This window comes from Escherichia sp. E10V10, assembly GCF_004211985.1.
Classification (GTDB): Bacteria; Pseudomonadota; Gammaproteobacteria; order Enterobacterales; family Enterobacteriaceae; genus Escherichia.
Genome location: NZ_RHJO01000004.1, coordinates 402,514 through 445,386, shown reverse-complemented (window position 1 = coordinate 445,386; position 42,873 = coordinate 402,514). Strand labels below are relative to the sequence as shown.

The 42,873-nt window shown below is 48.7% G+C and carries 48 protein-coding genes and 1 pseudogene (1 of these 49 only partly in view); 26 read left to right on the top strand and 23 right to left on the bottom strand.

The window, feature by feature from the left end; translation table 11 throughout:
* Nucleotides 1-32 precede the first annotated feature (32 nt).
* Nucleotides 33-359 carry a phage holin, lambda family gene (locus tag D9736_RS10965; RefSeq protein WP_001120496.1) on the bottom strand — a complete coding sequence of 109 codons (327 nt, stop codon included), beginning with the start codon at nt 357-359 and terminating at the stop codon, nt 33-35.
* Between the two features lie 331 nt (nt 360-690).
* Between D9736_RS10965 and D9736_RS10960 the strand changes: the two genes are divergently transcribed.
* Nucleotides 691-1,212, top strand: coding sequence for a hypothetical protein (locus D9736_RS10960; protein WP_031617482.1), 522 nt, complete (start codon nt 691-693; stop codon nt 1,210-1,212).
* Nucleotides 1,213-1,217: 5 nt separating this feature from the next.
* Nucleotides 1,218-2,102 carry a Kiwa anti-phage protein KwaB-like domain-containing protein gene (locus tag D9736_RS10955; protein ID WP_001163087.1) on the top strand — a complete coding sequence of 295 codons (885 nt, stop codon included), beginning with the start codon at nt 1,218-1,220 and terminating at the stop codon, nt 2,100-2,102.
* 21 nt (nt 2,103-2,123) lie between these two features.
* Here the strand turns inward: D9736_RS10955 and D9736_RS10950 are convergent, their stop codons facing one another.
* The 11 genes from D9736_RS10950 to D9736_RS10900 form a co-directional block, all read right to left on the bottom strand.
* Complete coding sequence (locus D9736_RS10950) at nt 2,124-2,471, bottom strand: antiterminator Q family protein (RefSeq protein ID WP_001205472.1); 348 nt, start codon at nt 2,469-2,471, stop codon at nt 2,124-2,126.
* A 17-nt stretch (nt 2,472-2,488) separates the two neighbouring features.
* The gene (locus D9736_RS10945) at nt 2,489-3,478 is read right to left on the bottom strand and encodes a DUF968 domain-containing protein (RefSeq protein ID WP_024211330.1); all 990 of its coding nucleotides are present in this window, start codon (nt 3,476-3,478) and stop codon (nt 2,489-2,491) included.
* A 7-nt stretch (nt 3,479-3,485) separates the two neighbouring features.
* Entirely contained in the window at nt 3,486-4,283 is a 798-nt protein-coding gene (locus tag D9736_RS10940) for a KilA-N domain-containing protein (protein WP_001061403.1), read from the bottom strand.
* A 19-nt stretch (nt 4,284-4,302) separates the two neighbouring features.
* Nucleotides 4,303-4,692 carry a RusA family crossover junction endodeoxyribonuclease gene (locus D9736_RS10935; RefSeq protein ID WP_000767105.1) on the bottom strand — a complete coding sequence of 130 codons (390 nt, stop codon included), beginning with the start codon at nt 4,690-4,692 and terminating at the stop codon, nt 4,303-4,305.
* Nucleotides 4,689-5,015: a LexA family transcriptional regulator gene (locus D9736_RS10930; RefSeq protein ID WP_000210170.1), complete on the bottom strand. Its 327-nt coding sequence runs from the start codon at nt 5,013-5,015 to the stop codon at nt 4,689-4,691. Before D9736_RS10930 ends, D9736_RS10935 begins: the two co-directional genes overlap by 4 nt.
* Entirely contained in the window at nt 5,012-5,665 is a 654-nt protein-coding gene (locus D9736_RS10925; protein WP_000066917.1) for a phage N-6-adenine-methyltransferase, read from the bottom strand. The genes D9736_RS10930 and D9736_RS10925 overlap by 4 nt, the downstream gene beginning before the upstream one ends.
* The gene (locus D9736_RS10920) at nt 5,665-6,159 is read right to left on the bottom strand and encodes a PerC family transcriptional regulator (RefSeq protein WP_001314912.1); all 495 of its coding nucleotides are present in this window, start codon (nt 6,157-6,159) and stop codon (nt 5,665-5,667) included. The genes D9736_RS10925 and D9736_RS10920 overlap by 1 nt, the downstream gene beginning before the upstream one ends.
* On the bottom strand, nt 6,156-7,097 hold the full coding sequence (locus tag D9736_RS10915) for a helix-turn-helix domain-containing protein (RefSeq protein ID WP_000104938.1): 942 nt from the start codon (nt 7,095-7,097) through the stop codon (nt 6,156-6,158). Before D9736_RS10915 ends, D9736_RS10920 begins: the two co-directional genes overlap by 4 nt.
* Nucleotides 7,087-7,266, bottom strand: a complete 180-nt coding sequence (locus D9736_RS10910; protein WP_001250269.1) for a DUF4222 domain-containing protein — start codon at nt 7,264-7,266, stop codon at nt 7,087-7,089. Before D9736_RS10910 ends, D9736_RS10915 begins: the two co-directional genes overlap by 11 nt.
* A gap of 175 nt (nt 7,267-7,441) precedes the next feature.
* Entirely contained in the window at nt 7,442-7,999 is a 558-nt protein-coding gene (gene ymfL / locus D9736_RS10905; RefSeq protein ID WP_000515829.1) for a protein YmfL, read from the bottom strand.
* Nucleotides 8,000-8,042: 43 nt separating this feature from the next.
* The gene (locus D9736_RS10900; protein WP_000649477.1) at nt 8,043-8,243 is read right to left on the bottom strand and encodes a YdaS family helix-turn-helix protein; all 201 of its coding nucleotides are present in this window, start codon (nt 8,241-8,243) and stop codon (nt 8,043-8,045) included.
* Nucleotides 8,244-8,333: 90 nt separating this feature from the next.
* Here D9736_RS10900 and D9736_RS10895 point away from each other — a divergent pair, with 90 nt between their 5' ends.
* Entirely contained in the window at nt 8,334-9,008 is a 675-nt protein-coding gene (locus tag D9736_RS10895) for a LexA family transcriptional repressor (protein ID WP_000848748.1), read from the top strand.
* 234 nt (nt 9,009-9,242) lie between these two features.
* Nucleotides 9,243-9,449: a hypothetical protein gene (locus tag D9736_RS10890; RefSeq protein ID WP_000549626.1), complete on the top strand. Its 207-nt coding sequence runs from the start codon at nt 9,243-9,245 to the stop codon at nt 9,447-9,449.
* Here the strand turns inward: D9736_RS10890 and D9736_RS10885 are convergent.
* A complete protein-coding gene (locus D9736_RS10885; RefSeq protein WP_000016389.1) occupies nt 9,421-9,855 on the bottom strand; it encodes a hypothetical protein in 435 nt (144 codons plus the stop codon). The two genes, D9736_RS10890 and D9736_RS10885, sit on opposite strands and share 29 nt — an antisense overlap.
* 143 nt (nt 9,856-9,998) lie before the next feature.
* On the opposite strand from D9736_RS10885, the pseudogene D9736_RS10875 reads away from it, so the two are divergent.
* The 6 genes and pseudogenes from D9736_RS10875 (at nt 9,999) to D9736_RS10850 (ending at nt 13,650) form a co-directional block, all read left to right on the top strand.
* A pseudogene (locus D9736_RS10875) lies at nt 9,999-10,309 on the top strand (hypothetical protein).
* Between the two features lie 14 nt (nt 10,310-10,323).
* Nucleotides 10,324-10,686 (top strand): protein YfdP, encoded by a 363-nt coding sequence (gene yfdP / locus D9736_RS10870; protein WP_000135680.1) that lies wholly within the window; start codon nt 10,324-10,326, stop codon nt 10,684-10,686.
* Nucleotides 10,687-10,751: 65 nt separating this feature from the next.
* Nucleotides 10,752-11,576 carry a YfdQ family protein gene (locus D9736_RS10865; protein ID WP_000081304.1) on the top strand — a complete coding sequence of 275 codons (825 nt, stop codon included), beginning with the start codon at nt 10,752-10,754 and terminating at the stop codon, nt 11,574-11,576.
* Between the two features lie 128 nt (nt 11,577-11,704).
* Nucleotides 11,705-12,241: an HD family hydrolase gene (locus D9736_RS10860; RefSeq protein WP_130258311.1), complete on the top strand. Its 537-nt coding sequence runs from the start codon at nt 11,705-11,707 to the stop codon at nt 12,239-12,241.
* Nucleotides 12,242-12,296: 55 nt separating this feature from the next.
* Nucleotides 12,297-12,542, top strand: coding sequence for an excisionase-like protein from lambdoid prophage 14 (locus D9736_RS10855; protein ID WP_000939946.1), 246 nt, complete (start codon nt 12,297-12,299; stop codon nt 12,540-12,542).
* Nucleotides 12,523-13,650 carry a site-specific integrase gene (locus tag D9736_RS10850; protein WP_000741311.1) on the top strand — a complete coding sequence of 376 codons (1,128 nt, stop codon included), beginning with the start codon at nt 12,523-12,525 and terminating at the stop codon, nt 13,648-13,650. Before D9736_RS10855 ends, D9736_RS10850 begins: the two co-directional genes overlap by 20 nt.
* A 134-nt stretch (nt 13,651-13,784) precedes the next feature.
* Here the strand turns inward: D9736_RS10850 and D9736_RS10845 are convergent, their stop codons facing one another.
* The 4 genes from D9736_RS10845 to icd form a co-directional block, all read right to left on the bottom strand.
* Nucleotides 13,785-14,750, bottom strand: a complete 966-nt coding sequence (locus tag D9736_RS10845; protein ID WP_001080914.1) for a hypothetical protein — start codon at nt 14,748-14,750, stop codon at nt 13,785-13,787.
* 562 nt (nt 14,751-15,312) lie between these two features.
* Entirely contained in the window at nt 15,313-16,452 is a 1,140-nt protein-coding gene (locus tag D9736_RS10840; RefSeq protein WP_000071977.1) for a hypothetical protein, read from the bottom strand.
* Complete coding sequence (locus D9736_RS10835) at nt 16,445-17,071, bottom strand: hypothetical protein (protein ID WP_000835197.1); 627 nt, start codon at nt 17,069-17,071, stop codon at nt 16,445-16,447. Before D9736_RS10835 ends, D9736_RS10840 begins: the two co-directional genes overlap by 8 nt.
* A gap of 408 nt (nt 17,072-17,479) precedes the next feature.
* Complete coding sequence (gene icd, locus D9736_RS10830; RefSeq protein WP_000444485.1) at nt 17,480-18,730, bottom strand: NADP-dependent isocitrate dehydrogenase; 1,251 nt, start codon at nt 18,728-18,730, stop codon at nt 17,480-17,482.
* Between the two features lie 171 nt (nt 18,731-18,901).
* Between icd and rluE the strand changes: the two genes are divergently transcribed.
* From rluE to roxA, 8 genes are all read left to right on the top strand, one after another.
* Nucleotides 18,902-19,555 carry a 23S rRNA pseudouridine(2457) synthase RluE gene (gene rluE / locus D9736_RS10825; RefSeq protein ID WP_130215943.1) on the top strand — a complete coding sequence of 218 codons (654 nt, stop codon included), beginning with the start codon at nt 18,902-18,904 and terminating at the stop codon, nt 19,553-19,555.
* A gap of 9 nt (nt 19,556-19,564) precedes the next feature.
* Nucleotides 19,565-20,026 (top strand): phosphatase NudJ, encoded by a 462-nt coding sequence (nudJ, locus tag D9736_RS10820; protein ID WP_130215941.1) that lies wholly within the window; start codon nt 19,565-19,567, stop codon nt 20,024-20,026.
* A 53-nt stretch (nt 20,027-20,079) separates the two neighbouring features.
* The gene (mnmA, locus tag D9736_RS10815; RefSeq protein ID WP_130258310.1) at nt 20,080-21,186 is read left to right on the top strand and encodes a tRNA 2-thiouridine(34) synthase MnmA; all 1,107 of its coding nucleotides are present in this window, start codon (nt 20,080-20,082) and stop codon (nt 21,184-21,186) included.
* Nucleotides 21,187-21,221: 35 nt separating this feature from the next.
* On the top strand, nt 21,222-21,863 hold the full coding sequence (gene hflD / locus D9736_RS10810; protein WP_001297479.1) for a high frequency lysogenization protein HflD: 642 nt from the start codon (nt 21,222-21,224) through the stop codon (nt 21,861-21,863).
* Between the two features lie 3 nt (nt 21,864-21,866).
* A complete protein-coding gene (gene purB / locus D9736_RS10805) occupies nt 21,867-23,237 on the top strand; it encodes an adenylosuccinate lyase (RefSeq protein WP_130258309.1) in 1,371 nt (456 codons plus the stop codon).
* A gap of 162 nt (nt 23,238-23,399) precedes the next feature.
* A complete protein-coding gene (phoP, locus tag D9736_RS10800; protein WP_130205589.1) occupies nt 23,400-24,071 on the top strand; it encodes a two-component system response regulator PhoP in 672 nt (223 codons plus the stop codon).
* Nucleotides 24,071-25,531 carry a two-component system sensor histidine kinase PhoQ gene (gene phoQ / locus D9736_RS10795; RefSeq protein ID WP_130215937.1) on the top strand — a complete coding sequence of 487 codons (1,461 nt, stop codon included), beginning with the start codon at nt 24,071-24,073 and terminating at the stop codon, nt 25,529-25,531. The genes phoP and phoQ overlap by 1 nt, the downstream gene beginning before the upstream one ends.
* A gap of 75 nt (nt 25,532-25,606) precedes the next feature.
* Nucleotides 25,607-26,728, top strand: a complete 1,122-nt coding sequence (gene roxA, locus D9736_RS10790) for a [50S ribosomal protein L16]-arginine 3-hydroxylase (RefSeq protein ID WP_130215935.1) — start codon at nt 25,607-25,609, stop codon at nt 26,726-26,728.
* 48 nt (nt 26,729-26,776) lie between these two features.
* Here roxA and pepT read toward each other — a convergent pair whose 3' ends face one another.
* Nucleotides 26,777-28,003 carry a peptidase T gene (pepT, locus tag D9736_RS10785; protein ID WP_130205583.1) on the bottom strand — a complete coding sequence of 409 codons (1,227 nt, stop codon included), beginning with the start codon at nt 28,001-28,003 and terminating at the stop codon, nt 26,777-26,779.
* Nucleotides 28,004-28,252: 249 nt separating this feature from the next.
* Between pepT and potA the strand changes: the two genes are divergently transcribed.
* Genes potA through D9736_RS10755 form a run of 6 tightly spaced genes read left to right on the top strand, consistent with a single transcriptional unit; the run spans nt 28,253 to nt 33,368 of the window.
* Complete coding sequence (gene potA, locus D9736_RS10780; protein WP_130205581.1) at nt 28,253-29,389, top strand: spermidine/putrescine ABC transporter ATP-binding protein PotA; 1,137 nt, start codon at nt 28,253-28,255, stop codon at nt 29,387-29,389.
* Entirely contained in the window at nt 29,373-30,230 is an 858-nt protein-coding gene (potB, locus tag D9736_RS10775; protein WP_060773672.1) for a spermidine/putrescine ABC transporter permease PotB, read from the top strand. The genes potA and potB overlap by 17 nt, the downstream gene beginning before the upstream one ends.
* Entirely contained in the window at nt 30,227-31,021 is a 795-nt protein-coding gene (potC, locus tag D9736_RS10770; protein ID WP_000580316.1) for a spermidine/putrescine ABC transporter permease PotC, read from the top strand. The genes potB and potC overlap by 4 nt, the downstream gene beginning before the upstream one ends.
* Nucleotides 31,018-32,064, top strand: coding sequence for a spermidine/putrescine ABC transporter substrate-binding protein PotD (gene potD / locus D9736_RS10765; protein WP_130215933.1), 1,047 nt, complete (start codon nt 31,018-31,020; stop codon nt 32,062-32,064). Before potC ends, potD begins: the two co-directional genes overlap by 4 nt.
* A gap of 57 nt (nt 32,065-32,121) precedes the next feature.
* A complete protein-coding gene (locus tag D9736_RS10760) occupies nt 32,122-32,583 on the top strand; it encodes a DUF3592 domain-containing protein (RefSeq protein WP_130258308.1) in 462 nt (153 codons plus the stop codon).
* Nucleotides 32,580-33,368, top strand: a complete 789-nt coding sequence (locus D9736_RS10755) for a TPM domain-containing protein (protein WP_130258307.1) — start codon at nt 32,580-32,582, stop codon at nt 33,366-33,368. The genes D9736_RS10760 and D9736_RS10755 overlap by 4 nt, the downstream gene beginning before the upstream one ends.
* 137 nt (nt 33,369-33,505) lie before the next feature.
* Here the strand turns inward: D9736_RS10755 and cobB are convergent, their stop codons facing one another.
* From cobB to lolC, 5 genes are read right to left on the bottom strand one after another with little or no spacing between them, the layout of a single operon-like run.
* Nucleotides 33,506-34,327: a Sir2 family NAD+-dependent deacetylase gene (gene cobB, locus D9736_RS10750; RefSeq protein ID WP_096938882.1), complete on the bottom strand. Its 822-nt coding sequence runs from the start codon at nt 34,325-34,327 to the stop codon at nt 33,506-33,508.
* Between the two features lie 15 nt (nt 34,328-34,342).
* The gene (gene nagK / locus D9736_RS10745; RefSeq protein ID WP_130205577.1) at nt 34,343-35,254 is read right to left on the bottom strand and encodes an N-acetylglucosamine kinase; all 912 of its coding nucleotides are present in this window, start codon (nt 35,252-35,254) and stop codon (nt 34,343-34,345) included.
* A 28-nt stretch (nt 35,255-35,282) separates the two neighbouring features.
* A complete protein-coding gene (gene lolE, locus D9736_RS10740) occupies nt 35,283-36,527 on the bottom strand; it encodes a lipoprotein-releasing ABC transporter permease subunit LolE (protein ID WP_042003467.1) in 1,245 nt (414 codons plus the stop codon).
* On the bottom strand, nt 36,527-37,228 hold the full coding sequence (lolD, locus tag D9736_RS10735) for a lipoprotein-releasing ABC transporter ATP-binding protein LolD (RefSeq protein WP_001033695.1): 702 nt from the start codon (nt 37,226-37,228) through the stop codon (nt 36,527-36,529). The genes lolE and lolD overlap by 1 nt, the downstream gene beginning before the upstream one ends.
* The gene (lolC, locus tag D9736_RS10730) at nt 37,221-38,420 is read right to left on the bottom strand and encodes a lipoprotein-releasing ABC transporter permease subunit LolC (protein ID WP_000284714.1); all 1,200 of its coding nucleotides are present in this window, start codon (nt 38,418-38,420) and stop codon (nt 37,221-37,223) included. The genes lolD and lolC overlap by 8 nt, the downstream gene beginning before the upstream one ends.
* Nucleotides 38,421-38,681: 261 nt before the next feature.
* On the opposite strand from lolC, the gene D9736_RS10725 reads away from it, so the two are divergent.
* Together D9736_RS10725 and mfd are read left to right on the top strand one after the other, a co-directional pair.
* On the top strand, nt 38,682-39,752 hold the full coding sequence (locus D9736_RS10725; protein ID WP_130258306.1) for an acyltransferase family protein: 1,071 nt from the start codon (nt 38,682-38,684) through the stop codon (nt 39,750-39,752).
* Between the two features lie 127 nt (nt 39,753-39,879).
* On the top strand, nt 39,880-42,873 hold the 5' portion of the coding sequence (gene mfd, locus D9736_RS10720; protein WP_130258305.1) for a transcription-repair coupling factor. Its footprint extends 453 nt past the window's final position; the window shows 2,994 of its 3,447 coding nt (coding positions 1-2,994); the start codon lies at nt 39,880-39,882; its stop codon lies beyond the right edge, outside the window.

Below are 42,873 nucleotides of genomic sequence, written 5' to 3'. Positions count from 1 at the left end.
GCTTTACGCTGGGAATTTAGTACCTGCATAAATTACTCCTTAGAGCCACCAAACTTATTACCGATTACTCTCATTGCAGCCCCACGAATAGCATCGACACCGATCAGCCCCACCCCACCACCAATGGCAACAGAAAGCGATTTAGGCCATCCGACATACTCAAGAGCGGATGCAAAAGTCAGCGTCAGAGCGCCACAGAGTAGAATTTCGAGTGTTTTTCGCTTCCAGCCACCACCACCGCCAAAATAGGCAATGCGCAAGCCAGCCATAACGATCGACATAATCACTGCGCCCAGTGGTGTGTCTCCACGCCACCAGCTCTGGACCAACTCCAGCCAGGTATTTGGGTTATGAGGCATTTGTAGTTATCTCTCACCTCGCCGATACAGGAGGTGCAAATTGAGGGAGTACCACGAACCGCAAACCAGAAGCGGAAACGTAAAAGAAGCCGAGCCAATGGATAAGTACTAGATAGACCAAGCCCAACGAATACCAAGGCCCAGAAATGACAAAACCCGCTCGACGGCGGGTTTAAGCTGTGTGGCAAAGTAACCACTCTTAACACGATATAATACTTTTTGCGTACGCGTTAACTTTTTCTGTAGTATTTAGTGTAAGATTCTTCACAAGATAGATACTTTGGAGTACATGATGTAAAGTGCTGTATGCATAAACAGTACAAAGGATATCATGATGAACAAATTAGCACGCTTATTATTAACAGCCAGCTCAATTGCACCTGTTTGCGCAACTCTATTTTTTATTGGATATGTAAAAGATACGGTTTGGCTGATGCAATATAGCTTATGCGTTGGCATAGCAAGTTGGTTATTAGCAATAGGCCTGATTCAATATGCTGAGAAACAACTTGAACCTCTGACAAAAAATATTAGTTCAGTTTCTCCCGCTAACAAAGAAGTAACTAATTATTTCTTAAGCTATTTATTCCCTCTCCTAGGAACAGATTCTATTGCTGAAAATAAAGCATATGCGTTATTCTTTTATTTATCATTGTTATTTTACATCAGCTTTTCCGAGAACTATAACTTTAACCCAGTATTGTCACTTATCGGTTATAAATTTTACGAAGCTGAAGATGACACCGGCGTAGGTTTTGTATTGATTTCTAAATCAGTTATTACTGATATTAAAGATATCAAATTTACAGTTATTCAATTAACAGACTACACATTTCTACATGTTAAAGGATAATAACCATGGCACTTTTTGCAGTAATAGATAATACAATTGCAACGAGAATTGTTAGAGTCGAACTTGATGCAACAGCAAGTACTTCTGTTACGGCCATTTTCCAACAACAGCGTCAATATTTTGAAAGTCATCATAACAATATGATACCATTCTATGCCGGTTATACACCAAAACATAGTGAGTGTTTTGAAATACAAAACTTTACTGATTCTGCACGCCTGATTGACGCAGTCAATAGGCCTACCGCCGTGCCTATCTGGGATCCTAGCCAAATTGATATTGGTTATATTAAAGCATTATTTGTTGGTGTTGACGCGCCAGCAAACCCCAATATTATTGCACTACAAACTTTCAACAAAAAACAAATCTTAGATACCTCAAAATCATTCTTTGGAAAGCTTTTTGCAAGCAAAACTACCTTTAGTAAAGCTAATAGCATCGGTTTTAATGTTGATGATAAACTAGTTGCAATAATTATCAATGATACAATACGATTTAAGAGTTTCTTTAATCTAAGAAGCATTTTTGACATGTCGTCCTATTTTTCTGCTGCTACTGACCAAGAACTTAATGCATTTAGTCAACTTAGTGTATTTTCTACTCCCCAAGGTTTTGATCTAAAATCCGTTGCAGATACAGTGATAAGAAATAAAGTAACACTAATAAATCAGACTGGGATGCTAACACCCCAAAATATGTCAAAGTTTAAATCCGAAGCTGCTAAAGTTAATTTCCCCTTACAAACCATAATAGTTGGCGGTGTTGAGAAAATTGTCATGCCTTCATCAAAAAAAGAAATAAAAGCCCTTCTTGACTTTCTTGAGGAAGACATTTGGGTTTCTGGAATAAGTGGAAGACGCTTTAAATCGAATTCAAAGCGCCCAATATAACTAGAAGACAGTTAAGAATAGTTAACAGGCAAGAGTGCAAACAATGCCTTCAATGAAACCAAGCGATGTTTGCAACTCTTTCCTGATAGTCCCATCCGAACACTTTCTCTTCTTAGCAATGGCTCGCAATGAAATCCCTACCACAAAATGGGCTATAACTAACTCATACTCTTCTGGTTTGTACTTTCTTAATCTAGCTACGCACCCATCGATCATGAGCCCCTCATCATCATCACACTGAATCCGGGACTTTTTGCCATGAGGTAAAAGCCCCTTGAAGCCAGCGGCTACCGGTTGCCAGTCCACTCCGCTATTGTCTGAAGCAGCCCAAGCTCCCCAACGATCCATCACTTCATACATATCACGCATCAACTTTCTCCACAAAATCAGGCCAGTACGCCAATTGCCAGCGCACGATCGATAAAACGAAATATCAGCTCCAGCTGAGAGCCATACTTCTCTTCAAATGCCACGGTATCCGCATGCAGCTCGTCGTGATGCTTTCTGCACAAAGGCAACACAAAGAGGTCATGCGCTTTTGTACCCATTCCACCCTGACCGTGGCCTATCAGATGGTGGGGATCATCAGCAGGCTTTCCACAACATGCACACGGCTGTGTCTTAACCCAGCGCGTGTACTTTTCATTAACCCAGCGGCGGCTTTTTGGGCGTAACATAAAAGACTCCGGCGACTCCGGATCCACTTTCAGCGCCAGCACCTTTTTCGCTTTATCCAGGATGATGCTGGTGGCAGGAACCGAAGGCACAAGGTCACTTTCCCGGGTGACAGACGGCACAACAGGTTTCGGTAATCTCAGCGCCTTACGGGCTGCGCTTTCAGGTAAGGCATCCGCCAGGTCATTACGAATCAGCCACCAGCACAGTTCCGGCATTGTCACGGCATGGTTATCATCAAAATCGAGATCCCGACGGACTACAGACAACACCCAACGGGCACAGTTATCCGTTGCCATTGATTCCAGCCGCTCCGTGAACTGATCACGTAACTGATTATCGCAGTGCCAGCACAGACGGATTGCACCCGGCGCGTGTCGCATTGTGGTCATGTTCTCGCTGTGCCAGTCGGAATGAGGCCACTGGCAGCCTTTTTCACGAAGTAACCAGCTTTCAAGACATTCCAACCCACCAGCACGACGAATCACTGCCTCATTACGGAACACGGCCCGAACGGCAGGATCATCCGCCAGCGGTTGTGATGCCGCCGGAACGGCACCACTGGCGAAAGATGAATAACGTTCCGGCTCAGGCTCCAGCAGGACACGCCCCTGCATAAACAGGGGCATCAGCTCTGAACCTGGCCTGAACAATACGATCCCCATACGCGGGGCAATTTCAGGGGTCAGTAGCGCTCTCACGGTCACCTCAATGAACGGTATCGAGCAGCTTTAACAGCTCAGGGAACCGGGATTCGAAGAAATGCGGCTGCGTCTCGCGCGGATTTGCGGGACTGGTGATGTTCTTGCCGAACATGCAGCCTTTCGCCGTCAGCGACCAGAATTTTTTGATGTTGTTAATCGCAGTGCGGCTGTATCGTTCACGTTGTTCAACGATCCCCAGCTTCGCCATCTGGTGATATGCCTGATTAGCTGTCAGGCGGATACCATACTGCTTCAGCAGTGCACTCAGTGACAGCGTGGGGCGGCTTGAGCCATCAGGCGCGTCAGCAGGAGCATCAATGGCATAGCGCGGTGCCAGATTCGGTAAGCCAACAGCCTCCTGGAGTTTCTGACAGGCACCAAGCACTGAAGAGTTAGACAGGTTTAATTCCCGGCGCATAAAGTCCAGCAGAATCACACCAGCCTGCATCTTGTCAGCAGCCTGTCCGGATAATTTTTCCGGTGCGCTGGTTACCATGTCGAAAGTACGGATCACCTTCAGATGGAATGACGGGCTTATCCACATTGCATAGGCATACACCAGTTCTTTGCAGACATACGTCCCCTGGTTATTTCCGCCACGAATAACGTTAACTGGCTCTATATTGACCGAGTTGCAAATCTGCAACTCGCTTATTAAACGTTCAGTTTGCTCATTGCGGAGCCAGAATGCAGGCTTATGCTTATCCAGAGAACCGGCAGCCCTGTGCAGATCGTTCAGGCTGTAACGACCATAAGCATCACGACGAACTTCAATACCATCAATGACCATCAGATTATTCATACTTCGTTTCTCCTCTTGATCAGGCGGCTGCACCCGCCGTTTTCTCGTACTTACTGATGGTGATCTCGACCTTCCCTTTCGGGATAACCGGTCCCCACTCCACCAGCATTCTTTTCACCTGTCTGTCGTCTTCCCACACACCCGCGTGGGTCAACGCGTCAAACAGCGCCTTGTTATAGTTGTCCAGATCGCGGATCCGGTTATCCGGAGGAAACAACACGATCTCCACTGAAGCAGGTGCCGACGTTGGTTTTGGCAGACGACGTAACTGCTCAACTATTGCTGCGCACGCCGCGCTCTGAAATTTTCGCCCCGCCGCGCTTATCAGGCTCTTACCAGCAAATGCCCCTTTGTTGGGGTGTCGCCAGTACGTGTTCACGCTGGGCGGGAAAGGCAGGATCAGCTTCATACTTTCAGGCCTCTCTCATGTAACCAGTGGGTTGCACGCAGCCTGGCGTTTTCCTCACCGGCAAGCAGTGAGCGGATAATCCCGACCGCCTCGCTGTCGTCGTCCTTCACCGCGGTATGAAGAGTGATACCCCGGGCCACGCCACGCTTTATCGTGATGACGCCTTTTTTCTCCAGTGCGCGAAGATGTTCCACCGCTGCATTCACTGAACGGTATCCCAGCATGGTTGCCACCTCCTGATTGGTTGGCGGGAAGCCACGTTCTTTCTGGTAAGAAATCAGCATATCCAGCACCTGCTGCTGGCATTGAGTTAACGTCGTCATGCCGCCATCTCCCTGACCAGTTTTTCCGCCTGCTGGCGAACCTGCGCCAGAAACGCCTCACCACATGCCTCAAGTTCATCGCGCCCGATGTAGCTGATTGCCGGTCCCTTCCAGGTCTTGTCGAAAACAGCAATAGCACCAGCGAAGAAAGCGCCTGTCGGCACCTGCTTCTCGTCCTTCGGTATAAACCAGGCAGGCAGTTCAAAACCAATACGCCCGCGAATAAAAGCAATATGATCTGCATCTTCCGGCCACCACACTTCGCTGGTGGCCGCTTTGATCAGGAAAACATAGCGCCCGCCCTTATCACGCATGGCACTGGCATGTTTCATGATGTAACGCATGCCGGTGATGTATTGCCCCTCATGCTGACTGGCGCGGCTGTATGGGGGATTACCAAAGGCAGCACCTTTAAGCTCCGCAAGACGTTCTGACCAGTCATGCGCCAGCGCGTTATCTTCCGCCGTGTAATACGCGGCACATTTGGCGTTATCACCGTCAGTAAACAGATCCAGAACAAACGGGCCAAACAGTGTGTTAATTCCCCAGAAAATGTTGTCCGGCGTGCGCCACTGATCGCCCACTTCCTTCAGTTCATGGGCTGGTTTGTTCCGCAGTTCCACCAGTGCCTGACAATATTTATTACTCATTAAGCCCCCACGTAATTCCCTGACAGATACCACTCTTCACCCGATGCTGCGCGCTTGCTGCTTTTCTGTAAGCACTGCTCACGACGCGCCAGAAAATTGTTTCGTTCTGGCTGGGAGTGGCTTTCACGGAATGCCGCCATCCACACCGTTGCAGCACGACGGTATAAGCCCCTGGACTCCAGTTCTTCAGCCTGGCGGGTCAGGCACAAAATCACCCGGGGATCGTTAGTGCCGACATAGAAATTGCGCACAGGTCTAGTTTCACGAACTGGTTGTGGTTCCGGCTCCTGCGCTCTCTCAGTCAGGCGCGGGAAATGTCTGCGTGTATCTCCTTCACAACGGTGAGCCACACGCCCACTCTGACGTAACTTGCTTGCTGACTGCAGAACGCGCTGTCGTGAGTAACCTGCAAAAGCATCCGCAATGTCTCCGGAAGTACACCCCGGATGGGCTTCAATGAATTTCTGAACTTCATTCAAAAGACTCATAATCACCCCCTGAATCCTGCCGGGATCTGGCTGTAGTCCACGTTGTCGTAACTGGCTTTGAAGTACGGGTCTTCGCGTTTTTCTGTGTGCGTGCTGACGGACGGCGATAAGCGCAGGGAAAGCTCATCCCATTTTTCCCGCAACTTCGACGGGCTGAGCACGTTACGGCACCAGAACGGATCGCGGCTGACGCGGCTGTACATCTCGCAGATTTGTTTGTGAGTACGACCATCCTGCACACACATCAGGCGAATTTCGTTTGCCCAGGCTGTCCAGTTAGGTTCTTTGGGACGAACCACCTCGCCGTCACATTCGGCGGCCTGCTCGTACAGGGCGATGATTTTTTTCCAGAGCCACTGTGCGCAGGTCAAATCATCCTGCGTTCCCCACTGGCGCTTTTTAGGGCTGAATACAACCGCATCAGGATGGCGAGTTAAAAAATCCTGTTCATCCATCTGCGTGTCCGGTTGCGAAGCGTCCGGACGAGAAGGTTTTTTATCTGATGGATCATGTTTTGATTTTACTGACGGATCCCCGCCAGATTCTGACGGGTGAAAACCCGCTTTTTTGCCAGATTTCGACGCATCAAATTTTGACGGGTCAGATTTTGATGCGTCAGATTTTGACGGGTCAGAATCTGACAGTTGAGAAAATGCCGCTGCCTGAAGCTTCGCAACGTTAAGCTGATAAACATTCGACGCATTGCGGTTACCCTGGCGACGCGCCTTACGCGTTAACCAGCCTTCTGCTTCCAGCCGTGCGATAGCCGTTCTGACGGTACTCATCCCCGCGCCAATCTGGCGGGCAATGGTTTCAATTGATGGCCAGCACACACCTTCGTCATTACTGAAATCAGCCAGGCGGGCCATAATTGCCACGCTGGATAATTTCATGCCTGACGCAGCGCAACCATCCCATACATAGCCGGTTAATTTAGTGCTCATGACCGACCTCTATTTCCCTGAATTTACGACGAAACTGTTCGAGCGGACTGAAGCATTCATGCTCATAGCCTTCGCGGAGGTAGATAACCCGTTGTGTTTCCGGCTCCCAACGAATGACTCTGACGGGCACTCCGTAGTGATCTTTGAACCAGCGGTTAACTTGTCGCAAAGGACTGTCTCCTTCTGCCGGTTGAAATCACCCACAGCCCACTCTGCAAAGCTGTGGGTTACAATTTCCCTGTCACCTAGTACATTCACTGCATAGCAATATTCCACCTTCGCTTTTCCACCCGGTACAGGAAGCGCAATCAGTTGCGAGCGACGGTAGTGTGTTGTTAAACTGTTCATGCGTTAGTTTCTCCACAACCAGAAGCAATCGACGCCACGACGCCCGGAGCTGCACACTCGCGGGCGTCATTACTTTCTGAAATGCAAAAAATTTTGTAGACAAGTGCTGCATGCTCCTGCAGCTTCGAAATTGAGAGATACAGCTCGTCGTTAATTGCTGTCTTCTCATGCGGTTCCACTACACCGTCTTCGATTGCTGAACGAATCTGTTTTGAATAACTGCCGATCTGTTCAATGACTTCCAGCAGACGCTGGTTAATATCGGCGTTGTCCACATCCTCGACGTCAGGAAGAGACACAAAGACGCCATTTGCAGACTGCGCCACAGCATCAGCAATGAAATGAGTGCCACCAGCACGCTGTAAAACCATTGCCCATCCCAGCGGGAAAATCTGATCGCCATCTGCACGAAGGCGGTTGAATAAAGCGTTTTCTGTTACATCGAGCCAGTCAGCCGCTTCAGCGTAACCACCCGGCAACGCCGCGATAGTTTTTCTGACAGCTTTCACGTACCACTCAGGCTGTTTTTCTATTTTCCAGTGATGCTTACCCACGATTAGCCTCATCGTTCTGTGGTTAAAAATTGAAAGTGTTCTGCTAATCTTTCGGATAGATATCCGGTCTTAAGTCAGATTTCGTAATTGCACCTGACGTGCATTGCTCAAGTTTTTTAGCCAGCACAAAACTGGCTTTTTTATAGCCATTGAAAACCAGCCGTAAGTAGCCAGGTGTTGAGCCAACTTTTCCGGCCAACTCGCCCTGCTGTTCTTTGGTTAAAGAGTCCCAATACGCTTTCATACAATATGTACCTCCGGTATACATATTACATGATTGAAATGAACCTTCAAGATACTTGTACCTTAACGGTACAAGGGTTTTAATTTCGTTATGAAAACAATCCATGACATCCGGCGGTCTAACGCCAGAAAACTGAGAGATGGTGTTGGCGGGAATTCTTCCTTTGCCACTATGATTGATCGCGAGCCAACCCAGACCAGCAGGTTTATGGGAGATGGTGCTACTAAAAATATCGGTGACAGCATGGCACGACACATCGAAAAATGTTTCGACCTGCCTGTCGGATGGCTCGATCAAGAACACCAGACAACGAACATCACAAAAAAACCTGATGTTTCAATCACTAATAAACAAATCACATTAGTCCCTGTCATATCATGGGTACAGGCCGGAGCATGGAAAGAAGTTGGATATTCTGAGGTTGATTTGAGCACAGCAGAAACGTATCCCTGCCCTGTACCCTGTGGGGAAATGACTTATATCTTGCGGGTGATAGGTGATTCAATGATTGATGAGTACCGCCCGGGAGACATGATTTTTGTCGATCCTGAAGTACCTGCCTGCCACGGTGACGACGTTATTGCATTGATGCACGATACAGGTGAAACCACCTTCAAAAGGTTGATAGAAGATGGGACACAGCGTTATCTCAAAGCGTTAAACCCAAACTGGCCTGAGCCTTACATTAAGATCAACGGTAATTGCTCTATAATTGGAACTGTGATTTTCTCAGGAAAACCAAGAAGATACAAAATCAAAGCCTAATCAATGTTTATGAACCTGCTTCGGCAGGTTTTTTTATACTTGACAATGTACCTTTGGGATACATAATGTGCCCAAGAGAAACAACAAACAGGCAGGACGCCCACGAAGTAGCCGCCTGGAGCATATGAAGTCTAGGATGATTCGTTAGCAACAAAAAAGCGCCCTACAGGACGCTTAGCTCTTTAACAATCAGGTCCCCATCAACAAGTAACTGATAACTTGAGGAGGTGTGAAATGCACAAAACAGAACCAAAAATCGTCGCGCCCGGATACACAAATGAGGAAATTTACGAGTGGATGGCAAAGAAGCTGGCAGCTATAAACCAGCTTCGTGAAGTGCTGTCTTATCGACAGGAAACAATAGACTCCTTAAAAAAACTGGATCAGGAAATCACGGTTTTATCACAGGATGTTACTTTAGATATTGTGCAGACAAATTAGGATCCCATTCATTTTCGTCAAAATCATCAAAGTGATGAATTTGTGATCTCCAGTCTCGATAATCTAAAAATTTCTGGGCGGTTACGCTTATTTTATCAAGCGTGAGTTCATCCTGAATTGAAAGAAGAAGTTCATCAAATTTCATCTCATTAATCTGTTTTGGCATCCAGTGATGCTTCATCAGAATAAGGTGAACCAGAGCTTTTTTCCCATTCAACTGATTATAGGGAGTGCCGAATTTCTTCCGGTGCTCATGTAAGACAAGGTCCAGAAGAGTAAGTAATGTTGCTCTTGATTCAACTTTGCTTATTTCGACTGATGACACTACCCCACTGATTTCAATGCCCCGATACTTTCCAACATTTTCACAGTGGGATTTGTACAGCGTATAGATATTACCGGACATTTCTTTTCCTTTTGCGTTGTTGGGGATAACCAGATTAACCGAATCCTTGTTGTTGGGAAATAACCAGGTCCACCTCGCCTGATGTGGCTAAAAGCAGGCACATAACAGCTAAGTATTTTCAACCAGAGAGAATCCTTAGCGTTGTGGTGAATGCGGCTCAGCGCACGCGGGTTAAGGTTGAGGCTGACAGTCGACCTTCTGTGGATACCCACCCGCCTGGTGTGCAACCTTCGCCAGGCACCGGGAGGCACCCGGCACCACAACTTTATGCTGCGTGTAGTCTTGGCGGTACCAGCTTTTACCCTTGCTTCCGGCTGGTACCGTCCTTTTTACAAAACAGAGAAGAGCATTACCGGACGACGGGCTCATAACTCAATCCATCCGGGCGGCTGCCACCGCAGGTGTTCTTCTCTGTTTTGTGGAGAAACTAATCGGCTTTGCAGGGTCGATATGATGAGGAGCAGCAAAATGGCTAGCGAACGCAGTACTGATGTGCAAGCATTTATCGGGGAGCTGGACGGCGGCGTATTTGAAACCAAAATCGGCGCAGTTCTCAGTGAAGTCGCTTCCGGTGTGATGAACACGAAAACCAAAGGTAAGGTCTCACTCAACCTGGAAATCGAACCATTTGATGAGAACCGTGTGAAAATCAAACACAAACTCTCATATGTTCGCCCGACTAACCGCGGGAAAATTTCTGAAGAAGACACCACCGAAACGCCGATGTATGTCAATCGCGGTGGTCGCCTGACAATTCTGCAGGAAGACCAGGGACAATTACTGACTCTTGCCGGTGAACCTGACGGAAAACTCCGCGCAGCAGGTCATTAATATCGTTCTTAATTAACTGATTATTTATCTCATCACTGAATATCTTTATATAGTGAGGACTTATTATGTCTCAGAACTTAGACGCAACCGCAATTAATCAAATCCATGCTCTTATTTCTGCTCAGGGTGTTAATGAAATTATCAGTAAGATTGGTGCCGATGCTGTGGCATTGCCTGAGAATTTCCGCATTCATGATCTGGAAAAATTTAATTTAAATCGCTTCCGTTTCCGTGGTGCGCTTTCCACTGCCAGCATCGATGACTTTACCCGTTATTCTAAAGATCTTGCAGATGAAGGCACCCGCTGCTTTATCGATGCTGATAATATGCGTGCCGTCAGTGTGCTTAACCTGGGTACTATTGATGAACCAGGTCACGCAGATAACACCGCCACTCTCAAACTGAAAAAGACAGCACCGTTCTCTGCACTGTTGTCTGTTAACAGCGAGCGTAACTCCCAGAAGTCACTGGCAGAATGGATTGAAGACTGGGCCGACTACCTTGTGGGTTTTGATGCTAATGGTGACGCTATCCAGGCAACAAAATCGGCTGCGGCTGTCCGTAAAATCACGATTGAAGCAAACCAGACCGCTGATTTTGAAGATAATGACTTCAGCGGCAAACGCTCCCTGATGGAGTCTGTCGAAGCGAAGACCAAAGACATTATGCCAGTGGCATTTGAATTTAAATGCGTTCCGTTTGAAGGTCTGAAAGAACGTTCTTTTAAATTACGCCTCAGCATTATCACTGGCGATCGTCCTGTACTTGTTCTGCGCATTATTCAGCTGGAGGCTGTGCAGGAAGAAATGGCTAACGAATTTCGCGATCTGCTTGTTGAGAAATTCAAAGACAGCAAAGTAGAAACCTTTATTGGTACTTTCACCGCCTGATTTGATTACTGCAAATGCCCCTGCGGGGGCATTTATGGAAACGTAATTAACTCAATAATCGCCGGATGGTGAGGGCTTCCTTTTACCAGAATTCAGTGCGGTGCAGCGCAAATAACGTGGAGAACAAAATGTCATTTATTAAAACTTTTTCTGGGAAGCATTTTTATTATGACAGGATAAATAAAGACGACATCGTTATTAACGATATCACGGTTTCCCTTTCAAATATCTGTCGCTTTGCAGGACATCTTTCACACTTCTACAGCGTCGCCCAACATGCGGTGCTTTGCAGCCAGTTGGTGCCGCAGGAATTTGCTTTTGAAGCGTTAATGCATGATGCAACAGAAGCATATTGCCAGGATATCCCCGCACCACTGAAACAACTTCTTCCTGACTATAAACGGATGGAAGAAAAAATAGACGCCGTAATCCGTGAGAAATACGGGTTACCTCCTGTTATGAGCACGCCTGTGAAATATGCCGATCTCATTATGTTGGCAACCGAGCGTCGCGATCTCGGGCTTGATGATGGCTCTTTCTGGCCTGTGCTGGAAGGTATCCCGGCAACAGATATGTTCAAAGTTATTCCACTGGCACCGGGCCATGCCTACGGGATGTTTTTGGCACGCTTTAAAGAGTTACATACGATACATAAACAATCCTGACAGTGAAATTAACCAGTGAAATAGTTTTGTAGCAAAAGAAATGAGGTTATCAAAAATGCTTCAAATGCTGACACTTGAAGAATGGGCTTCTGAAAAATACAGAAGTAATCCTCCAAGTGTGTCCACATTGCGTCGTTATGCTAAGCAGAATTTATTTTGTCCACCGGCCATGAAACAAGGCCGGTTATGGCGAGTGCGTGAGGACGCCGAGTTAGTTGGAGAGCTGGTAACACCAGTAATTAAGAAAAATGACTCATTACTTTTGCAACGGATTTTGAGTGATGGCAGCCAGACCGCGTAAAAATAATGTTTCGGTCCCTAACTTATATCCGCTTTATAGTAGGAAAGTAAATAAAGTCTATTGGCGGTATAAGCATCCAGTAACAGGGAAATTTCATGCGCTAGGAACGAACGAAACCGAAGCCATCGCTATTGCCACTGAAGCCAATACGCGACTGGCTGAACAAAGAACTCGGCAGATTCTGGCCATCAGTGACAGGATAGCAACCAGCAAAGGGAAAGCAATCACAACGTCAACCTGGTTAGATCGCTACCAAGCGATCCAGGATGACCGACTGAAAAGTGGTGATATAAGACTCAACACTTATAAGCAGAAAGCCAAACCAGTATCCTTACTTAGGGAACGAGTAGGAATGAAGTTGATCTCAGCCGTTGATGTCAGAGATATAGCACAATTGCTTGACGAGTATATCGCTGCCGGGCAGCCGAGAATGGCGCAAGTCGTAAGGTCTGTATTGATCGATGTATTTAAGGAAGCACAGCATTATGGCGAAGTTCCGCCAGGGTATAACCCTGCTCTTGCGACGAAGCAACCCAGACGGAAAATCACCCGTCAACGCCTCAGCCTCGAAGAATGGAAAAAAATCTTCGATATCGCAGATGCCAGTCATCGTTACATGGGAAATGCCATGCTCCTAGCATTGGTCACTGGACAGCGTTTGGGGGACATATCTAAAATGAAATTCAGCGATATTTGGGATGACCATCTACATGTCGAACAGGAAAAGACTGGAAGCAAAATCGCAATTCCTCTTTCTCTTCGCCTCAATACGATTAACTGGAGTTTACGCGATATAATAGCCCGCTGCCGTGACTATGCAGTCAGTCCATACCTAGTGCATTTTTTCCGTTCAACTTCACAAGCAGAACGTGGGGCACAGGTTAAATCCAATACATTGACGATGAACTTTAGCAAAGCGCGAGACTTGGCCGGAATTGATTGGGGTGATGGAACTCCAGCAACTTTCCATGAACAAAGATCTTTATCTGAGCGCCTTTATAGGGAACAAGGGATTGATACGCAAAAACTACTCGGACATAAATCTCCTAATCAGACAGCTAGATATCATGATGATCGTGGAAAAGATTGGGTAACTCTAGCAATTTGATTTTTATATTTTTATTAAAAATTAAAAAATTCAGACGCATCATATCAAAAATTTATTAGTAAAATAGATAACTAATATTTTTCTTGGGGGGAGGAGCCCCCCGCACATTATATTGAAGATTAATAACTGATATATCATTTCTTAAATTTAAGAATTTCTTTTAAGGCTTCTACTATATTTTTATCCCCATCCATGCTAATTTTCTCCTTCTCAAGAGAAACCGTAGTCTGCCCTTTTTCAAGAACAAAATTACGTTCTGTAGCCATGAGATTTTTAATAACCTCACCCATTAAGTCTTCGTTTCTAATGCCCTTAAGAAACTTTATCGCCAAAACTTTGGAATCGATATTGGTAAGCTCATTTTGAAAATACTTGACCTCATCAAAACCATTTTTGTACAACTTCAAGAAGAAATAAGCAAATAGTTCAACGACAATTACAAATGATAATTTGGGGGCCATGTGAAGTATATATTCAAGCTTATCATTTGTGTTAATAGCATTTGTAACTGAATATCCAAGGTAAAGTATCCCACAAAAAGCAATAAATGCACCTAAAACCAGATTAACCCCACCACGTCTATTTAATCTATTTATTTCATTTTCTAAACGATATACAATATCATTATAGTGTTTACTAATTTCTATTTGATTTCTAAACGAATTTATATCATTTTTCAAACTTAAATCTGCAGCCAAGAGAGTATTGCCTACAATCTTTTTTTTAGCATTATCGATCAACTCTTGCCTTTCTTTTGATGTGAGTAAAACACCATTTAAATCTTTCGAATCATTTGTAACTAGTTGATTAAACTCTTGCTTTAAGGAGTCTAATTCTGACTTTAACTCTTCATATGAGTTAACATTCTTGTTTTTACTTTCACCTATTCCTTTATTAACATAATTTAATAAAAATGCTGCCATAAAAGTTAAAATCAGAGTTGCAATAAAGAAACTATTTTCATCTTGAAGTATTTTAGCAACAGTGGAAAAATAACTTACGAGAAGAGGCTGAGCATTATAAAGCCCCATTCCTAACAAAACTGCAATTGCCGTACCTAAAACGAACCTTACTTCTTGTCTTTTTAGTAACCTATTCATTATGACACCATATGTTATTATTTAACGTTTTATTAAATTCAAAATACTGCCCGAGATTTTAATACTCATAACAAAATAAGAATTAATATACAAAATTTTTCATACTACAAGCAAGGCTTTGATAAATTGTTTTGATAACGATTTGATAACCGTTAGAAATCTAATAATAAAAACGGGAGCCATCAGACTTCCGTTTTTGATAACCCGGAGCCTAGATTTGGCTACCCCAGCAGGAAGATGCAACGTCCACGATTGTCACAAATCAGGCTGGCTCGAGGCAGAATGGCGACTGTGAGGGAGAAACGAAAGTTCACACTCGTTCTCACTGCTGATGGGGGGTTCACTAACAATCTCAAGCACTAATTAATGGACGAAACTCTACACAAAGCCCCATTTTGTAGGAAAACTGGTAACGGATTAGTAATACTACCCGGCCAGAACATGACCGACCGGGTAAAAAAATATCCTGACGCTACTAAGCCTTTAAGATTTGACTAACCTAGTGCTTACATTATAGAGAACTGCTTATGCCTTCTAAATTATAGAGTAAAAATACTCACCACTAAAATACAACTTGCTTCCTTAGTAAATCACCTCTAGCATTTGAGTAATATTCAGTCGAATTGCCAGTAACTTCCCGGAGTACTTCTGTTACAAGGTTATTTAGTATTCCCGTAAGTTTAAGAAACTCTCCATATGAATTAGGTTTCTCAAATATCTTTCTGGTACCGTTCGGCACATCGAGCTGCATTGCAGCATCATGATCCTGGGCTAAGTGATTTAGCCAGCGGTGAGTCTCAACAAGTACAGCAAGTTCATAGTATGTACTATGACGGAGATTATTAGCATCTGCATGGTACATTAGTGAAGCAATATCATAGCTGCTTAGATCAATACTCGAACCTTCGTCTCCACTGTCTGCTTTCAGGGTTTTGAGCATGCGAATTGATTTTCTTAATCCACCATTGCATTGATCGCATTTGTCTTTGATACGTTGCATGTGGAGGAACGGTTCATTGTAGATACGCTCTCGTTTGTTTTTATCAATTATGGTAACTCCACGATGTTCTTCTTTTTTTGTGAGTTGGTACTCTTTCGTATCCCACCATATGCCTGGCACTACATCAACTTCTCTTTGAAGACTCCCCCCCGTTATTCTCAAGGACTTGGCGTTATTATCGTCAACCTGAGCAGCAGGAAATGTCATTTTTAGAGCATCTCGAGCTGCACGCCTAAGTTCAATGATGACGTCTCGGCCATCTTTCTCAGCTGCACTATAGCTGCCAACTCCACCGCTATCATACATAAGCATCTGAGTATCAATAATTAAAAGATCTACATCACTGAAACCTTTGATATGGATATCTAGGGGAACAGAACCTTGTACCCGAAAATCTAGGTTTAGGTCTAATTTCTTAGTCAGCTGATTTTCAATACGATACGCGGTTTCGAATGAGATCTCTGTATAGCGGGGGTCAACTGGTTGCATCGCACCAATGACATACCGGATAGCTGAATCGTCTCTTCCTCTAGACTCCCAACTTTCATTAAGCTCAAGAGCATCTTCAAGCAATGCATATTTTTCAAGGCCATCATATCTTTGATTACTCATTGATTCTGTGGCTACTCGCAACTGATCATATGTCCCTTTACGACGTGACTTCATGCGTTCAATACGCGAACTATATGATGAATTAGACATGGTCTATCCTTGTAATTTTCATCGTACCGAATGTGGTGCGGCCTTGGCCGTTAAAATAATGCCCCTCGGCTGATTTAAGCTCTTCATCGAAACGAAACTCAGCAAATCCGACATGTGGGGTTAGGTGCTCTTCACCTGTTTTGGGCTGGTTCCGATAGTTGTATAGAAGCTGGTATCCAATCCCTTCGTCATGGATGATAGATGCTGTCACACTATCTGAATGAGAAGTTTGTGTTTTCATATGAATTCTGACTTTGTCCCATGACTGGACAATTCTCAACTCTCCAGCCCACTGCTTTCCCCCTTCAGACCGAGTGTGACCGGTAACTTGCCAGCGCCCTTCAAGATTAGGCACACACAGAAATTTACCGAGGTAACTGTTCTGCCAGAGATTCTTATCAAACCATGCGTACAATCCCATATAGATTCCTCCGGCACTAATAAGCGAAAACACAGAGGCAGGAATATGGCTATTAATATGAAAGTTTCTCAGCCATTCAATTAATGCCAGAGCAAGAAAAATCAGAAAGAAAGATAAACATGAAGCAACAATGGCAATATATCTACCAACCTTACTACGATTCAAACCACAAATCACAATGTACTCGTGACTTTTCATTAAAAATAGTCCTTTAAGAGAATAAATTAGATGGATACTATTTATAGTTGTTCATCCATTCAAATTCAGCATATGTTCAAATTGGTAGTATTTTGTTTGCTAAGGTTTGCGCTACGGGATTTCAAAAATTGCGAGAAAGGTCCTTCGCTCCACCAAACCTTCCTTATTCAATACAATGTATATTACCCCAACATATAACAAACCCTAGATATTAACGATCATCCGCAACAATAATCATCAAAAGCTGAGGTATGACTAATTGGAGATTGACGATATAACTACCATATCTCCCCAGACTACCAGGGGTTTTGATAACTTATTTTGATAAAATTTTGATAACCGTTAGCGTGCTAACATATAATAACGGACGTGTTATACGCCCGTTACAATATTTAACACATACAGTAATTACATGTTTTCGATGATTGCGTCACCAAATTCTGAACATTTCAGCAGTTTAGCACCTTCCATCAGACGTTCGAAGTCATAGGTTACGGTCTTCGCGTTGATTGCGCCTTCCATACCTTTAACAATCAGGTCTGCGGCTTCAGTCCAACCCATATGGCGTAACATCATCTCCGCAGAGAGAATAATAGAGCCTGGGTTTACTTTGTCCTGACCGGCATATTTCGGCGCAGTACCGTGGGTAGCTTCAAACAGGGCGCATTCGTCACCGATGTTTGCGCCAGGGGCGATACCGATACCGCCAACCTGCGCTGCCAGGGCGTCAGAAATGTAGTCACCGTTCAGGTTCATACAGGCGATAACATCATATTCAGCCGGACGCAGCAGGATCTGTTGCAGGAATGCATCAGCAATCACGTCTTTAATGACGATCTCTTTGCCGGTATTCGGGTTTTTAACTTTCAGCCACGGGCCGCCGTCGATCAGTTCACCGCCAAACTCTTCACGCGCCAGCTGGTAGCCCCAGTCTTTAAACGCGCCTTCGGTGAACTTCATGATGTTGCCTTTGTGCACCAGGGTCACAGAGTCGCGGTCGTTAGCAATTGCGTATTCGATCGCGGCACGAACCAGACGTTTGGTGCCTTCTTCAGAACATGGCTTGATACCGATACCGCAATGTTCCGGGAAGCGAATTTTCTTCACGCCCATCTCTTCACGCAGGAATTTAATTACTTTCTCAGCGTCGGCAGAGTCTGCTTTCCATTCGATACCTGCATAAATGTCTTCCGAGTTTTCACGGAAGATAACCATATCGGTCAGTTCAGGGTGTTTAACCGGGCTTGGGGTGCCCTGATAGTAACGTACCGGACGCAGGCAGATGTAAAGATCCAGTTCCTGGCGCAGGGCAACGTTCAGAGAGCGAATACCGCCCCCAACCGGAGTGGTCAGCGGGCCTTTAATAGCAACGCGATATTCACGAATCAGATCAAGGGTTTCAGCAGGCAGCCAGACATCCTGACCATAAACCTGTGTGGATTTTTCACCGGTGTAAATTTCCATCCAGGAGATTTTACGCTCGCCTTTATAGGCTTTCTCGACCGCAGCGTCGACCACTTTCAGCATGGCTGGGGTTACATCTACACCGATTCCATCACCTTCAATGTAAGGGATAATCGGATTTTCAGGAACGTTGAGTTTGCCGTTTTGCAGGGTGATCTTCTTGCCTTGTGCCGGAACAACTACTTTACTTTCCATTCACCTCTCCTTCGAGCGCTACTGGTTTGCTCGTCTGCCACCACGTTGCATATGCGTTTGCGTCCTGCGATACGGATGCTTTAGAGCAATTTTTTGTTAATGATTTGTAATTGGCTTGTCAATACTACCCTATTGTTTGCCGTCATGAAAGATGCGCGTTATTAGGCTATAATGCGGCAATTCATAATCTCTGAAAATACCATGCAAAAAACTTCTTTTAGAAATCACCAGGTTAAGCGATTCAGCTCGCAACGCACTAACAAACGCAAGCCAGAAAACCAGCCCACGCGTGTGATCCTGTTCAATAAACCTTACGATGTCCTGCCACAGTTCACCGATGAAGCCGGGCGCAAAACATTAAAAGAATTCATCCCGGTTCAAGGCGTTTATGCAGCAGGTCGCCTTGACCGCGATAGCGAAGGGTTACTGGTGCTGACCAATAACGGCGCGTTGCAGGCGCGTTTAACCCAGCCGGGCAAACGCACCGGGAAAATCTATTATGTGCAGGTGGAAGGTATTCCCACACAAGACGCACTTGAAGCCTTGCGCAATGGCGTAACCTTAAATGATGGCCCTACCCTGCCCGCCGGCGCGGAGTTGGTTGAAGAACCAGAGTGGTTATGGCCGCGGAATCCACCAATTCGTGAACGTAAAAGTATTCCCACCAGCTGGCTGAAGATTACTTTATATGAAGGACGTAATCGCCAGGTGCGCCGCATGACCGCCCATGTCGGTTTCCCTACGCTGCGACTGATTCGTTATGCCATGGGCAATTACACACTGGATAATCTCGCTAACGGCGAATGGCGAGAAGCAACAGAATAAGGATGCACAATGTTTAAACCGCACGTTACCGTCGCCTGCGTGGTACATGCAGAGGGCAAATTTTTAGTTGTTGAAGAGACGATTAACGGTAAAGCGTTATGGAACCAACCGGCGGGACATCTGGAAGCGGATGAGACGCTAGTGGAAGCAGCTGCGCGTGAGCTGTGGGAAGAAACCGGCATCAGCGCGCGACCGCAACACTTCATCCGCATGCATCAGTGGATTGCGCCAGATAAAACGCCGTTTTTGCGTTTCCTGTTTGCTATTGAGCTTGAGCAAATTTGCCCGACGCAACCTCATGACAGCGATATCGACTGCTGCCGTTGGGTCAGCGCCGAAGAAATTTTACAGGCGTTAAATTTGCGTTCGCCGCTGGTGGCGGAAAGTATTCGTTGTTATCAAAGCGGGCAACGCTATCCGCTGGAGATGATTGGCGATTTTAACTGGCCTTTTACAAAGGGTGTCATCTAAAAGGCTGCGTGATAGAATACGCCGCCTTGAAGTTCAATGTCGTGAGTAATCCAATGTCTGAAACCGAAAAAAAAGTGATCGTCGGCATGTCCGGCGGTGTCGATTCCTCCGTTTCTGCCTGGCTGTTGCAACAACAGGGATATCAGGTCGAAGGCCTGTTTATGAAGAACTGGGAAGAAGACGACGGTGAGGAATATTGCACAGCGGCAGCGGATCTGGCTGATGCCCAGGCGGTCTGCGATAAGCTCGGCATTGAACTGCACACCGTTAACTTTGCTGCCGAGTACTGGGACAACGTCTTCGAACTGTTCCTTGCTGAATATAAAGCCGGTCGCACGCCGAATCCGGATATTCTGTGCAACAAAGAGATCAAATTTAAAGCCTTCCTCGAATTTGCCGCCGAAGATTTAGGTGCCGATTATATCGCTACCGGTCATTACGTGCGTCGGGCAGATGTCGATGGCAAGAGCCGCCTGCTGCGTGGTCTGGACAGCAATAAAGACCAGAGCTACTTCCTTTATACGCTCAGCCATGAGCAGATTGCGCAAAGCCTGTTCCCGGTCGGCGAACTGGAAAAACCGCAGGTGCGTAAGATTGCTGAAGATCTCGGTCTGGTCACCGCGAAGAAAAAAGACTCTACCGGCATTTGCTTCATTGGCGAACGTAAATTCCGCGAGTTCCTGGGCCGTTATCTCCCGGCGCAACCGGGCAAAATCATTACTGTTGACGGCGATGAAATTGGTGAGCACCAGGGGTTGATGTATCACACCCTCGGTCAGCGTAAAGGTCTGGGTATCGGTGGCACCAAAGAAGGCACCGAAGAACCGTGGTATGTGGTCGATAAAGACGTCGAAAACAACATTCTGATTGTTGCGCAGGGCCATGAACACCCGCGTCTGATGTCTGTCGGTCTGATTGCCCAGCAGCTGCACTGGGTCGATCGAGAACCGTTCACCGGCACTATGCGTTGCACGGTAAAAACCCGCTATCGCCAGACCGACATTCCGTGCACCGTCAAGGCGCTGGACGATGATCGCATTGAAGTGATTTTCGATGAGCCAGTTGCCGCCGTGACGCCGGGCCAGTCTGCCGTCTTCTATAACGGTGAAGTGTGCCTCGGTGGCGGTATCATTGAGCAGCGTCTGCCGCTGCCGGTCTGATTATTGTCTTTAATTACAACAAGGAAGCAGTGAGCGTGGCAAAGAATTACTATGACATCACCCTCGCCCTGGCCGGTATTTGTCAGTCGGCACGCCTGGTGCAACAACTCGCTCACCAGGGGCATTGTGATGCCGATGCGCTACACGTCTCACTCAACAGTATTATTGATATGAACCCCAGCTCGACGCTGGCGGTTTTTGGCGGCAGTGAAGCCAACCTGCGCGTCGGGCTGGAAACCCTGCTCGGCGTGCTCAATGCCAGCAGTCGTCAGGGCTTAAACGCTGAGCTAACCCGCTACACGCTAAGCCTGATGGTGCTTGAGCGCAAACTTTCCTCAGCGAAAGGTGCGCTCGACACTCTGGGCAACCGGATCAACGGCCTGCAACGCCAACTCGAACACTTCGATTTACAGTCCGAAACGCTGATGAGCGCGATGGCCGCCATCTATGTTGATGTTATCAGCCCGCTTGGCCCGCGCATTCAGGTCACCGGCTCCCCTGCCGTACTGCAAAGCCCACAGGTGCAGGCGAAAGTTCGCGCAACCCTGCTGGCAGGCATTCGCGCCGCCGTGCTCTGGCACCAGGTCGGCGGTGGACGTCTGCAACTGATGTTTTCTCGTAATCGCCTGACCACTCAGGCAAAACAAATTCTTGCTCATTTAACCCCGGAGTTGTGATCTATGGAATTATCCTCACTGACCGCCGTTTCCCCTGTCGATGGACGCTACGGCGATAAAGTCAGCGCGCTGCGCGGGATTTTCAGCGAATATGGTTTGCTGAAATTCCGTGTACAAGTTGAAGTACGTTGGCTGCAAAAACTGGCCGCGCACGCAGCGATCAAGGAAGTTCCTGCTTTTGCTGCCGACGCAATCGGTTACCTTGATGCAATCGTCGCTAATTTCAGTGAAGAAGATGCGGCGCGAATCAAAACCATCGAGCGTACCACTAACCACGACGTTAAAGCGGTTGAGTATTTCCTGAAAGAAAAAGTGGCGGAGATCCCGGAACTGCACGCGGTTTCTGAATTCATTCACTTTGCCTGTACTTCGGAAGATATCAATAACCTCTCCCACGCGTTGATGCTGAAAACCGCGCGTGATGAAGTGATCCTGCCGTACTGGCGTCAACTGATTGATGGCATTAAAGATCTCGCCGTTCAGTATCGCGATATCCCGCTGCTGTCTCGTACCCACGGTCAGCCAGCCACGCCATCAACCATCGGTAAAGAGATGGCTAACGTCGCCTACCGTATGGAGCGCCAGTACCGCCAGCTTAACCAGGTGGAGATCCTCGGAAAAATCAACGGCGCGGTCGGTAACTATAACGCCCACATCGCCGCTTACCCGGAAGTTGACTGGCATCAGTTCAGCGAAGAGTTCGTCACCTCGCTGGGTATTCAGTGGAACCCGTACACTACCCAGATCGAACCGCACGACTACATCGCCGAGCTGTTTGATTGCGTTGCGCGCTTTAACACCATTCTTATCGACTTCGACCGTGACGTCTGGGGTTATATCGCCCTTAACCACTTCAAACAAAAAACCATCGCTGGTGAGATTGGTTCTTCCACCATGCCGCACAAGGTTAACCCAATCGACTTTGAAAACTCCGAAGGGAACCTGGGGCTTTCCAACGCGGTATTGCAGCACCTGGCAAGCAAACTGCCGGTTTCCCGCTGGCAGCGTGACCTGACCGACTCCACCGTGCTGCGTAATCTTGGCGTGGGTATCGGTTATGCGCTGATTGCCTACCAGTCCAGCCTGAAAGGTGTGAGCAAACTGGAAGTGAACCGTGATCATCTGCTGGATGAGCTGGATCACAACTGGGAAGTGCTGGCTGAGCCAATCCAGACAGTTATGCGTCGCTATGGCATCGAAAAACCGTACGAGAAGCTGAAAGAGCTGACTCGCGGTAAGCGCGTTGACGCCGAAGGCATGAAGCAATTTATCGACGGTCTGGCGCTGCCAGAAGAAGAAAAAGCACGCCTGAAAGCGATGACGCCGGCTAACTATATTGGTCGTGCCATCACTATGGTTGATGAGCTGAAATAAGCCTCGTATCAGTGCCGGATGGTGATGCCGTCCGGCCTGTTTATTAAGATAATCCGCGTTTCTATTTACACCTCCCTTCCCCACTGGTTTATTTAATGTTTACCCCCACAACCACATAATCGCGTTACACTATTTTTATAATTAAGACAGGGAGAAATAAAAATGCGCGTACTGGTTGTCGAAGACAATGCGTTGTTACGTCACCATCTTAAAGTTCAGATTCAGGACGCGGGTCATCAGGTCGATGACGCAGAAGATGCCAAAGAAGCCGATTATTATCTCAACGAACATTTACCGGATATTGCGATTGTCGATCTCGGTTTGCCTGACGAAGATGGTTTGTCGCTGATCCGTCGCTGGCGTAGTAATGATGTTTCACTGCCAATTCTTGTATTAACCGCCCGTGAAAGCTGGCAGGACAAAGTTGAAGTATTAAGCGCCGGTGCTGACGATTACGTGACTAAACCCTTTCATATTGAAGAAGTGATGGCACGAATGCAGGCATTAATGCGGCGTAATAGCGGCCTGGCTTCACAGGTTATTTCGCTGCCGCCGTTTCAGGTTGATCTCTCCCGTCGCGAATTATCCATTAGTGACGAAGTCATCAAACTGACCGCATTTGAATACACCATTATGGAAACCTTGATCCGTAACAACGGCAAAGTGGTCAGTAAAGATTCATTGATGCTACAGCTCTACCCGGATGCCGAACTGCGGGAAAGTCATACCATTGATGTTCTGATGGGCAGGCTGCGCAAAAAAATTCAGGCGCAATACCCGCACGAGGTGATTACCACCGTTCGCGGCCAGGGTTATCTTTTCGAATTGCGCTGATGAAAAAATTACTGCGTGTTTTTTTCCCGCTCTCGCTGCGGGTACGTTTTCTGTTGGCGACGGCCGCGGTAGTACTAGTGCTTTCACTTTCCTACGGTATGGTTGCCCTGATCGGTTATAGCGTTAGTTTCGATAAAACGACGTTTCGTCTGTTACGCGGCGAGAGCAATTTATTCTATACACTGGCGAAATGGGAAAACAATAAGCTACACGTTGAACTGCCGGAAAATATCGACAAGCAAAGTCCCACGATGTCTCTGATTTATGACGAGAACGGCAAACTATTGTGGGCGCAGCGTGACGTTCCCTGGCTGATGAAAATGATCCAGCCTGACTGGCTGAAATCCAATGGTTTTCACGAAATAGAGGCTGACGTGAACGATACCAGCCTGCTACTGAGTAACGATCTCTCTATTCAGCAGCAGTTGCAGGAAGTTCGGGAAGACGACGACGATGCAGAAATGACCCACTCGGTAGCCGTTAATGTCTATCCGGCGACGGCGCGAATGCCAAAACTCACCATTGTGGTGGTCGATACCATTCCCGTAGAGCTTAAAAGTTCCTATACGGTATGGAGCTGGTTTCTCTATGTACTCCTGGCCAACCTGCTGTTAGTGATCCCGTTACTGTGGGTCGCCGCCTGGTGGAGCTTACGCCCTATTGAAGCCCTGGCGCGAGAAGTCCGCGAACTGGAAGAACACCACCGTGAACTGCTCAACCCTACAACAACGAGAGAACTGACCAGCCTGGTGGGTAACCTGAACCGACTTTTAAAAAGCGAGCGTGAGCGTTACGACAAATACCGCACAACGCTCACTGACCTGACTCACAGCCTGAAAACGCCTCTGGCGGTGCTACAAAGTACGCTACGTTCTTTGCGAAGTGAAAAGATGAACGTCAGTGAGGCGGAACCGGTGATGCTGGAACAAATTAGCCGTATCTCGCAACAAATTGGTTACTACCTACACCGAGCCAGTATGCGTGGCGGGACATTACTTAGCCGCGAACTACATCCAGTGGCCCCGTTGTTGGACAATCTCACATCGGCACTGAATAAAGTTTATCAGCGTAAAGGCGTCAATATTTCCCTCGATATCTCGCCAGAAATTAGCTTTGTCGGTGAGCAGAACGATTTTGTTGAGGTAATGGGCAATGTACTGGATAACGCCTGTAAGTATTGTCTCGAATTTGTCGAAATCTCCGCAAGGCAAACTGACAAACATCTCTACATCGTGGTCGAAGATGATGGACCGGGGATCCCGCAAAGCAAGCGTGAGGTGATTTTCGACCGTGGTCAGCGTGTTGATACCTTACGTCCCGGGCAAGGCGTGGGACTGGCGGTCGCTCGTGAAATTACTGAACAGTACGACGGAAGAATCATCGCCGGAGAGAGCATGCTCGGCGGTGCACGAATGGAGGTGATTTTTGGTCGCCAGCATTCCTTGCCGAAAGATGAATAAATATGTCCTTTGTTCACGCATAACAGTATGCATCCGTTATAATCGGTTGCAGATACCCGCCTATGGACGCTTAACATGGAATACCAACTCACCCTTAATTGGCCCGATTTTCTTGAACGTCACTGGCAGAAACGTCCCGTGGTGTTAAAACGCGGTTTTAATAATTTTATTGATCCTATTTCTCCCGACGAGCTGGCGGGCCTGGCGATGGAAAGTGAAGTCGACAGTCGGCTGGTCAGTCATCAGGATGGCAAATGGCAGGTCAGTCACGGGCCATTCGAAAGCTACGACCATCTGGGCGAAACCAACTGGTCATTGCTGGTCCAGGCGGTTGATCACTGGCATGAACCGGCCGCCGCGCTGATGCGTCCGTTCCGTGAATTACCGGACTGGCGCATTGACGACCTGATGATCTCGTTTTCCGTGCCTGGCGGCGGCGTCGGTCCGCATCTCGATCAGTACGATGTGTTTATTATTCAGGGTACAGGTCGCCGTCGCTGGCGGGTAGGTGAAAAACTGCATATGAGGCAGCACTGCCCTCACCCGGATCTGTTACAGGTTGATCCGTTTGAAGCGATTATTGATGAAGAGCTGGAGCCAGGCGATATTCTTTATATTCCGCCAGGGTTCCCGCACGAAGGCTACGCGCTGGAAAATGCGATGAACTATTCCGTTGGTTTTCGTGCGCCGAATACGCGGGAACTGATCAGCGGATTTGCCGATTACGTGCTGCAACGTGAGCTGGGCGGTAATTACTACAGCGATCCGGATGTCCCGCCTCGCGATCATCCGGCAGACGTTCTGCCGCAGGAGATGGATAAACTGCGTGAGATGATGCTTGAGTTGATCAACCAGCCAGAACACTTTAAACAGTGGTTTGGCGAGTTTATTTCGCAGTCACGTCATGAACTGGATATCGCTCCGCCAGAGCCACCGTATCAACCGGATGAAATCTATGACGCGCTGAAACAAGGTGATGTACTGGTGCGTCTGGGTGGTCTGCGCGTCTTGCGCATTGGCGACGATGTTTATGCCAATGGTGAGAAAATTGATTCCCCGCACCGTCCGGCGCTGGATGCACTCGCCAGCAATATTGCACTGACCGCTGAGAATTTTGGCGACGCACTGGAAGATCCGTCATTCCTCGCGATGCTCGCGGCGCTGGTCAATAGCGGGTATTGGTTCTTCGAAGGGTAAATTTGAATTGAAGCCGGATGCGGCATCATATGCCGCATCCAATTTCGCTTACTTCCGTTTCGCCGTTAACTCGGCAATACGCACAATCACTTGCACCGCTTTTTCCATTCCTTCCAGAGTGACAAACTCATGTTTGCCATGATAGTTATAACCGCCGGTAAACAGATTTGGACACGGTAATCCCATAAACGACAACTGCGCACCGTCAGTACCACCACGGATCGGTTTCAGGTCTGGTTCAATATCGCAATCGCGCATCGCCTGCTGGGCAATATCAAGAATATGCGGATGCTCAACGACTTTCTCGCGCATGTTGTAGTAACTGTCTTCAATCACCAGTTCAATGTAGCAATCCGGGTGTAACCCTTTGCCCACTTTCTTGGCAATTTCCATCATTTTACGTTTACGCGCTTCAAACTGTTTACGGTCGAAATCACGGATGATGTAGTGCATATCGGCGCGTTCAACAGTGCCTTTCATGCTTGTCAGGTGATAGAAGCCTTCATAACCTTCCGTAGCTTCCGGGCTTTCATCTGCCGGTACTTCCGCATGAATGCGTGCCGCCAGCGACAGCGCATTCACCATCACACCTTTTGCCGTACCCGGGTGAACATTGTTGCCGACGATTTTGATATTCACCGAAGCAGCGTTGAAGTTTTCAAACTCCAGTTCACCTACGCCACCACCATCTACGGTGTAAGCCCAGCGGGCATCAAAGGCTTCAACATCAAAATGTTTCGCCCCTTTACCCACTTCTTCATCAGGCGTAAAGGCAACACGAATATCGCCATGCGGAATATTTTTCTGCTGCAATACCGCCAGCGCGGTCATGATTTCTGCAATACCTGCTTTGTCGTCAGCACCCAACAATGTTTTACCGTCAGTGGTGATCAGCGTCTGTCCCAGCAGTTGATGCAGTACCGGGAACATGACCGGTGACAGGACTTCGTCGCCGACGCCCAACGCAATGTCGCCACCGCGATAGTTTTCAACAATCTGCGGGTTCACATTTTTACCGCTGCAATCCGGTGAGGTATCCACATGAGAAATAAAGCCAATCGCCGGAATATCGCCAGGAACGTTAGCCGGTAGCGTCGCCATCAACGTTCCTTTCTCACTTAAGGTCACATTGATAAGACCCATTTCTTCCAGCTGATCTTTCAGCAGATGCAATAATTTCCACTGGCCTTCCGTGCTGGGAACTTGTCTCACCCCCGCTTTTGATTGGGTATCGAGAGACACGTAGTTCAAAAAACGCTCAAGTAGTTTATCCATGTAGTCACCCTCACTTTTCGTGACAACATTATTAAGAAGCAGGAAAAGACAAATATTGCGTCAGGTCACTTTTACCCCTGCAATCGGGAATATTTATCAACATTACCTTAATGAATATAAAGCTAAGCCAGTAATTCACAACAAGGATTGGCGATCCAAGTAGTTTGCCGTAGAATTACGGCCCTCTTTAAGAGTCACCAAGGTGGTTAACCACAAACCCCGCTTCGGTAAGCCATCCGTTGCGTTTACATGGGACAGAGTAAAAAATTGAATAAACAACCGAGTTCGCTTTCACCGCTGGTGCAATTGGCGGGAATTCGCAAATGCTTTGATGGTAAAGAGGTCATTCCCCAGCTGGATCTGACTATCAACAATGGCGAGTTCCTCACGCTGCTTGGCCCTTCTGGCTGCGGTAAAACAACCGTTCTTCGCCTGATTGCGGGTCTGGAAACTGTTGATTCTGGACGCATCATGCTGGATAACGAGGACATCACCCACGTTCCGGCGGAAAACCGCTATGTGAACACCGTTTTCCAAAGCTACGCGCTATTCCCCCACATGACCGTATTCGAAAATGTGGCCTTTGGTTTGCGTATGCAAAAAACCCCTGCTGCTGAAATTACGCCTCGCGTGATGGAAGCTTTGCGGATGGTGCAACTGGAAAGCTTCGCTCAACGCAAACCGCATCAACTCTCAGGCGGTCAACAGCAACGCGTCGCCATTGCCCGCGCAGTGGTTAACAAGCCTCGCCTGCTGCTGCTTGATGAGTCGCTCTCGGCGCTGGATTACAAACTGCGCAAGCAAATGCAGAACGAGCTGAAAGCGTTACAGCGTAAGCTTGGTATTACCTTCGTCTTTGTCACTCACGATCAGGAAGAAGCGCTCACCATGTCAGACAGGATTGTGGTGATGCGCGAGGGTCGTATTGAGCAGGATGGTACACCGCGCGAAATTTACGAAGAGCCGAAGAATTTATTTGTTGCCGGATTCATTGGCGAGATCAATATGTTCAACGCCACGGTGATCGAGCGACTCGACGAGCAGCGCGTACGGGCTAACGTTGAAGGTCGCGAGTGTAATATCTACGTTAACTTCGCCGTAGAACCGGGGCAAAAACTGCATGTTCTGCTGCGCCCGGAAGACTTACGTGTTGAAGAGATTAACGACGACAACCATGCTGAAGGGCTGATTGGTTACGTTCGTGAGCGTAACTACAAAGGCATGACGCTGGAGTCGGTTGTTGAACTGGAAAATGGCAAGATGGTGATGGTCAGCGAATTCTTCAATGAAGACGATCCTGACTTTGACCACTCTCTCGACCAAAAAATGGCCATTAATTGGGTAGAAAGCTGGGAGGTCGTACTGGCTGATGAAGAACACAAGTAAGTTCCAGAATGTAGTGATTGTCACTATTGTCGGTTGGCTTGTGTTGTTTGTCTTTCTGCCCAACCTGATGATCATTGGCACCAGCTTTTTGACCCGCGACGACGCCAGTTTCGTCAAAATGGTCTTTACGCTGGAAAACTACGCACGTCTGCTCGATCCGCTCTATTTTGAAGTGCTATTGCACTCGCTGAATATGGCGCTGATCGCCACCCTCGCCTGCCTGGTTCTGGGCTATCCGTTTGCCTGGTTTCTGGCGAAGCTGCCGCACAAGGTGCGTCCGCTGCTACTTTTTCTGCTGATTGTTCCCTTCTGGACCAACTCACTGATTCGCATCTACGGGCTGAAAATTTTCCTCAGCACCAAAGGCTATCTCAACGAGTTTTTGCTCTGGCTGGGCGTTATCGACACACCAATTCGTATCATGTTCACGCCCAGTGCGGTGATTATCGGTCTGGTTTACATTCTGCTGCCGTTTATGGTGATGCCGCTGTACTCCAGTATCGAAAAACTGGATAAGCCGTTGCTGGAGGCGGCGCGCGATCTCGGTGCCAGCAAGTTGCAGACTTTTATCCGCATCATTATTCCACTGACGATGCCGGGGATTATTGCCGGATGTCTGCTGGTGATGCTGCCAGCGATGGGCCTGTTCTATGTGTCCGACCTGATGGGCGGTGCGAAAAACCTGCTGATCGGTAACGTCATCAAGGTCCAGTTCCTTAATATTCGTGACTGGCCGTTTGGTGCAGCCACCAGCATTACGCTGACTATCGTAATGGGCCTGATGTTGCTGGTTTACTGGCGCGCTTCTCGTTTGCTGAATAAGAAGGTGGAACTCGAATGATCGGTCGACTGCTTCGCGGCGGTTTTATGACCGCTATCTACGCGTACCTGTATATCCCAATCATTATTTTGATTGTGAACTCCTTCAACAGCTCGCGCTTTGGCATCAACTGGCAGGGTTTTACCACCAAATGGTATAGCCTGCTGATGAACAACGACAGTCTGTTACAGGCAGCGCAGCATTCACTGACGATGGCGGTGTTTTCGGCGACGTTTGCCACGCTTATCGGTTCACTGACGGCCGTTGCGCTGTACCGCTATCGCTTTCGCGGTAAGCCGTTCGTTAGCGGAATGCTGTTTGTGGTGATGATGTCGCCAGATATCGTGATGGCAATTTCTCTGCTGGTGCTGTTTATGCTGCTGGGTATTCAGCTTGGCTTCTGGTCGCTGCTGTTCTCGCATATCACCTTCTGCCTACCGTTTGTGGTGGTGACGGTGTATTCGCGCCTGAAAGGTTTTGACGTGCGAATGCTGGAAGCGGCGAAAGATCTCGGTGCCAGTGAATTTACCATTCTGCGAAAAATCATCCTGCCACTGGCAATGCCAGCGGTGGCGGCGGGCTGGGTGTTAAGCTTTACCCTGTCGATGGACGATGTGGTAGTTTCTTCGTTCGTCACCGGCCCAAGCTATGAAATTCTGCCGTTAAAAATTTATTCGATGGTCAAAGTCGGCGTATCGCCGGAAGTTAACGCGCTGGCAACCATATTACTGGTGCTGTCGCTGGTGATGGTAATTGCCAGCCAGCTTATTGCTCGTGATAAAACGAAAGGTAACACAGGGGACGTTAAATGAAAAAATGGTCACGCCACCTGCTCGCGGCGGGTGCTCTGGCACTGGGCATGAGCGCCGCTCACGCTGATGACAACAACACACTGTATTTCTACAACTGGACCGAGTACGTGCCGCCTGGACTGCTCGAACAGTTCACCAAAGAAACCGGTATTAAGGTTATCTATTCGACTTACGAGTCGAACGAAACCATGTACGCCAAGCTGAAAACGTACAAAGACGGTGCCTATGACCTGGTGGTTCCTTCAACCTATTACGTTGATAAAATGCGTAAAGAAGGGATGATCCAGAAGATCGACAAGTCGAAGTTAACGAACTTCAGCAATCTCGATCCAGAAATGCTCAACAAACCGTTTGATCCGAATAACGACTACTCCATTCCGTATATCTGGGGTGCGACGGCGATTGGCGTTAACGGTGATGCGGTGGATCCGAAATCTGTCACCAGCTGGGCCGATTTGTGGAAGCCTGAGTACAAAGGCAGCCTGCTGCTGACCGACGATGCCCGTGAAGTATTCCAGATGGCGCTGCGTAAGCTGGGCTACTCCGGTAATACCACCGATCCGAAAGAGATTGAAGCTGCGTATAACGAGCTGAAAAAACTGATGCCAAACGTCGCGGCGTTTAACTCCGATAACCCGGCAAACCCGTACATGGAAGGCGAAGTTAACCTCGGCATGATCTGGAACGGCTCTGCTTTCGTTGCTCGCCAGGCGGGTACGCCAATTGACGTGGTATGGCCGAAAGAAGGCGGCATTTTCTGGATGGACAGCCTGGCGATCCCGGCAAATGCCAAAAACAAAGAAGGCGCGCTGAAACTGATCAACTTCCTGCTGCGCCCGGATGTGGCAAAACAGGTTGCCGAAACTATCGGTTATCCAACACCAAACCTCGCCGCGCGCAAACTGTTAAGCCCGGAAATAGCGAACGACAAGACGCTCTACCCGGATGCTGAAACCATTAAAAATGGCGAATGGCAGAGTGACGTTGGCCCAGCCAGCAGCATTTATGAAGAGTATTATCAGAAGCTGAAAGCAGGACGTTAATTCAGCAAACGGGCGGTGGTATTACCGCCCGTTTTTTATTTAGCAAGGATGTAGCTAATGAGTCAGGACAGTAAAGTTTTATCCCGCGCTTTTCTCGGTATCGGTCTGATATTGCTCGTTATTTCTGCAATCATCTTTTATTACCATTTTACATTTACCAAAAGCGCGGTTCATACAGAAGGAATCATTGTTGATGCCGTTTGGTACAACAATCACTCAAACGACGTTGGTGATAATGGTTCCTGGTATCCAGTGGTTGCCTTTCGCCCTACGCCAGAGTACACGCTAATTTTCAATTCGAGTATCGGTAGTGATTTTTATGAAGATAGCGAAGGTGACAGAGTCAATGTCTATTATCCGCCAGGGCATCCAGAACAAGCCGAAATAAACAATCCCTGGGTTAATTTTTTTAAATGGGGCTTTGTTGGCATAGCAGGCATTATTTTCGGTAGTGTCGGTCTGATAATCACGCTCCCCTCCACCAAAAAATCTCGCAGGAAACGGAAGTCCCGCCCATGAAAAAATTCATTATACTGCTCAGTTTACTGATACTCCTGCCTCTGACAGTAGCCAGTAAGCCATTGATTCCAATAATGAAGACACTTTTTACGGATGTTACCGGTACTGTACCAGATGCTGAAGAGATCGCGCGTAAAGCCGAGCTTTTTCGCCAACAAACCGGAGTTGCACCGTTTATTGTGGTTTTACCCGACATTAATAATGAAACCAGTCTCAGACAAAATGGTAAAGCGATGCTGGCGCATGCATCATCTTCATTGAGTGATGTAAAAGGAAGTGTTCTGTTACTTTTTACTACCCGCGAGCCACGGTTAATTATGATCACCAACGGCCAGGTTGAAAGCAGCATGGACGATAAGCATCTCGGCCTTCTGGTAGAAAATCACACTCTGGCTTATTTACATGCGGACCTCTGGTATCAGGGAATCAATAATGCATTGGCTGTTTTACAAGCACAGATATTAAAACAACCGACGCCGCCATTGACATATTATCCGCATCCCAGACAACAGCAGGAGAATGATCCTCCCGGCAGCACCACGACATTAGGCCTTTTTGCCTGGGCGGTTGCATTCATCGTCTTTACTGCATTTTTTAACTACACGACCCGTTTTATTTATGCATTAAAGTTTGCAGTGGCCATGACTGTTGCCAATATGGGTTATCAGGCTTTATGTTTGTATATCGATGACAGCTTTGCGATTACCAGAATATCGCCGCTCTGGGCAGGACTGATTGGTGTCTGTACGTTTATTGCCGCGTTGTTATTGACGAGTAAACGGTAAAAGAGGCAGTAAAGTGTGCGTGTATTATGCCGGATGCGGCGCGAACGCCTTATCCGGCCCACAAAACCCGCAAATTCAATTAATTGCGTCCCCTTGTAGGCCTGATAAGCGTAGCGCATCAGGCAATGCTTCCTGCTTTATAAGCCCTTCAGCAACTTCTCAACAAACTCTGGTACCACTTGGCTTGCCGGGCCGTAATATTTCTCGGCAAATTCATTACCGACCTGACTCGGTTCGAGATTGAGTTCAACCGTATGCGCGCCATGCAGCTTCGCTTCGTGAACAAACCCAGCCGCCGGATAAACATGCCCCGAAGTACCAATGGCAATGAAAATGTCGGCCATCGACAACGCCATATAAATTTCATCCATGCCGAGTGGCATTTCGCCAAACCATACTACGTGTGGGCGCAGCGGAGCCGGGAACTGGCAGCAATGACATTTGTCTTCTGGCGTGACGTCTCCAGTCCAGTCGAGAACCTGCCCGCTTTGCGAACAACGTACTTTCAGCAATTCCCCATGCATATGAATCACATTGGTATTACCTGCGCGTTCATGCAGATTATCGATATTCTGCGTCACCAGCAAAAAGCGATCGCCGAGGGCGTCTTGCAGTTTAGCCAGAGCAAGATGCGCAGCGTTAGGCTGAATTTCTGGCTGCTGTAGTTGACGGCGACGGGCGTTATAAAACGCTTGCACCAGTTCAGGATCGCGATCAAAACCTTCCGGTGTAGCCACATCTTCAACCCGATGTTCTTCCCACAGGCCATCTGCTGCGCGAAAGGTACGAATACCTGATTCCGCAGAAATTCCTGCCCCTGTCAGTACGAGTACTCTTGGTTTTTCCATTGCTTCCGGCACCACTTTATCTCTGAAAAAAATACGCTGACGCAAACGCTCGTGCAGGCGGCGTTTATTTTTACGAAAACGACTTAACCGATGACCCCGACGCGACAACATAGCAACCTCTGTTGATTAATCGGTTAGATGTAGGAAGGCCGCACCACGCATTCCTCCTGCATCCCCATGACGCGCACGTTCAATGCGCGGAACACGAGCTACAGGTAAGAGATGACGAGGCAGCCTGTCCGCCAGTTGCGTTGTGATTGCCGGGAAATTCGATAAGCCACCGCCAATGACCAGCAAATCAGGGTCAACAATGGTCAGGATATTTCCCAGACAAACCGCTAATAAATCCAGATAACGCTCAACGTGCGCCCTTGCCTGCTCATCGCCTTGCTCATAAAGCGCAATAATTTCGGGAGCCTGCAACGGTTGATGGTAATAGTGTTGATACAGCCACGCAAAGCCGCGACCAGACAGATAATTTTCAATGCAACCGTGCTGACCACAGCCGCAGCGACGTAACGGGAAATCCAGCCCCATCATGGTTAACGCATCGACGGGAAGGCGCATATGCCCAAATTCACCAGTAATATAGCTTTTACCCGTTACCGGTTTACCATTGAATACCAGTCCACCGCCAACGCCAGTCCCCAGGATCAGTCCCATCACCAGTGGATATTGGGTAAATTCATCGTCCCAGGCTTCAGAAAGGGCAAAGCAGTTGGCGTCGTTATTAAGGCGCACATCGCGTTCAAGGCGGGCGCTCAGATCGGCACGTAGCGGTTTACCGCTGGCGGCGGGGACATTGGCGGCATACAGCGTGCCATCTTCTGTTTCCGGCATTCCCGGAATACCGATGCCGACAGAACCTTTACAGCCAAAACGCTGATCGGCTTCGGCCACCAGTTCGCACACTGCATCTAAAAATGCGTCATAGCTGTCACGCGGTGTCGGCACCCGCTTTTCCCACTGCAACTGCCGACCGCTATCAAACACGCCTAGCGCAATTTTCGTTCCACCAATATCAAACCCGTAATACATTGCCGCTCCTTGTTTTAATGTACTGCCTTTACTGGCCGCTAAGGACTCGCGCAGGGTCAATATTACTGGCGCGTCGCGCCGGATACCAACTTGCCAAAAGACTCAGCAACAATGCTGTGACCAGTACGTAGAAGACGTCCAGCCAGTGCAATTCCGATGGCAGGAAGTCAATAAAATAGATATCGCTGGAGAGGAACTGATGACCGATCAGCTTTTCAATCCACTCAATAATCGGGGTAAGTTGCAGTGAAACCACTACGCCGATAATCACACCACACAGGCTGCCGAACAGCCCTGCCAGCAATCCATACCAGACAAAGATGGCGCGAATTAAACCGTCTTTCGCCCCCAGCGTTCTTAATACTGCGATATCGCCACTCTTGTCTTTCACCGCCATCACCAACGTGGAGACGATGTTGAAACAGGCCACGCCAATCACCAGTACCATCGCCAGATACATAATGGCGCGGATCATCTGGATATCGCGATACATATAGCCGTAAGTACCAATCCAGCTTTTAATATAAACGTAGCTGTTGGTTACTTCACCCGCGTCACGTACCAGTTTGTTAGCGTTGAAAACATCCGTCATTTTAAGGGCAATGCCTGACACACTGGAACCCATATCAAGATATTGTTGGGCATCCGCCAGCGGGATCATGGCAAAACTGTGATCGAGTTGGCCACTCAACTGCAAAATACCCGCAACGTGCAAACGCACACGTTTCGGCTGCATCAGCTTATGCTCGGGATTCGAGTTTGGGATCATGATCGACACCCAATCGCCCTGCTTCACTTTCAGCGCATCCGCCACGCCTTTGCCGATGATAATTTGCTGTTCGCCCGCTTTAAAATTGTTCCAGGCATCGCCCTGGACAAATGATGGCAGCGCGCTCAGACGCTGTTCCTGTTGCGGATCAACGCCTTTAACCTGCAGAGCGCGCAGATTCGCGCCACTCTCCACCAGCCCGGTGAAATTGATATACGGCGCAGCGGCGGCAATACCCGGCACTTTCTGCACTTTATCCAGTGCTTCCTGCCAGTTAGTCCACGGCTGATCTACCGCCTCAATCTCACCGTGCGGTACCACAGCAAGAATGCGGTTGTTCAGTTCGCGTTCAAAGCCGTTCATCGCGCTTAAGCCGACGATCAATACCGCCACGCCGAGGGCAATGCCAATGGTAGAAATGACGGAGATCAGCGACACCATGCCGCCGCGCCGCCGTCCGCGACTAAAACGCAGGCCAATTAATAACGATAAAGGCATCGCCATTACTCCGCCCCCATCAGGCTTAGTTCCGCCGTCAGACGACCATCACGCATCTCCAGTTGGCGGCTCATACGTTTCGCCAGTTGCAGGTCGTGAGTGACCACCAGGAAAGCGGTGCCCTGCAAGCGATTCAACTCCCCAAGCAACTGGAAGATGCTGTCTGCGTTACGCGCGTCAAGGTTACCGGTAGGTTCATCCGCCAATACCAGACGCGGGTTATTGACCAGCGCACGGGCAATCGCCACACGCTGGCGCTCACCGCCGGAAAGCTCTGACGGGCGGTGATTCGCACGATGCTCCAGCCCCACCGCTTTTAACATTTCCAACGCTCGACTGTTGATTTCAGCGGGCTTTTTCTTGCCAATCAGCAGCGGCATAGCCACGTTTTCCAGGGCAGTAAAATCCGGCAGCAGGTGGTGAAACTGATAAATAAAGCCCAGCTTCTGGTTGCGCAGTTCTGCTTTCGCCGCCGAAGACAGTTTGCTCATCGGCTGACCGTTAAAGATCACATCGCCGGAGGTTGGCGTATCCAGCCCGCCTAACAGGTGCAGCAAGGTACTTTTACCGGAACCAGAGCTACCGACAATTGCCATCATTTCACCTTCGCCCACGCTGAAACTGACATTGTGCAGCACATCGGTTTGCACACTGCCTTCCTGATAGCGTTTGCACAGGTTGTCGCATTGCAACAGGATCTTATTCATAACGTAAAGCCTCAGCGGGTTGAGTGGCGGCAGCGCGCCAGGAAGGGTAAAGCGTAGACAACAGCGCGATAGCCATCGCCACCAGCGCAATAACAATGACCTGTAAAGGTTCGATAGCCACCGGCAGCGCCGCGCCATCAAGCAGGACGCCGATTATCGGCATCAGATTATTCAACTGGCTGGCAAGCAGTGCGCCAAGCGCCGCTCCGAGGATTGCACCGATAATCCCGGCGCTGGCCCCTTGCACCATAAAGACCATCATGATTTGTCGCGGAGTTAAGCCTTGCGTTTGCAGGATCGCTACTTCGCCCTGCTTCTCCATCACCATCAGCCCTAGCGAGGTAATAATGTTAAACGCCGCAACGGCGACAATCAGGCTCAGCAGTAAGCCCATCATATTTTTTTCCATGCGTACGGCCTGGAAAAGCTCGCCTTTACGGTCACGCCAGTCCTGCCATTTGCTGCCTTCAGGCAGTTTTTGCTGACTTAATGAGTCGACTTTCAGCGGCTCATCCAGCCACAAACGCCAGCCGGTAATATTGCCTGCCGGATAGCGCATAAGACGCGAAGCATCCTCAATATTCACCAGCATTTCATAGCCATCGACTTCACTGTTGGCGGCGAAAGTGCCAATCACATTGAACAGGCGCTGGCTTGGAATACGCCCCATTGGCGTGAACTGGCTGGCAGATGGCACCATCACGCGGATTTGATCACCGCGATTAACGCCCAACTGTGAGGCCAGCTGTTCACCGAGGATGACATTATATTTCCCCGGCTCGAGGTCAGTTTGTTTCACATTGACCAGATACGGCGTTAGTGGATCTTTTTGCGCCGGGTCGATACCCAGCATCACCCCGACCGCCACGCTGCGCGCGCTTTGCAGTACCACATCACCGGTAGTGATAGGTGCGACGCGATTAACGCCGTCCAGTTTGACTGCCGTTTCCGGGAGTTGCTGCGGGTTAAGAGAGCCATGCTCAGAAGAGAGAATTGCCTGTGGCATCAGGCCAAGGATGTTGTTTTGCAGCTCGCGCTCAAAGCCGTTCATCACTGACAATACTGTGACCAGCGCCATCACCCCGAGGGTAATGCCGATGGTCGAAAGCCAGGAGACGAAACGACCGAAGCGATCCGCTGCACGCCCACGCATGTAACGCAGGCCAATAAATAGAGCGACAGGTTGGTACATGAAATCCGTCTGGTTGCTGTTAGCAAAGACACGAGTATATAAGCGAAAGCGGGATGGGTAAACGTCTGAACTGTAAGTGATCGTCAGGGCTAATCTGAAAAGTACCAGCAAATCAATCGGCTAAAGGGCCTCATTTTATCATCGGCCTTATGGCCTGATCTTTATCTGAAAAATAACCAAATACAGACAGATACGCATTACACCACGCGACTCGCCCCGCAGGATCAACAGCATGTTAAATAAAAAGAGCGTGTTGTCCTGATGAAACAAAAAGAGCTATGGATTAACCAGATCAAAGGGTTATGTATTTGTCTGGTGGTGGTTTATCACTCGGTCATTACCTTTTATCCGCATCTGACCACTTTTCAGCATCCGTTATCGGAAGTCCTGAGCAAATGCTGGATCTATTTCAATCTTTACCTTGCGCCCTTCCGTATGCCTGTTTTTTTCTTTATTTCCGGCTATTTGATTCGCCGCTATATCGACAGCGTACCCTGGGGAAATTGTCTCGATAAACGCATCTGGAACATCTTCTGGGTGCTGGCGCTTTGGGGCGTGGTGCAGTGGCTGGCGTTAAGTGCACTGAACCCGTGGCTGGCGCCTGAGCGCGATTTAAGCAATGCCTCCAATGCTGCTTATGCCGATTCCACTGGCGAGTTCCTGCACGGTATGATCACCGCCAGCACCAGCTTGTGGTATCTGTACGCTTTAATTGTCTATTTCGTGATATGTAAAATTTTTAACCGCCTGGCTCTGCCGTTATTCGTTCTGTTTGTGCTGATGAGTGTGGCGGTTAATTTCGTTCCCACGCCGTGGTGGGGAATGAACAGTGTGATCCGCAATTTGCCTTATTACAGCCTTGGTGCATGGTTTGGCGCAACATTAATGACCTGTGTTAAAGAGGTGCCGTTGCGCCGCCATCTGCTGATGGCTTCTTTGCTGGCTGTTCTGGCGGTTGCTGCCTGGTTGTTTAATATCTCGCTGCTGTTGTCGCTGGTATCGATTGTGGTGATCATGAAACTGTTTTATCAGTACGAGCAGCGTTTCGGTATGCGTTCCTCCAGCCTACTGAATGTGATTGGTTCTAACACCATTGCCATCTACACCACCCATCGCATTCTGGTAGAGATATTCAGCTTAAGTCTGATTCCGCAAATGAACGCGGCCCGCTGGTCGCCGCAACTCGAACTGACGCTCCTGCTGGTTTATCCCTTTGTCAGTTTGTTGATTTGTACTGTTGCTGGATTACTGGTGCGAAAATTTTCACAACACGCATTCAGCGACCTGTTGTTCTCCCCGCCTTCTCTGCCTGCCACCAGTTACTCTCGTTAAGCCATCGCCCCAGCCGGGGCGATTCAATTTGCTAAACCATGTCGATTACGGATAATGAACAGCATTGCTTATCAGAGATATGCCCCCATATGTTGGGGCATATCCTAACGAGACTCTGACAACCGTTATGCCTGAACAATATCGTTATACGCTGCCCGTCAAAGCGGGTGAGCAGCGTCTGCTGGGCGAGTTAACTGGCGCTGCCTGCGCGACGCTGGTGGCGGAAATTGCCGAACGTCACGCCGGTCCGGTGGTACTCATTGCACCAGATATGCAAAATGCTCTGCGTTTGCATGATGAAATCAGCCAGTTCACCGATCAGATGGTGATGAATCTGGCGGACTGGGAAACCCTCCCTTACGACAGTTTTTCGCCTCATCAGGACATTATCTCCTCGCGCCTTTCCACCCTTTACCAGCTACCGACGATGCAGCGTGGCGTACTGATTGTTCCGGTGAATACGCTTATGCAGCGCGTTTGCCCGCACAGTTTTCTCCACGGTCATGCGCTGGTAATGAAAAAAGGTCAGCGCCTGTCACGAGATGCATTGCGAACCCAACTGGACAGCGCCGGTTATCGCCATGTTGACCAGGTAATGGAGCACGGTGAATACGCCACGCGCGGCGCGTTGCTGGATCTCTTCCCGATGGGCAGCGAACTGCCTTATCGTCTTGATTTCTTTGATGATGAAATCGACAGCCTGCGTGTATTTGACGTCGATAGCCAGCGCACGCTGGAAGAAGTTGAAGCCATCAACCTGCTGCCCGCACACGAATTCCCGACCGATAAAGCGGCAATTGAACTGTTCCGCAGCCAGTGGCGCGATACCTTCGAAGTGAAGCGCGATCCAGAACATATTTACCAGCAAGTGAGTAAAGGCACATTGCCTGCCGGGATCGAGTACTGGCAACCGCTATTCTTCAGCGAACCGCTGCCGCCACTGTTCAGTTATTTCCCTGCCAATACGCTGCTGGTGAATACTGGTGATCTGGAAAACAGTGCCGAACGTTTCCAGGCCGATACATTGGCGCGTTTTGAAAGCCGTGGCGTCGACCCAATGCGCCCACTGTTACCACCACAATCGCTCTGGCTGCGGGTGGACGAGCTCTTCTCAGAGCTGAAAAAATGGCCCCGGGTGCAGCTAAAAACTGAACATTTACCGACAAAAGCAGCGAATGCCAATTTAGGCTTCGAGAAGCTGCCAGACCTGGCCGTTCAGGCGCAACAAAAAGCGCCGCTGGATGCGCTGCGTAAGTTCCTCGAGTCTTTCGATGGTCCGGTGGTGTTCTCGGTAGAAAGTGAAGGTCGCCGTGAAGCGCTGGGTGAACTGCTCGCGCGAATTAAAATTGCTCCGCAACGCATTATGCGTCTTGATGAAGCCAGCGACCGTGGGCGTTATTTGATGATTGGCGCTGCCGAACATGGTTTTGTCGATACGGTGCGTAATCTGGCGCTGATCTGCGAAAGCGATCTGCTCGGTGAACGCGTTGCCCGCCGTCGTCAGGATTCTCGCCGCACCATCAACCCCGATACACTGATCCGCAACCTCGCGGAGCTGCATATTGGTCAGCCGGTGGTCCATCTGGAGCACGGTGTCGGGCGCTATGCCGGAATGACCACGCTGGAAGCGGGCGGCATTACTGGCGAGTATTTGATGCTCACCTATGCCAACGACGCCAAACTGTATGTTCCGGTGTCGTCACTGCATCTGATTAGCCGTTACGCAGGTGGCGCGGAAGAAAACGCCCCGTTGCATAAACTTGGCGGCGATGCGTGGTCACGCGCGCGGCAGAAAGCGGCGGAAAAAGTGCGTGATGTGGCGGCGGAATTGCTGGATATCTACGCGCAACGCGCCGCCAAAGAGGGCTTCGCGTTTAAACACGATCGTGAGCAGTATCAGTTGTTCTGCGACAGCTTCCCGTTTGAAACCACGCCAGATCAGGCGCAGGCCATTAATGCGGTGCTTAGCGACATGTGTCAGCCGCTGGCAATGGATCGTCTGGTGTGCGGCGATGTTGGCTTTGGGAAAACAGAAGTGGCGATGCGCGCCGCTTTCCTGGCAGTAGATAACCACAAGCAGGTAGCGGTGCTGGTGCCTACCACCCTTCTCGCGCAACAGCATTACGACAACTTCCGCGACCGTTTCGCCAACTGGCCGGTACGTATCGAAATGATCTCCCGTTTCCGCAGCGCCAAAGAGCAGACGCAAATCCTTGCGGAAGTGGCGGAAGGGAAAATCGATATTCTGATCGGTACGCACAAACTGCTGCAAAATGACGTCAAGTTTAAAGATTTAGGCCTGCTGATTGTCGATGAAGAACACCGCTTCGGGGTGCGTCATAAAGAGCGCATTAAAGCGATGCGTGCGAACGTGGATATTCTGACGCTTACCGCTACGCCGATCCCACGTACGCTGAATATGGCGATGAGCGGAATGCGTGACCTGTCGATTATCGCCACGCCGCCCGCCCGTCGTCTGGCAGTTAAAACCTTTGTCCGTGAGTATGACAGTCTGGTGGTCCGGGAGGCGATCCTGCGTGAAGTTCTGCGCGGGGGGCAGGTTTATTATCTCTACAATGATGTGGAAAACATCCAGAAAGCCGCCGAACGGCTGGCAGAACTGGTGCCAGAAGCGCGGATCGCCATCGGTCACGGGCAGATGCGCGAGCGCGAACTGGAACGGGTGATGAATGATTTCCATCATCAACGTTTCAACGTGCTGGTTTGTACCACCATTATCGAAACCGGAATCGACATCCCGACTGCCAACACCATTATCATTGAACGCGCGGATCACTTCGGTCTGGCGCAGCTGCACCAGTTGCGCGGTCGCGTCGGACGTTCGCATCATCAGGCATATGCATGGCTGCTGACGCCGCATCCGAAAGCGATGACTACCGATGCGCAAAAACGTCTTGAAGCGATTGCCTCGCTGGAAGATCTCGGGGCAGGCTTTGCGCTGGCAACGCACGATCTGGAGATCCGCGGCGCAGGTGAATTGCTTGGCGAAGAACAGAGCGGCTCGATGGAAACCATCGGTTTCTCGCTGTATATGGAGTTGCTGGAAAACGCCGTCGATGCACTGAAAGCCGGACGCGAGCCGTCGCTGGAAGATCTCACC

Excerpts from the sequence above, each read along its gene's own strand:
- D9736_RS10965 (WP_001120496.1), bottom strand. The coding sequence starts at position 359 with ATGCCTCATAACCCAAATACCTGGCTGGAGTTGGTCCAGAGCTGGTGG.
- mnmA (WP_130258310.1), top strand. The coding sequence starts at position 20,080 with ATGTCTGAAACCGAAAAAAAAGTGATCGTCGGCATGTCCGGCGGTGTC.
- D9736_RS10840 (WP_000071977.1), bottom strand. The coding sequence starts at position 16,452 with ATGTCTAATTCATCATATAGTTCGCGTATTGAACGCATGAAGTCACGT.
- lolC (WP_000284714.1), bottom strand. The coding sequence starts at position 38,420 with ATGTACCAACCTGTCGCTCTATTTATTGGCCTGCGTTACATGCGTGGG.
- lolD (WP_001033695.1), bottom strand. The coding sequence starts at position 37,228 with ATGAATAAGATCCTGTTGCAATGCGACAACCTGTGCAAACGCTATCAG.
- D9736_RS10935 (WP_000767105.1), bottom strand. The coding sequence starts at position 4,692 with ATGAAGCTGATCCTGCCTTTCCCGCCCAGCGTGAACACGTACTGGCGA.
- roxA (WP_130215935.1), top strand. The coding sequence starts at position 25,607 with ATGGAATACCAACTCACCCTTAATTGGCCCGATTTTCTTGAACGTCAC.
- yfdP (WP_000135680.1), top strand. The coding sequence starts at position 10,324 with ATGGCTAGCGAACGCAGTACTGATGTGCAAGCATTTATCGGGGAGCTG.
- D9736_RS10865 (WP_000081304.1), top strand. The coding sequence starts at position 10,752 with ATGTCTCAGAACTTAGACGCAACCGCAATTAATCAAATCCATGCTCTT.
- purB (WP_130258309.1), top strand. The coding sequence starts at position 21,867 with ATGGAATTATCCTCACTGACCGCCGTTTCCCCTGTCGATGGACGCTAC.
- D9736_RS10925 (WP_000066917.1), bottom strand. The coding sequence starts at position 5,665 with ATGAGTAATAAATATTGTCAGGCACTGGTGGAACTGCGGAACAAACCA.
- D9736_RS10845 (WP_001080914.1), bottom strand. The coding sequence starts at position 14,750 with ATGAATAGGTTACTAAAAAGACAAGAAGTAAGGTTCGTTTTAGGTACG.
- lolE (WP_042003467.1), bottom strand. The coding sequence starts at position 36,527 with ATGGCGATGCCTTTATCGTTATTAATTGGCCTGCGTTTTAGTCGCGGA.
- D9736_RS10885 (WP_000016389.1), bottom strand. The coding sequence starts at position 9,855 with ATGTCCGGTAATATCTATACGCTGTACAAATCCCACTGTGAAAATGTT.
- D9736_RS10890 (WP_000549626.1), top strand. The coding sequence starts at position 9,243 with ATGCACAAAACAGAACCAAAAATCGTCGCGCCCGGATACACAAATGAG.
- D9736_RS10950 (WP_001205472.1), bottom strand. The coding sequence starts at position 2,471 with ATGCGTGATATGTATGAAGTGATGGATCGTTGGGGAGCTTGGGCTGCT.
- D9736_RS10725 (WP_130258306.1), top strand. The coding sequence starts at position 38,682 with ATGAAACAAAAAGAGCTATGGATTAACCAGATCAAAGGGTTATGTATT.
- potC (WP_000580316.1), top strand. The coding sequence starts at position 30,227 with ATGATCGGTCGACTGCTTCGCGGCGGTTTTATGACCGCTATCTACGCG.
- nagK (WP_130205577.1), bottom strand. The coding sequence starts at position 35,254 with ATGTATTACGGGTTTGATATTGGTGGAACGAAAATTGCGCTAGGCGTG.
- D9736_RS10860 (WP_130258311.1), top strand. The coding sequence starts at position 11,705 with ATGTCATTTATTAAAACTTTTTCTGGGAAGCATTTTTATTATGACAGG.
- cobB (WP_096938882.1), bottom strand. The coding sequence starts at position 34,327 with ATGTTGTCGCGTCGGGGTCATCGGTTAAGTCGTTTTCGTAAAAATAAA.
- phoQ (WP_130215937.1), top strand. The coding sequence starts at position 24,071 with ATGAAAAAATTACTGCGTGTTTTTTTCCCGCTCTCGCTGCGGGTACGT.
- D9736_RS10755 (WP_130258307.1), top strand. The coding sequence starts at position 32,580 with ATGAAAAAATTCATTATACTGCTCAGTTTACTGATACTCCTGCCTCTG.
- D9736_RS10915 (WP_000104938.1), bottom strand. The coding sequence starts at position 7,097 with ATGAGCACTAAATTAACCGGCTATGTATGGGATGGTTGCGCTGCGTCA.
- D9736_RS10850 (WP_000741311.1), top strand. The coding sequence starts at position 12,523 with ATGGCAGCCAGACCGCGTAAAAATAATGTTTCGGTCCCTAACTTATAT.
- D9736_RS10900 (WP_000649477.1), bottom strand. The coding sequence starts at position 8,243 with ATGAAAGCGTATTGGGACTCTTTAACCAAAGAACAGCAGGGCGAGTTG.
- D9736_RS10930 (WP_000210170.1), bottom strand. The coding sequence starts at position 5,015 with ATGACGACGTTAACTCAATGCCAGCAGCAGGTGCTGGATATGCTGATT.
- D9736_RS10940 (WP_001061403.1), bottom strand. The coding sequence starts at position 4,283 with ATGAATAATCTGATGGTCATTGATGGTATTGAAGTTCGTCGTGATGCT.
- D9736_RS10835 (WP_000835197.1), bottom strand. The coding sequence starts at position 17,071 with ATGAAAAGTCACGAGTACATTGTGATTTGTGGTTTGAATCGTAGTAAG.
- D9736_RS10760 (WP_130258308.1), top strand. The coding sequence starts at position 32,122 with ATGAGTCAGGACAGTAAAGTTTTATCCCGCGCTTTTCTCGGTATCGGT.
- potA (WP_130205581.1), top strand. The coding sequence starts at position 28,253 with ATGGGACAGAGTAAAAAATTGAATAAACAACCGAGTTCGCTTTCACCG.
- icd (WP_000444485.1), bottom strand. The coding sequence starts at position 18,730 with ATGGAAAGTAAAGTAGTTGTTCCGGCACAAGGCAAGAAGATCACCCTG.
- phoP (WP_130205589.1), top strand. The coding sequence starts at position 23,400 with ATGCGCGTACTGGTTGTCGAAGACAATGCGTTGTTACGTCACCATCTT.
- potD (WP_130215933.1), top strand. The coding sequence starts at position 31,018 with ATGAAAAAATGGTCACGCCACCTGCTCGCGGCGGGTGCTCTGGCACTG.
- rluE (WP_130215943.1), top strand. The coding sequence starts at position 18,902 with ATGCGGCAATTCATAATCTCTGAAAATACCATGCAAAAAACTTCTTTT.
- D9736_RS10895 (WP_000848748.1), top strand. The coding sequence starts at position 8,334 with ATGAAAACAATCCATGACATCCGGCGGTCTAACGCCAGAAAACTGAGA.
- D9736_RS10960 (WP_031617482.1), top strand. The coding sequence starts at position 691 with ATGATGAACAAATTAGCACGCTTATTATTAACAGCCAGCTCAATTGCA.
- pepT (WP_130205583.1), bottom strand. The coding sequence starts at position 28,003 with ATGGATAAACTACTTGAGCGTTTTTTGAACTACGTGTCTCTCGATACC.
- D9736_RS10855 (WP_000939946.1), top strand. The coding sequence starts at position 12,297 with ATGCTTCAAATGCTGACACTTGAAGAATGGGCTTCTGAAAAATACAGA.
- potB (WP_060773672.1), top strand. The coding sequence starts at position 29,373 with ATGAAGAACACAAGTAAGTTCCAGAATGTAGTGATTGTCACTATTGTC.
- D9736_RS10955 (WP_001163087.1), top strand. The coding sequence starts at position 1,218 with ATGGCACTTTTTGCAGTAATAGATAATACAATTGCAACGAGAATTGTT.
- nudJ (WP_130215941.1), top strand. The coding sequence starts at position 19,565 with ATGTTTAAACCGCACGTTACCGTCGCCTGCGTGGTACATGCAGAGGGC.